The organism is Streptomyces sp. NBC_01233 (assembly GCF_035989305.1).
GTDB lineage: Bacteria > Actinomycetota > Actinomycetes > Streptomycetales > Streptomycetaceae > Streptomyces.
In genome coordinates this window covers 1008204-1065874 of sequence record NZ_CP108514.1, presented here as the reverse complement: position 1 = coordinate 1065874, position 57671 = coordinate 1008204, and the positions used below count along the sequence as shown (strand labels likewise).

Sequence of the window (57671 nt, the reverse complement as noted above, 5' to 3'; positions counted from 1 at the left end):
AGATCGACACCGCCGGGCTGCCCTCCCAACTGGCCCGGACGCTGCCGCCCTACCTGGTGCCGTCCGGCTACCTGGTGCTCGACGACCTGCCCATGACCGCGAGCGGCAAGGTGGACGCCGCCGCGCTGCCGGAGTTCGCGGGCCCGGCCTCGACGCGCAGCTACCGGGCACCGCGAACGTCGGTGGAGAACGTGCTGGCCAGGGCCTGGGCCAAGGCCCTGGGCCTGCCCAGGGTCGGGATCGACGACAGCTTCGTGGAGCTCGGCGGCCACTCGCTAACCGTGATGCGGGTGATCGTCAAACTCCGCACCGAGCACGGCATCCGGCTCTCCTTCCAGGACTTCTACCGGCACCGGACGGTGGCCGAACTGGCCCGGGTGGTGGCCGATTCCGAGACCGCGGAGGCAGGCACGGGGAGCTGCGGGACGGAGACCGCGGACGCGATCGTCTGGCTCCGCCGGGAAGGGACGAGGCCGCCACTGTTCTGCGTCCACCCCGGCAGCGCGCACTGGTTCGCCCAACTCGCCGAACACCTCGACGAGGACCAGCCGGTGGGCGTGTTCGAGTGGCCCGGGCTGACCCGCCCATGCCCCGCCCCCGAGAGCATCGAGCAGATCGCCGAACTCAACCTCGCCGAGCTGCGCCGGGCCGCACCGACCGGCCCGTACCGGCTGCTCGGCTGGTGCGGCGGCAGCCAGATCACCACCGAGATGGCCCGGCGGCTGTACGAGGCCGGCGAGGACGTCACCTTCCTCCTGCTGGACCCGGCGCTGGACACCTACGAGCGCGAGAACATGCGGGAGTTCATGGACACCTTCCTGCGGGCCGAGGCCCTGCTGGCCCGGCTCGCCGTGGCCGGCGAGGACGAGGTCGACGAGATCCAGCGGCAGGCGCACGCCGTCCTCAACGTGATCGTCGACGACGGCGAAATCGATCCGCCGGTGCCCGGAGACGACTTCTGGCCATCCCGGGTGCGGGTCTGGCGGGAGTTGCTGCAGACCCGGCTGAACTACCGGCACCGGGCCTACCCGGGGAAGCTGCACCTGCTCGCGGGTGACGAGCTGGCCGCCGGCCAGCACGAGGTCGCGATCGGCGTCAGCTTCGCCGACTTCACCAGCCGGTGGGCCGAACTGGCCGACGGCGGGCTGGAGGTGTACCGGGTGTCCGGCAACCACCTCGGGGTCCTGCGCGCGCCGCACGTCGGCGAGGTGGCCGAGGTGCTCACCCGCCTGATGGACACAGGGAAGCAGCAGACAGAGATGGCCGACCGTCAAGAAGTCCAGAAGGAAGTGCACTGATGTCGATGGGCCTCGAGGTCGGCACCCATGCCGACGGGATGACCCTGAACAGAGCCGACACGCTGGCGGTCGAAGAGGTGGCGAGAGCGCTGCTGTCGACGGCCGGCAGCCGGATCGACGACGCGGCATGGCTGCGGGAGGCCGGGCGGCGCTGGCACGACCTGCCGGTCTCGCTGCGGAAGTCGCTGGCGGCCTTCCGGCGCGACTCCGGCCCCGCCGGGGCGTTCGTGATCCGGGGACTGCCGGTGGACCCGGCACTCGTCCCCGGGACGCCGATGGTGAGCGGTTCGGTGCAGCGGGAGGCGACCGTCGCCGCGGCCGCGCTGATGCTCGTCACCAACACGCTGGGCGATCCGATCTCCTTCCGGCCGGAGAAGTCCGGCGCGATGGTGCACGACGTCATCCCGGTGCCCGGCAACGAGGAGTTCCAGGGCAACGAGGGATCGGTGCATCTGACCTTCCACAACGAGAACGTCTTCCACCCGCACCGCCCGGACTACGTCCTGCTGCTCTGCCTGCGGGCCGACCACGACCGGGTGGCCGGGCTGCGGACGGCCTCCATTCGGCAGGTGGCCCGGCTGCTGAGCGACGAGAGCCGCGAGGTGCTGTTCCGGCCGGAGTTCGTCAGCGCCCCACCGCCCTCGTTCGGCCTGCCCCCGGGGGAGTCGCAGCCGCACGCGGTGCTGAGCGGCGCACCCGAGGACCCGGACGTCCAGGTGGACTTCGCGGCCACCGGCCCGCTGACCCGGCGGGCCGACGCCGCGATGCGGGAGCTGCAGGCCTTGTTCGCCGAGCACGCGCTCACCCACTACCTGACCCCCGGTGACCTCGCGATCGTGGACAACCGGGTGACGGTGCACGGGCGGACGGGGTTCACCCCGCACTACGACGGCCGGGACCGCTGGCTGCAGCGCACCTTCGCCGTCCAGAACCTGCGCCGGTCGCGCGTCCACCGGGCGGACGACGGGCACGTACTGGTCGGCTGAGCACCGGCCCGACCGGCCGGTACGAGCACCGCGGTGGCGGGGCACCCCTGGGGGGAGTGCCCCGCCACCGCGGCGTTTCCGGAGGCGTACGGGTTCCCGGCGGTGTACGGGTTCCCGGCGGTGTACATGGCAGAAGGCGGGCCGCCCCCGTCCTGCCGGGAGCGGCCCGCCTTCTGTTGAAGGTCCGTCAGTCCTCGACCACCACGAAACGCAGCTCCGAGGTGTAGCGGTTGCCCTGCTCGTCGGTGAGCCAGGACTGCTCGGGGGTCGGGAGCATCTCGGTCAGGGTCAGCCGGCCCTCCGGGTCCTTGGTGGCCAGCCGGCGGACGGCCTTGGCGAAGAGGTTCACGTACGCCGGGCTCTCGAAGTCCACGAAGAACGGCCGGGGTTCGGACGGCGACACCACGAAGACGAACCTGGGCAGCTCCGCCCCCGCCCACCAGCGGCGGGCCCGGACGAAGCGGCGGGCCTCGCTCTTCTCCCTGGCGAACTCCAGGCCCGCGCCGGTGAAGCGCCAGGTCTCGCGGGCCAGCACCATCCGGTCCACCGTGACGCGCGGCGAGTGGTCGGCGTCCGGGAGCAGTCGGCAGAGGTCCATCACCAGGGTGGTCAGCGCGTGGCTGAACACGTCCAGCACGTCGAAGACCGCGCCATCGGGCAGCACCACGACCAGCCGGCCCTCCCGCCGCTCCACCGCGACGTCGGCGCTCAGTACCGTCCGGGGGCGGTTCGGGTCGGCTGTGTGGTCCAGCAGCGCGACGTAGTAGTCCTCGGGGCGCACCAGGAAGTGCCGGACGCGGGCGGAGAGCCGCGACTTGTGCTCCTTGGGCAGCAGCGGCATCAACCGGGGCCCGGGGTGGTCCCGGCCGGTCTGCGCGAACAGCTCCTCCGGCGCGGGGTGCTGGTTGACGAAGAGCGAGTTGCCGAGGGTATTGGTGGCGACGTGCAGCTCGCCGAGCACCAGCTCGAACTCACCGCGCTCCGCCGCTTCCTCGTCCTCCACCGCGATCATCACGTCCGGGCTGAGGTAACGCGCCGCCGTCCAGCTCGCGCCCCGCTCGCCGAAGGCCTCCCGGACGCGGTCGGCGATGTCCGCCGAGGCCACCCGGAGCCGACCGTCGGTTGCGGGCCGGCCCAGAATCCCGTCCCAGCGCCGCCAGAACTCGCGCTGGATCTCCGCCGCCCCGGTGACCGCGTCACCGTGCAGGATCGGCATGCAGGCGAACCAGAAGGCGGCCAGGTCTACCCGGCCGCCCTCGCCCGCCGCCTCGGCGAGCCGGTCGTAGACCTGTTCGGCCAGGCCCAGCACCTGGTCCGCCAGCCGGGAGGTCAGCCACAGCGCGCTGGTCATCAGCAGATCGAGCGGGGCCAGCGCCGCCAGCACCTCGGTGCCGACCCGGGCCGTCGCGGTGCGGACGCAGTCCGAGTAGACCAGGGCCCGGTTGGGTGCCGTGTGCTCGCTCTTCTCGCGCTGCGCGGCGGTGTCGGTCAGTTCGGCGAAGTCGCTCTCCAGCGCGGCGAGCGCCGCGCACAGCTCCTCGACGTCGTCCCCCACCGCCTGCACCCTGTCCCGGCCGCGCTCCAGGGCGCCGAGCAGATCGAGACCGTGCTGCCGGGGCGCCGGATCGCCGATACCCTCCAGCCAGGCCCGCAGGTACTGTTCGGGGTAGGTGGTGGCGGGGATTTCCAGGCGCCAGACGATCCAGCGTCGCTTGACCAACTCCTCGAGTATGTCGGTGACTTGGTCGGGGCGCAGGTCGGCGGCGAGCTCCTGTCGGATCGCTCGGGCGGTACGGGTGCCGTCGCAGCGGGTGAGTACCTGATGGATGGGCGGGGTGATCGGCTGCGGGGGGCGTCCGGGCAGGGTGACGCTCTGGGCGCCGTTCTGTTCGTCGATGCGGACGAACGGGACGCGGCGCGGGGCGGTCCAGTCTCGCAGCGCCGGGTCGGTGTCGATGGTCTTGGCTAGCGCATCCATCGACCAGCTCGAGAAGTACACCTCGGACCGTGCGATCAGGCCCTCGCCGGGATCGACCAGGATGCCGCGCTCTGCGGTGTCGATCCGACCCCAGCCGACCGGGCCGAAGAACCCGATGGTGTCGTTCTTCACGCAGAACCGCTGCCAGTAGTGCGCCACCAACTCCTCACGCTGGCGCGGCCCGCTGGTGCGACCCGCCGCGGTGGGCTCCCATCGGACGAACGGTGCGATCGCCCGGCCGAGCACGGCGCGGTTCTGCCAGGCCACCGCGGTCTGGAAGGCCGGCTGCGCCGCGATCTGCTGCAGCTCGCGGGCCGTGCCGACGGCGGCCTCGCCGAAGACCTCCTCGAAGGCCCTCCACCGTGGTCCCGTGAGGGCCTCCCGGGCGCCGAACTTGTCCGCCGCCACCGCCAGGCCCTCCGGCGCCAGCCGCAGCACCCCGGCCGCCGGGAAGCCCGCCCCTCGGAGCCCGAACTGCTCCCACACCTGCCACTTGTCACCGAACGGCACTGTTGTCCCGGTCATGGCCCGCTGCTCTCCCTGCCTCCGGTCGGTGTCTTCAGAGCCGGTCGGCGTCTGCGGTGTCTTTGAGGTCTGCGATGTCTTCAAGGGCTTCGAGGTCCTCGGCGACGACCGTCGCAAGGTCTTCGGGCGACGGGTAGGTGAAGACCAGCGCCACGGCGACCTCGATGCCGATCGCCTCCCGCAGTCGGGCGGTGATCTGGAAGGCGCTGAGCGAGTCGCCGCCCGCCTCGAAGAAGTCGCTGCTGGTGTCGAGACTCTCGTCGCCCAGTGTCTCGCGGTAGAAGGAGGCGATCAGCTCGGGGAGCGCCGCCGCATCGACCTTGGTCGCGTTCATCGTGCTCATGGTGACTCCTGATCAGTGTGGTTGTCGGAGTGGTGCTCGAAGTGGATCTGGGGACGGTTCACCGGGAGGTTCCGGGCGGCCAGTGCGGCGGGTGTGTTACCGCCGGAGACGATGACGGCGACCCGGCCGCCGCGCAGCGCCGGGTCGGCCGAAGCCAGCGCGCCCGCCAGCGCCACGCTCCCGGTCGGCTCGGCCTCGACGCCCGCGCGGTGCAGCAGCTCCATCGCGTGCGTGATCGCCTCGTCGGTGACGCCGATCATCTCGTCGACCCGCCGCTGGATGATCGGGTGCGGGATCTCGCCCGGCCGCTGGCCGCGCAGCCCGTCGGCGACCGTCCGGCTCGGCGGCACCTCGACGGGGGCGCCCGCCGCGAGTGAGAGGGCGTAGCGTCTGGCGTCCACCGGCTCGACGCCGATGATCCGCACCTGTCTGGTCAGGGCGGAGGCGGCCAGGCAGACACCCGCGAGCAGGCCGCCGCCGCCGGTCGGTACGTAGATCGCGTCGAGGTCCGGCACGTCCTCGAAGACCTCCAGGCCCGAGGTGCCCTGACCGGCCACCACCAGCTCGTGGTCGGAGGACGGCACGAAGAGCGCCCCGTAACGGCCGGAGAGCTCCCGGGCGTGCCGGTCGCGCTCGGCCACGCCGCCGTCCACCCGGACGACGCGTGCGCCGAGCGCGCGGATCACCCGCTCCTTGGCCGCGCTGGCCCCGGCGGCCATCACGACGGTGACACCGACGCCCAGCGCGCCGCTCAGCTGGGCGACCGCGATCCCGTGGTTGCCGGACGAGCCGGTGACGATCTCGGTGGCGCCGTTCCCGACCATGGCGTTCGCGGCGCCCCGCAGCTTGAACGAGCCGCTGTGCTGGAGGTGTTCGGCCTTCAGTAGGAGGCCGGGCAGCGAACGCACCGTCAGCAGCGGGGTGCGGCGCACCTGGGCGGAGATCCGGTCGGCTGCCGCGAGCACGTCGTCGAGCCCGAGTCGGGTGCCCAGGCTGCTCATCGGGCCCCGTCCGCAGCTGTCGTGGCCGTCGTGGCCGTTACGCCTGTCACGCCTGTCACGGCGCGCGGTCCGAGCGCAGCCCGGTCGGCCTTGCCGGTGCCGGTGATCGGGACGCGCTCGATCCGGTCGAACCGGCGCGGCATCATGTAGTGCGGCAGGCTCTCGGCCAGGTGCGCGCGCAGCACGGTGTCCGCGACCTCGGCCAGCCGGCCCGTGACATGGGCGACCAGGAAGACCCGGCCCCTGCCGTCGGTGTCGGCGGTGACCACCGCGCCGGTGACGGCGGGGTGGGTGAGCAGCGCGCCCTCGATCTCGGCCGGGTCCACCCGGTAGCCCCGGATCTTGATCTGTCGGTCGCTCCGGCCGAGGTACTCCAGGGTGCCGTCCGGCCGCCGCCTGGCCAGGTCGCCGGTGCGGTACATCCGGGCTCCGGCCGGCCCCGCCGGGTCGGGCCGGAAGCGGTCGGCGGTGTGCCCGGGCCGGCCGGCGTAGCCACGGGCCACGCCCACGCCGCCGAGATGGAGTTCACCGACCTCCCCGTCCCGCACCGGCCGCAGCCCGGTGTCGAGCAGCTGGGCGGTCACCCCGTCGATGGGCGTGCCGACCGGGTCGGCCGCCGTCTCGGGGTCGGCCGGCACGTCGTACCGGGTCGAGGTCATGGTGCACTCGGTTGGGCCGTACTGGTTCACCAGCCTGCCGGTGAACGCCCGTCGGCCGCCTGCCGTGAGGAAGGGCCGCAGGGACTCCCCGCTCGAGACCACCAGCTTCACGCCGCGCAGCCGATCGGCGCCCCCCTCGTGCTGGGTGAGGAAGGTGAGGAAGGACGGGGTCGCGCTCAGCACGGTGTTGACACGGAAGGTCCGTATGGTGGCCAGGAACTCGTCGGCCCGCAGCAGCGCGGAGCGCTCCACCAGGACGAGGCGCCCGCCGGCCGCCAGCGGGGCGAAGGTGTCCCGGATCGAGGCGTCGTAGCCGAGCGGGGCCAGCTGCACCGCGATGGTGCGCGGCCCCAACCCGTAGTCGCGGGCGACGAATCGCAGGTACGAGGTGAGGCCCCGGTGCTCGATCAGGACGGCGTTCGGAGTGCCCGTCGACCCCGAGGTGTGGCTGACGTAGGCCAGTGTGCACGGCTCGACGGGCGGTAGGGGTACGTCCGGTTCGCCGGCTGTCGCGTCGAGGCGGTCGATCAGGACGGCCGGGCCCTCGACGGGGAGGGCGAGCCGCTCTTCGAGGGCGCTGTCGGTCACCAGAAACGTGGCCCCCGCGCTCTCGACCATGGCGGCCAGGCGCGGGCCCGGCAGGTCCACGTCGAGGGTGAGGAAGGCGCCGCCCGCGCGCGCCACGGCGGCCATCGCGACGACGGCCTGCGCGCCGCGCTCGACGGCGACGGCACACACCGCCTCCGGGCCCACCCCGCGCCGGACCAGCGCCCTGGCCAACCGGTCGATCCGGTCGAACAGTTCACCGTAGGAGACCACGCCGCCGGGGGTGACCAGGGCGGGGGCCAGCGGATCGCATGCGGCGTGCACGCCGATGTCGTCGACGAATGTGCTGTCCACGGTCAGACCCCGCCTTCCGGGCTCACCGACCGGTCGACGGCCACGAAGCGCAGTTCCGAGGTGTAGCGGTTGCCCAAGTCGTCGGTGAGCCAGGCTTGTTCCGGGGTCGGTAGCATCTCCGAGACCGTCAGCCGGGCGTCCGGGGCCTTGGCCGCCAGCCGGCGGACGGCCTTGGCGAAGATGTTCACGTACACCGGGCTGTCGAAGTCCACGAAGAACGGCCGGGGTTCGGACGGCGACACCACGAAGACGTACCGGGGCAGCTCGTTCTCCTCGCTCCAGCGGCGGGCCCCGACGAAGCGGCGGGCCTCGCTCTTCTCCCTGGCGAACTCCAGCACCGAGGCGGCGAATCGCCAGGTCTCCCGGGCCACCACCATCCGGTCCACGGTGACGCGCGGCGAGTGGTCGGCGTCGGCCCGCAGGGTGAAGCGGTCCATCACCCGGTTGGTCAGCGCGTGGCTGAACACGTCCAGCACGTCGAAGACCGCGCCGTCGGGCAGGACGGTGGCCAGCCGGCCGTCCCGCTCCTCCACCGGCACATCGGCCGAGCACACCGTCCGGGGACGGAGCGGGTCGGCGGTGTGGTCGACCAGCGCGACGGAGTAGTCCTGGGGGCGCTCCAGGGCGGGCCGGCTGCGCGGTGACCACTTGATCAGTGGGAGCTCCTTCGGCAGCATCGGCACCAGGCGCGGGCCGGGGAAGTCGGTGCAGGTCTCCTCGATCAGCTCCTGGCGGTCCGGGTGCTGCATCACGAAGAGCGAGGCGCCGAGGGTGTTCATGGCGACGTGCAACTCGCCGAGCACCAGCTCGAACTCGCCGCGTCCGACGGCCGCCAGATCCTGGGCGACGACCATCACGTCGGGGCTGATGTAGCGCGCCAGCGACCAGCCTCCACCGGGCTCGTCGAAGGCCTCCCGGACCTGGTCCGCGATCTCGGCCGAGGAGCGCCGGACTTGCCGGGCGCCGGGCGGGGCGTCGATGATCCGCGACCAGCGGGCGCGCAACTCGGCCTGGATGCGGTCGATGTCGGCGATCGACTCGCCGTGCGGTGCGGGCAGGCACTCGAACCAGAGCGAGCCGAGATCCACCACTTTCCGTTCGGTGCGCAGCCGGTGGAAGGCCTCGGTGATCCGGCCGCCGACGGCCTCGGCGAAGCGGTTGGTCATCCACCGGGCGCTGGTCAGGCAGAGCTCCAGCGGCGTGAGTTCGCCCAACACGGCGGTGCCGACCCGGGCCGTCGCCGAGCGGCGGCAGTCGGCGTAGACCAAGGCTCGGTTGGGCGCGGTGCGGGTGCTCTTCTCGCGCTGCGCGGCGGTGTCGGTCAGTTCGGCGAAGTCGCTCTCCAGCTGGGCGAGCGCCGCGCACAGCTCGTCGGCGTCCCGGCCCGCCGCGTGCACGCGGTCGCGGCCGCGCTCCAGAACCAGCAGCTTGGCCAGGGCAGGCTCGCGCACGGCGGGGTCGCCGACGCGCTCCAGCGCCGAGCGCAGGTACTGTTCGGGGTAGGTGGTGGCGGGGATTTCCAGGCGCCAGACGATCCACCGTCGCTTGACCAACTCCTCGAGTGTGTCGGTGACTTGGTCGGGGCGCAGGTCGGCGGCGAGCTCCTGTCGGATCGCTCGGGCGGTACGGGTGCCGTCGCAGCGGGTGAGTACCTGATGGATGGGCGGGGTGATCGGCTGCGGGGGGCGTCCGGGCAGGGTGACGCTCTGGGCGCCGTTCTGTTCGTCGATGCGGACGAACGGGACGCGGCGCGGGGCGGTCCAGTCTCGCAGCGCCGGGTCGGTGTCGATGGTCTTGGCTAGCGCATCCATCGACCAGCTCGAGAAGTACACCTCGGACCGTGCGATCAGGCCCTCGCCGGGATCGACCAGGATGCCGCGCTCTGCGGTGTCGATCCGACCCCAGCCGACCGGGCCGAAGAACCCGATGGTGTCGTTCTTCACGCAGAACCGCTGCCAGTAGTGCGCGATCAACTCCTCACGCTGGCGCGGCATGCTGGTGCGGCCCGCCGCACTGGGCGTCCAGGCCAGGAAGGGAGCGATCCCGGTGCGCAGCACGGCCCGGTTCTGCCAGGCCACCGCGGCGCGGAAGGCCGGCTGCGCCGCGATCTGCTGCAGCTCGCGGGCCGTCCCGACGGCGGCCTCGCCGAACGCCTCCTCGAACCCCTCCCACTGCGGTCCCGTGAGGGCCTCCCGGGCGCCGAACTTGTCCGCCGCCACCGCCAGGCCCTCCGGCACCAGCCGCAGCACCCCGGCCGCCGGGAAGCCGGGCCCGCGGAGCGCGAAGTGGCTCCAGAGCCGCCACCCGCCACCGGGCAGAAGTACGGTCTCAGACATCGACGGACCCCCGGCGTGAGCCGCCCGCGCACCACTCCAAGACGGCCCGCGCACTGTGGTACTTGTTCTCGGCCTGCTCGTACGCGATGCTCGTGGGCCCGTCCAGCACCTCGGCGGTCACCTCGTCGCCCCGGTGCGCGGGCAGGTCGTGCATGAACACGGCGTCGGGGCTGCCCGCCATCACCGCCTCGTCCACCTGGAACGGCGCGAAGACGCTGCGCCAGTCGGGGTCGGCCTTGGCCGTCCCCGTGGTCTGCCACCGGGTGGTGTAGACCACATCGACGGTCGGCAGGCCGGTCATGTCGTGCCGCTGGTCGACCGTCGCCCCACTGCTCTTGGCGTCCACCGCCGCGCGGTCCAGGAAGCGCTGCTCCACACCGTAGCCGGGCGGTGTCCGCAGGTGCAGCGTGGTGTTTCGGTACCGGGAGAGCGCGAGGGTGAGGGCGGATGCGGTGTTGTTGCCCTCGCCGACGTAGAGCACCCGCAGGCCCTCGATCCGCCCGAACCGGCCCTGCAGCGTGGTGAGATCGGCGAGCGCCTGGGTCGGGTGCTCGGCGGCGCTCATCGCGTTGACCACGGCCATCCGCTGCTGGGAGGCGAAGGCGCGCAGCTCGGCCTCGCTGCCGGCAGTCCTGGCCACCAGGACGTCGAGCATCCGGGAGAGCACCTCGGCGGTGTCCTCGACGGTCTCACCGGTGTTCTCCTGGAGATCCCCCGGGCCGTAGCTGATCAGCTGTCCGCCGAGGCGCAGCGCGCCGGCCGAGAAGGCCGTCCGGGTGCGGGTGGAGGTCTTGCGGAAGAGAACGCCGACGACGGCGTCCCGCAGCGGGCGGGCGTCCTCGCACCGGCCGGAAGCGTACTCGACGCCCCGCTGCACGATCCCGTGCATGTCCTCGTAGCTGAGGTCGTTGATGGAGATCAGGTGGCGGCGTGGCGGGTGGGGCATCGGATCCTCCTCGGTTCTGTGACTCAAGTCCTGGCCGCAGTCCCTGACTGCGGTGCGGCTATCGGCGCCGTCCAGGCCCTCAGGGCGCCAGCAGTGCCTGCCGGAGCACATCGAGGCCGCGGTCGAAACGGGCGGTGTCGATGGTCAGCGGTGGCAGCAGCTTGATGACCTCGTCGTGGCGGCCGCAGAGCTCGACGATCAGTCCGTGCTCGAAGGCGTACCGCTGGACGCGGTCGGCGCGCTCCGACCCGCCGGCTCCGGAGGTGTCGATCCCCAGCGCCATGCCCCTGCCGCGCACCTTCAAGGCCGGTTCCACGGCGGCGAGTTCGGTGCGGAACCGATCGAGGCGGGCCGAGGCGGCGGCCAGACCGGCGTGGAGGGTGTCCTGTCGCCACAGCTCGCAAGCCGCGGTGGCGGCCACGAAGGCCAGCTGGTTGCCACGGAAGGTGCCGGTGTGCTCACCGGGTTCCCAGACGTCCAACTCCCGGCGGAACAAGGTGAGGGAGAGCGGCAGGCCGTACCCGCCGATGGACTTCGAGAGGGTCACGATGTCCGGGGTGATACCGGATTCCTCGAAGCAGAAGAAGGTGCCGGTGCGCCCGCAGCCCGACTGGATCTCGTCGAGGATCAGCAGGATCTCGTGTCGTTCCGTCAGATCCCGTAGCCCGCGCAGCCACTCGGCTGACGCCGGGTAGACGCCGCCTTCCATCTGCATCGGCTCCACGATCACCGCGGCGGGCACCTCCACCCCCGAGGACGGGTCGGCGAGCAGCCGCTCGATGTACCCGAGCGAGTCGAACCCGCCCTGCGGGCCGTCCTCGTACGGTACGAAGGTGACGTCCTGCCCGCTCACCCCGCCGGCCCGGCGGGCCCGCCGGCTGCCGGTCACCGCGAGCGAGCCGCGCGACATACCGTGGTACGCGCCGGTGAACGCGATCACGCCGGAGCGGCCGGTCGCCTTGCGGGCGAGCTTGAGCGCGGCCTCCACGGAGTCGGTGCCGGTGGGACCGACGAACTGCACCTTGTAGTCCAACCCGCGTGGCCGCAGGACCACTTCGGCGAAGGCGGCGAGGAACTGGCGCTTGGCCACGGTGTACATGTCGAGACCGTGGGTGACGCCGTCGGCGGCCAGGTACTCGGCGAGCCTGCCCTTGATGAAGTCGTTGTTGTGTCCGTAGTTGAGGGTGCCGGCGCCACAGAAGAAGTCCAGGAAGGTCCGTCCGTCCTCGGTGTACAGCTCGGCGCCCTTCGCCCGCTCGAAGACCACGGGGAACTTGCGGCAGTACATCCGAACCTCCGACTCCAGCTCCTCGAAGACCTTGAAGTCGGCGTTCTCGTCCGGCTCGTGAAGGGGGACGGTCGGCCCGTCCGCGGCGATGGTCATCCGGTGTCCTCTCGGCTTACGGTGATCCCGCGGCCGACCGTTGCGCACCGGTTCGTCTCCACGGATCGAGAAACGCCGCGCGGCCAGACGGACGCGGGCAGAAGTCAGGGTGCCGACCGGCGGGTGGCCGGCGCCAGGGAAGGAGCGGCAGGCGTCGATCGCCTGGCCTGCTGCGCGTTTGTCTCTGCCCTCCGCCCTGCCCGGCCGGGCAGGCTGGGGCCGTGCGGGGCAGCGGGGCTTCAGAGCGGCGGGGTCGCGAAGTTCAGATCAGACCGGTCCGGACGGCGTGGGCCACCGCGTGGGCCCGATTGCGGACCTGGAGCCGGGCCATCAGCTCGTAGATGACGTTCTTCACGGTGTGTTCCGAGCAGGCGAGGGAGCGGGCGATCGCCGCGTTGCCGTGCCCCTCGGCCATCAGCGTGAGCACCTCGGTCTGCCGGGAGGTCAACCGCGAGGTGGTCGGCCCCGGCCTCGGCTCCGCACCAGGGTGGGGCGGGCCGGTCACGGCCGAGTCGTTGAGCGCCGAGCTGTTGAGCGCCAAGCCGTTGAGCAGTCGGGCCAGCACGCTGTGCGGCAGCCGACCTTCGTCCTGGTGGGCGGAGTGCACGGCGGCCGCCAGGCGTGAAGGTGTCGCCTCGGCGGAGTGCAGCATCGCCCGGGCGCCAGCCCGCACCGCCCGCAGGACGCCGTTGTGCGACAGCACGTCGGCCACCACCAGCAGCCGGCGGCCGTCGGACCACAGGCCCGGCAGGCAGGCGTCGATCGCTTCGTCCACCGTGCCCCCGGCTGCCACCAGCACCGCGCCGGGCTCCCGGTCGGGCTCGCCCACCGGTGCGATCCCGGCGCGACGCAGCTTCGCCACCACGGCGTCCCGGACGGTCGAGTCGCTCGCGTTGACGTGCACCCGCAGCCGCTCCCGTATCAACGTCCCGGCGCCCGTCACAGCAGGCCCGCCCGGAGGGCGTACGCCACCGCGTGGGCTCGGTTGCGGAGCCGGAAGCGCTGGGTGATGTCGTGCACTATGGTCGTCACGGTGCGGGGTGAGTAGGACAGTTCGAGGGCGATCTCGCCGGTCTCCCGGCCCTCGGCGACCAGCCGCAGCACCGCACGCTCACGGTCGTTCAGGCCCGAGCCCGCCCAGCGGACGGGGGCGGCGTCGGCGGGGGTGGCGTGGACGCCGACGCCCTGTTCGAGCAGGCCGTCCAGCAGGCCGGGTGGCACGGTGCAGTCGCCCCCGGCGGCGGCGAGCACCGTCCGAGCCAGCCGGTCGGGGCTGGCCTCGCTGCGGCGGAGCAGGCCGCGGGCGCCCGCCGCGATGGCATGCATCGCCTCGGCGGGGTTCAGATCAGTGGCCACCAGGACGATCTCGGGCCGGTGCGCCGCGCTCCGCGTCGCCCGGACGATGTCGAGTACCTGGTCCGTCACCCGGTCGACGATCACCACGGCGACCTCGGCCTGCTCGCCCGGCAGGATCACCGTGACATCGCCGTTGCTGAGCAAGGTGCTCCTCGTGCCGGCTTCCAGCACCGGATCCAGAGCGGCGATGCTGACTCGCACGGGCTCACCCATAGGGGTACCTCCTGGGGTTGGTGTACGACGAACCTCTCGCCCCAGCAGCATGGCCGGGCCGCCCGCGCACCCACATCGGGTACCGGCCCCCACATTCCCGTCACACCGTCTCCGAGGACCCGTCACGCGCAGGCGGGCGCCCCCCCCGCCCGTCCCGCCCGGGGCCCACCCGGCGGGCCCCGGCCCCACCCGGCGGGCCCCGGCCCCACACCCCGGCCCGACCACCCGGCTGCCGATATACCCCCGTTCCCCCTGGTCACCCCGGCCGGGCCGCCGTCCCGGCCGCACCCACGCGCCCGGCTGGAGCTGGACTTGACAGAGTACGACCGAGAATATGGGGGCAACCTCCCTATACGGCACCGGCTCACCACCCAGCCCCGCCGGTGAGCCCGTGACCCCTGGTACGGGTGTCACCTGGAGCGTCCGCCAGTGGTAGGCAACCGGGTGAACCGTTCCGGGTTCGATAGGGACTCGATCATTTGAGAGGATCGAGTCATGGCACGTCCTTCCCCTTATCCCAAGACCACGGAGTTATGGCTTGTCGGCCGCTGTCAACAGGGGCGAGGTATTTGGGAGAAGTGCCGGTCAGGGCAACGGGACTCCTGGTAGAGCGAGGAAGCCGACCAAGGTCTTCCCGCCTGAAGGAGCCCCGTTGCCCGTTCAGTGTTCCACCGTCACGCTCACGTCGTCCATCACCGTCGCCGACGGGGTCTTCGCTCCGGGGCATCTGGGCGAGCTGACCCGGCACCTGCCCTTTGAACTGGTCGATGACGTGCTGGAACGTACTGGCGGAACCCAGCGGAGGCTGAGGCTGCTGCCGTCGAGGGTGGGTGTCTACTTCGTGCTGGCACTGGTTCTCTTCCCGCAGCTGGGCTACATGCGGGTGTGGGACAAACTCACCTGCGGCCTGCGCGGGCTCCTTCCACCGCGTCCGTCGGAGAAGGCGCTGCGAGAGGTGCGCCGGCGGCTGGGCGCCGCGCCGCTGCGGCTGCTCTTCGAGACACTGGCCGGTCCCGTGGCACAGCCGATCACACCAGGGGTGCGATACAGGTGCTGGCGCACAGTCGCCTTCGACGGCTGCAGCTCCACCAAGGCCCCTGACCGGCCGCGAGTCTGCGCCTGGCTGGGCAAACACAAGCATCGTTACGGCACGGACGGATATCCGATGCTGAAGATCATGGTGCTGTGCGAGACCGGAACCCGGGCCCTGCTCGGTGCGGTCTTCGGACCGACGCCCGAGAAGGAGACCGGCTACGCCGAGCAGCTGCTACCACTGCTGGACAACAGGATGCTGCTGCTCAACGACCGGGGCTTCGACTCCGACGACTTCCTCGCGAAGGCCGCGGCCACCGGCGCCCAGCTGCTGGTACGCCTCAAGGGAACCCGGACACCCGCACGCTGGGCACTACTGCCGGACGGGTCATTCCTGACCAGGATCAACGGGACCCGGCTGAGGATCATCGATGCGCACATCGCGGTGACGACCGCCAAAGGGCTGAGGCTGGAAGGCCACTACCGACTGGCCACCACGCTGACCGATCACCGTCGCTACCCCGCCGCAGAGCTGGTGGAGCTCTACCACGAGCGATGGGAGATCGAGTCCGCGTTCTACTCGCTTCGGCACACCCTGCAGCACGGCCTGGTGCTGCGATCCCAGGACGCGACCGGGATCCAACAAGAACTCTGGGCTCACCTGACCGTCTACCAGGCACTGCGCCGCGCGATGGCCGAGGCCGTCGAGACCCTCCCCGGCACCGACCCGGACCGCGCCTCCTTCACCGTCGCCCTGGAGACCGCAAAAGACCAGCTCATCGCCGCAGCCGACGTACTGCCCGACACCGGACCGGGACGAATCACACCGGCCCTGCTGCACGATCTGCTCCCACCCCGCCGGGCCCGCGTCAACCCACGCCGCGTCAAATGCCCGATCTCCCGCTACGCCGCCCCGCCCCACCAGGCACAAGTCCTGGGCGCATCCAGGATCACCAGCATCAGTGTCACCGTGAACCCCTCCGCTGGCCCAGGCCCCGACGGACGCCGCGACCGCACACTGCAACTCCTGCGAACCGATCCCCACCGCACCTGGCGCGCATGTGAAATCGCCCGCGGTATCGGACTGGAGGATCCCCAAGGACTACGCGCAGAACTGGGACGCTGGGTCCGCGAAGGAATCCTCCGCCGCACCGGCCGGGGCCTCTACACCCTCGACCCCGAGTGGACCACCCCAACCTCCACAAGCCCCTGTCCCCGCCCCTGTTGACAGCGCCGGACAAGCCATAACTCCGTGGTCTTGCCCTTATCCCCTTGAGCTGCGCAAACGAGCGGTCCGTATGGTCGCTGAGGTGCGGCCGGAGTACGACACCGAGTGGGCCGCGATGAAGGCGGTCGCTGCCAAGTTGGGCATCGGGACGACCGAGACGCTGCGCAAGTGGGTCAGTCAGGACCAGATCGACTCCGGGAGCCGGCCGGGGACGCCGACGGAGGAGTCCGCGCAGATCAAGGCGATGAAGAAGGAGATCGCCGAGTTGCGGCGGGCGAACGAGATCCTGAAGTCGGCGGCAAGTTTCTTCGCGGCCGAGCTCGACCGGCCACACACGCGCTCGTAGCGTTCATCGACGAGCACCGGGACCGCTTCGGCGGTGTCGAGCCGATCTGCAGGGTCCTCACCGAGCACGCCTGCAACATCGCCCCCTCCACCTACTACGCGGCCAAGAAGCGCTAGGCCGAACCCTCGGCCCGGCAGCTGCGGGACACCGAACTCAGGGAGCTGATCAGCGAGGTCTACCACGCCAACTTCCGTGTCTACTGGGCCCGCAAGGTCCGGCGCGAGCTGAACCGGCAGGGTCACACGGTGGCCCGGTGCACCGTCGAACGCCTCATGCGCGAACTCGGTATCGCCGGCGCCGTCCGGGGCAGAAGGTGATCACTACGGTCCCGGGCGACTCCGTCGAGCGGGCACCGGACCTGGTCGACCGCGACTTCGTCGCCACGGCCCCGAACCGCTGCTGGGTCGCCGACTTCACCTACGTGAAGACCTGGTCCGGCATCGTCTACGTCGCGTTCGTCGTGTACACCTTCTCCCGCCGGATCGTCGGCGGGTCCGCCGCCACGTCCAAGGAGACCAGGCTCGTCCTGGACGCCCTGGAGATGGCCCTGTGTCAGCGTGACCGGGACGGATTCCCGTACGGCCAGGGCGAGTTGATACATCACTCGGATGCCGGGTCGCAGGGTGGATTCAACTGATCGTTGCAACACCTCGACCTTGGAGGTGTTGGATGGGCAGGCCAGCGGGATGGGCCACACGGCTGACGGGGCGTCCGGCGATGCGGTCGCCGGGACGGCCCCCGATCCGGCGGGATGTGGAGCGGGCTTCCTGGGTGAAGATCGCCGAGGGGATGACCAGCGAGGCGGCGGCGGTCACGTGCGGCGTATCCCCGGTGGTGGGGTCCCGGTGGTTCCGTGAGCGTGGCGGCATGCCGTCGATCCGGCTTGGCCCGCCCTCTGTCTTTCGCGGAACGCGAAGAAATCGCGCTGCTCAACGCCCAGGCCGTGGGAGTGCGCGAGATCGCACGCCGCCTGGGCAGGGATCCGTCGACGATCTCGCGGGAGTTGCGACGCAACGCGGCCACCCGCGGCGGGCAGCTCGACTACCGGGCCTCGATCTCGCAGTGGAAGGCGGAACTGACAGCGCGGCGTCCGAAGACGCCGAAGCTCATGGCGATGAACGGCTGCGAGAGTATGTGCAGGACCGGCTCGCCGGGGACGTCCGGCGTCCGGACGGAACGCAGGTCACCGGGCCGAAGACGCCACGGTGGAAGGGACGGAACAAGCCCCACCGTCAGGACCGGCAGTGGGCGACGGCGTGGAGTCCGGAGCAGATCGCGGGCCGGCTCAGGGCCGACTTCCCCGACGATGAGTCCATGCGTATCTCGCACCGAAGCGATCTACCAGGCGCTTTACATCCAGGGACGCGGAGTCCTCAAGCGTGGGCACGTAACCACCGAGGTGATGATCAGCCAAAGGCCAGCCGAGGCCGAGGACCGGGCAGTCCCGGGCCACTGGGAAGGCGACCTCATCATTGGCACCGGCAAGTCCGCGATCGGCACGCTGGTCGAGCGCACGACCCGGTTCACCATGCTGCTGCACCTGCCCCGGTTGGCCGGCTGCTGGTCCGGAACTGGTCCGGATCTTGGTTTGGCCCGACGCGACGACAACACGGACCACGATCCGCAGGCCCGGTCGGCCGGCGCTCTGAGGCGCCCCCGCTGACTGCTCCGCGCCCTCGCAGTCCAGAGCGCGAGCTGCCCGAGCAGTCCAGTCGCTGGATGGTGTCTTGAGGTCTCGCTTGCCGCGTTGTGGAGCCTGGGCAAGGTCGCGCGACGGCGTGTGCGCGTGTCATGCGGCCAGGCCGGCGTCCAGGAGTTTGGCGGCTGTGCCGATCGAGCCGGGCATGAGGTGTCGGTAGGTCTTGAAGGTGATGTCGATGTTGTTGTGTCCCATCCATTCGGCGACGTCCGTGATGGGGATGTTGTGCGTGAGGCAGTTCGAGGCGAAGAAGTGGCGGAGGCTGTAGATGACCATGCCTTCGGGTATGTCGAGTTCGCCTCGTGTCCTGAGCCGCTGCCACTGGTTCTGGAAGAGGTAGGGCTGGAAGGGGCGGCCGGAGTCCCTTGGGTGACGCAGCAGGTAGCCGTCGGTGGTGCCGTGCTTCTCGGCGTACGACTTGATGGCGTTCTTGGTCCGCTGGGGAAGGGGGACGTCGCGGTACTCGCCGATTTTGCGGTGCTTGAGGCGGTCGTACTGCTTGGTTGACTTGCTCGCTGACGCGGTAGACGTCGTCGGCCACGATGTTGTTGAGGTTGACCGCGGCGGCCTCGCCGTTGCGTAGGCCACAGCCGCTCATCAGTTCCACCACCAGTTGGAACACGTCGTCTCCGGTGCCGCGTAGGACCCGGAGCTGCTCGGGTGAGGGTATGACGGCACGCTTGGGGTCGTACTGGGGTGGACCGACGCCGACGAGGGGGTTGTCTTCGAAGATGCCCAGGCGGTGCGCGTCGAGCAGGATCGACTTCAGCTTGTCGTACGCATTGGACTGCGTCGCCAGGCCGGTGCCGTTACGCTCCATCGTCCGGATGAAGTTGTCCACGACCTTGGGGTCGAATGTGCTCATCCGCCGGGTCCCGATGGCGGGGTAGATGTGGTGCTGGAGGAGCGAGTCGAGGCTGACGACCGTCCCCGGACCGAGGTGACGCTGACCGGCCTTCCACTCGGCGGTGTACTCCTTGAACCGCATCTGGCCGTACTTCTCGATGCGCTCGCTCTTCGCCTGGCTCGCCTGGTTCGCAGGGGAGGCCTTCTTCGCTTTGTAGACACTGGTCAATCGGTCGATGGCTGCGTCTGACGTTAGGAAGCCCGACTCCTCGACCTGATTTCCGCCGGGGCCCCTGTACCGGACCTTGTAGAAGTGGGGGCAGTTCGCCCATCGGGACGTGGGGTGCTCGCAGTCCTTGAAGAAGGAACCCATCCCTCGGGCGAGTCTCTTGGTTGCCATGCGCCTGGACTCCTCGGATACCGATGCTGACACTTTGCTGACCTTCAGCGATCCAAAGGGCATCTGACCTGCGAAAACGTTCCCATGCATCGTTATCGAGTTCAACCAGATCTACCGCCGCCTGGAGAGCTCGATGACGGAGGCCGCGCAGTTCACCGAACTGCTGCTGACACCGCCGACCGTGCTCGACCCGGAGCACCCGGAACCACTGCCGGCCGCCGGGGCCGCCGACGTCCGCTTCGAGCGGGTGACCTTCGCCCACGGGGGCGGGAAGCCGCTCTTCGAATGCCTCGACCTGGCCGTGCCCGGCGGGTCGAAGATCGGGCTCGTCGGCCGGTCGGGCGGGGGCAAGACCACCCTCACCCGGCTGCTGCTGCGGATGACGGACGTCGACGCCGGCCGGATCCTGATCGGCGGGCGGGACATCAGCCGGCTGTCCCAGGCCGACCTGCGCAGCCTGATCGCGTACGTGCCGCAGGACCCGGCGATGTTCCACCGCACGCTGCGGGAGAACATCGCGTTCGCCCGGCCGGACGCCACCGAGGCCGAGGTCCGCCGCGCGGCGGAGGCGGCGCACGTCACGGAGTTCGCCGAGGGGCTCGTGGACGGTTTCGACACCATGGTGGGCGAGCGCGGAGTCAAGCTGTCGGGCGGACAGCGCCAGCGGGTCGCCCTCGCCAGGGCGATCCTGCGCGACGCGCCGATCCTGCTGCTCGACGAGGCGACCAGCGCCCTGGACTCCGAGAGCGAGATCCTCGTCCAGGAAGCACTGTGGCGGCTCATGGAGGGGCGGACGGCGCTCGTGGTCGCGCACCGGCTGAGCACCGTCGCCGGCATGGACCGGCTCGTCGTCCTCGACGGCGGACGGATCGTCGAGCAGGGCACGCACCAGGAACTGCTCGCCTCGGAGGGTGCCTACGCGAAGCTGTGGCAGCACCAGTCGGGCGGCTTCCTCGACGACACCCCCGCACGGTCCGACCTGCTCTGACCCGCCCCGACCCGTACCGACCCGCACTGAGCCGCTCCGATCTGCTCCGGGCTGCTCCGACCTGTACTGACCTGTACTGCGCCACACGAATGAAAGCCCGGCCCCCCGATTGCGGCACCGTGCGGGCGCGCTGAGACTGGACCCGCGTGTGAAGGGTCAGGAACGGCGGACGACGGGATCCGGCATGTCTGATCGGCACGAGGCCCCGGGACGGCGCCGGGTGGTCCGGGCGGCGCTCACCGGTGCGGTGGCCGTGGCTGCCGGGCTGGGGTCGGGGGCCCGCGGGACCCCGAGCGCCGTCCGCGCCGCGGGAGCGGCGGCGTTGCGGCCCACCTCCCCCGAGACCGCGCTCGGCGCCCTGGTGGCGGGGAACGCGCGCTGGCGCACCTATCACGAGCGGCATCCCGACCAGACGCGGACGGTGCGGCGGACGCTGGTGGGCGGGCAGCACCCGTTCGCCGTCGTCCTCGGCTGCGTCGATTCCCGCGTCCCCCCGGAGCTGGTCTTCGACCAGGGCCTCGGCGACCTGCTGACCGTGCGGTCGGCGGGCGAGGTCCTGGACGAGGCGGTGCTCGGGAGCATCGCCTACGGGGTCCTCGAACTCGACATCCCGCTGATCGTGGTCCTGGGGCACCAGTCGTGCGGGGCCGTCGCCGCGGCCGTCCGGGCCCACGAGGGGGGACCCCCGCTCCCGGGCCACATGCAGTACCTCGTCGACCAGATCCACCCCGCGATCGACCGCAGGCTCCGGGGAGCGGCCCGGATCGACGCGGCGATCACGGCGAACGTGCGCCTGGTGAGCTCGCGGCTGGGGGCCGAACCCGAGCTGGCTGCCAGGATCGCGGCCCGGAAGCTGGCCGTCGTCGGGGCCCGGTACGAGCTCACGAGCCTGCGGGTGCGCGGGATCCGCTGACCGGCCGCGAGCCGCCGTTCCGTACCCGAAAACCCGTTCGTCAGCACCGGATCGACCGTGCCGCACGTCCGGGTGATTGTTTCCGGTCCGGGCCGCTTTCGGCGATCAAGCAGGTGGCGGGCAACGAGAGTTGACCCATGATCATCGACTCTTCCCCCACGCCCGACCCCGCGGACGAGTCCGCCCCGACGGCGGCGCCCGCCCCCGCGTCCGTGCAGCGCCCCTCCCGCCGTACCGTCATCGCGGGCGCCGCCGCCGTCGCGGGCGCCGGCGCGCTCACCGTCGCCGCCGCGTCCGCCGGGACCCCGAAGGGCCCCTCCGGCTCCGCGCGCCCCGACTGGGACACCTGCCTGACCATCGCGCGGGCGATCCTCGTACGGGACGAGGACGACCAGCCGCTGGTGCCCCGTTACGCGGACATCCTCCTGAAGACCGGCCTGCCCCGGTCCCGCAGCCGCAAGAAGGTGCTGATCGTGGGTGCCGGGCCGGCCGGGCTCACCGCCGCCCACCTGCTGCGCGAGGCCGGCCACGAGGTCACCGTCATCGAGGCGAACGGCAACCGGGTGGGCGGCCGGATCAAGACCTTCCGCACCGGCGGCCACGAGAAGTCCGCCGCCGCCTTCGCCGACCCCAAGCAGTACGCCGAGGCCGGCGCCATGCGCATCCCCGACAGCCACCCGCTGGTCACCGGGCTGATCGACAGCCTCGGCCTGAAGCGCCGGCGCTTCCACCTGGTCGACGTCGACGGCTCAGGCCGCCCCGCCTACCGTACGTGGATCTTCGTCAACGGCATCCGCGTCCGCCGCGCCGACTACGCGCGCAGCCCGCAGGCCCTCAACCGCTCCTTCGGAGTCCCCGCGGCCTACGAGTCGCTGCCCGCCGCGCAGATCGTGCGCAACGCCTTCGCCCCCGTGCGCAAGGAGATCGAGGGCAGGAAGGACAAGGCCCTCGTCGAGGGCTGGGCCCGCGTCATCCAGCGCTACGGCCACATGTCCATGTACCGCTACCTGACCGAGGAGGCCAAGCTCGACGAGCGGACGATCGACCTGATCGGAACCGTCGAGAACCTCACCTCCCGGCTGCACCTCGCCTTCATCCACAGCTTCATCGGGGCCTCGCTGATCAGCCCGGACACCGCCTTCTTCGAACTGCCCGACGGCACCGCCACCTTGGCCGACGCGCTCTACGCCCGGGTCGAGGACGTCGTACGGCTCGACCGCCGTGCCACCCGGATCACGCACGGGGAGGGCAAGGTCACCGTCGACACGGTCTCCGAGGGCCGCGGCGGCGCCGTGCAGCGCGAGACCTTCACCGGCGACACCGCCGTCATCACCGTCCCCTTCTCCGGGCTGCGGCACATCCCGGTCGCCCCCGCCCTCTCCTACGGCAAGCGCCGCGCGATCACCGAACTGCACTACGACGCGGCCACCAAGGTGCTGCTGGAATTCAGCCGCCGCTGGTGGGAGTTCGACGAGGCCGACTGGAAGCGCGAACTGGAGGCAGTGAAGCCCGGCCTGTACCGGAACTACCAGGTGGGGCGGACCCCGGCGGACGGGATCCTGCTGGGCGCCCACCCCTCCGTGCCCAAGGGCCACATCTCCGAAGCCCAGCGCGCCCACTACGCCGCCTGCCGCGCCACCACCCGCGACCAGCCCGAGGCGGCCGGGGTCATCGGCGGCGGCTCGGCCACCGACAACCCCAACCGGTTCATGTTCCAGCCCTCCTACCCCGTCGAGGGCAGCCCGGGCGGTGTGGTGCTCGCCTCCTACAGCTGGTCGGACGACGCCCTGAAGTGGGACTCCCTGGACGACGCGGAGCGCTACCCGCGGGCGCTCGCCGGGGTCCAGGAGGTCTTCGGGCAGCGGATCGAGGTGTTCTACACGGGTGTCGGACGCACCCAGTCCTGGATGCGCGACCCGTACGCGTACGGCGAGGCCTCCGTGCTGCTGCCCGGCCAGCACACCGAGCTCTTCCCCCACGTCCGCAAGGCCGAAGGGAACCTGCACTTCGCCGGCTGCCACACCTCCATCAAGCCGGCGTGGATCGAGGGAGCCCTGGAATCCGCGGTACGGACCGCCCTGGAGGTCCACTCGGCGCCCTGAGCGACCGTACGGCAGGGCCTCCCCCCGGGCGTCAGCTTTCGGCGAGCACGATCAGCCAGTCGTGCTCGCCGAAGCGGACCCGCTGCCGCTTGTCGGGATTGAGCCGGACCCCGAAGGCGGGGCCCGTGGCGGCCGGCGCGCGCAGCCGGTAGCCGACCGCGCATTCACCGCGGCGGCGCGCCGACTCGACGAGGGTGGCGAACGACACCTCGTGGCCGGTGCGGACGTAGTCCGCGACCGGCTTCAGGTAGAGCTCGTTCCCCTCCGCCCTGAAGAGCTCCTCGAACACGTCCGCCAGGTAGCGGCTCTCCGAGATCTGGGTCATGAGGAGACTGATGAGCCGGCCGCTCACGATGAAGTCGGCGCCCTCCCGGGCGGGGGCCAGCAGCCGGTTGCCGTCGTCCGACATCTCGGTGGTGAGCGAGAGCTCCCGCTGCGCGGCCTCCCCGATCGCCCGCAGGTGCAGCAGCGTGACCAGCGTGCGGTCGTCCGTCTCGGTGTCGCTGCCGGGGCCGGCGTCGGTGTCGGGGTCGGTGGCCGCCCCCGTCCCGGTCACCGCCTCGCCGATGACGATCACGCTGTCGTACGAGGGGACGTCCAGCTTCGCCAGGACCTCGGGATCGGTGATGTCCCCGCCGTGGAAGGACACTTCGAGGCGGCTGCGCACCCCAGCGATCTCGGACGCGGTGTGCAGGGTCGTTTCGCCGCCGAGAGCCACCACGTCCAGGGTGGTTCCGGCGCTCACGAACTGGTCGAGCTGATCCAGGACGAGCGGGGCGCGGCGGTTCCAGCCCAGCAGGAGCAGGCGTTCGGGCAGCGGGCTCCGCGGGCGGGCCGTCACGATCGCGTCCTCGTCGACCCAGGCGGCCGCGTCCTGGGGCACGGCCGTGTCGTCGTCCTCGGAGATGACGATGATCCGGTCGCTCGCGCCGATCGCCGTACCGGGATCCGGGTTGAGGACGACGCCGCCGTCGGCGCGCAGCAGACCGGCCACCGAGGACGTGGTGAAGGCCAGGAGGGCCTCGCCGAAGGTGCGTCCGGCGAGACCCCGGGCGGCGGCGGTGTAGAACTCGTCGCCTTCGAAGTCGAGCAACTCCTGGTAGACGAGCGAGAGTCCGGGCTGGCGCGCGGTCTGCACGAGGAGCCGCGCGATGATGTCGTCGACGCACAGGACGTGCTCGCCGGGCCCGGCCGCCAGCCGGGCGGTGAGGTGGTTGCGGGTGTCACGGACGGCGGCGACCACCACCGCGTCACCGGGCCCGGGAACCGCCGCGTCGAGGGCGAGCAGGGTCTTCACCACGTGGGCGTCGCCCGCCTCCCCGGCGGGAGGCAGGACGAGCACGGCCTTCGCGGTCTGCGGGCTCACCCGGGCCAGCACCGTGGGATCCGTGGTGCGGCCGCTGCGGCAGATGATCCTCGTCGTACGGGCACCCGTACCGGTACCCGTACCGGTACCCGTACCGGTACCCGTACCGGCACGCGTACCGGTACCCGTGACGAAGGCGGAGATCTCGTCCTCCATCTCCACCTTGTCCTTCGGGGCGAGCACGGCGACGGCGGACCTGCGCTGGTTGGCGTTGGCGGCCACGAGCTCCCCGATCACGGGGAAGATCTGATCGGACCATCCGAGGACGACGGTGTGCCCCGCCTCCAGGACGGTGGAGTGGCCGCGGCGCAGCGACATGATCCGCCCGTTGATGCCGGTGGTGATCAGGCTGACCAGGGTGGACACGAACAGCAGCGCGACCAGGGCGAGCGTCACCGAGGCCAGCACGTAGACGGGGGAGCCGACCGCGCCGCCGATCTTGAGGGTCTGCCCGACGCTGACCCACACGGCCGTCAGGCGGCCGGAGAGCGTCCTCGGAGCACCACGGTCGGCCCAGACGAGCACGGTGCTCGCCGGGATCACTACGGCGAGACAGGCCAGGGCGAGCCAGCCGATGAGCGCGGCGGTGCCCCCTGCCACCAGATTGTCGAACCGGTACCGCAGGCGCAGCCGCAGGGACTTCGTGTGCTGCTGTGCCATGCGGACTCCCTCGTCTTCCGCGCTGCTAACCCACGGGAGTCCTCCCGGTTACGGGTGAACCCCCCTCGGCATCGGAGCGGATCCCGCCGTCCGGTCCGCGGTGGTCGAACCGGTCCGGCGAGAAGGCCCCGATCGGCATCTCGGAGCCGCCCCCCGGGGCCGGTTGGGCCGCGGCGCCGGCCTGCTTCGTCCCGCCGCCACCCTGCTCCCGGGCCAGGCGCTGCCCGGCGGGGAGCCGGGGGGCGTACTCGTCGTCCCGGCCGGACTGATCGGCCTCACCCCGGCCAACGGCGTACCGGGCCGCAGCCACCTGCCCGCGCCCTCCGCCGCCGTCGCCCCGGCTGTGCTGATCGCCTGTGACGCGCTGATGGACGGGGCCGGCGTACGCCACTTCGACACCGTGCCCGGTGATGTCGCCCGGACCCTGTTGCTGCAGGCTCCCGGCCAGTGCGCTGACCGGGAGCCGCCGGGCCACGCCCCGTACGGCACCCTGCCCGCGCCGGCCTAGGAAGGGGACCGCAGGGCTGCGATGACCTCGTCGGTGCTGCTGACCTTGCCGATGCGCGGGAAGATCTTGCCGAAGGTGTGGGCGTGGGAGTCGGGGTCCGTGTCGGCGGTCGCGTCCTCCGCGAAGACCAGGTCGTAGCTGAGTTCCCACGCCGTACGGGCGGTGGACTCGACGCCCGCGCTGGTGGAGATGCCGGCCAGGACGATGCGGTGGATGCCGCGGCGGCGCAGCTGGAGGTCGAGCTCGGTGCCGGTGAAGGCGCCCCAGTGCCGCTTGGTGACGACCGCGTCGCCGAGGGCGGCGAGTTCCGCGGGGATCTCGGAGAACGCGGGCGGCGGGGCGGCGGCCGGACCGGGGCGGTCCACGTTGGCGGTGGGCAGGTCGCCGCCGTCGGGGGACCAGGCCACCTTGACCAGGACCACGGGCAGCCGGTGGGCGCGGAACGCCTCGGCGAGCGCGATGCCCTTCTCGAGGATCTCGGGCGCGGGCCTGGCGATGGGCATGCCCAGGATGCCCGTCTGGAGGTCGATGAGGACCAGGGCCGTGTCCTCGCCGAGGGTGAGGCGGTTCGGGTCGTCGGTCATGGGGCCTCCGTCGGGGCGACTGGACTGGACATGTCTGAAGATAAGGGACATTGAGCGGAGCCCGCGGGTTGGCTCCGTGGTTCCGCCGCCGTGTCCACCATCCGCTCCGGGCCCCCTTAGGGTGGGAACATGAGTACGAATACAGGGGAATCCCGGCCGACCCTGACGGCGGCGCTGACCGGGGCGGAACTGCTGCGCTGGTACTGGACGCTGGCCGAACTGAGCGCGCTGGCGCGCCGGATGGGCCTGTCCGCCGGTGGCGGCAAGGCCGCCGTCACGGCCCGGCTCGCCGCCGCGCTCGACGGTCTTCCCGTACCCGCCGCCCCGGCGGCCCCCGCGCCCCGCCGCACCGGGCGTCAGCTCGCGGCCCCCGTCGACGGCTCGACCGTGATCCCGCAGGGGCAGCGGTGCAGTCAGGTGCTGAGGGAGTACTTCGTACGGGAGATCGGTCCCGCCTTCCACTTCGACGCCTTCATGCGGGAGTACGTCGCCCGGTACGCGGGGCACACGCTTGCCGAGGCCGTCGCCCACTGGCACGAGACCCGCGCGCAGGCGGCCGAACCCCAGGAGGTGGGCGCCCAGTTCGAGTTCAACCGCTTCCTGCGCGACTGGCACGCCCGGCACCCCGACGGAGGCCGCGCCGAGGCCCTGGCCGCCTGGCAGGCCCACCGGGCCCGCCCGCGCGGCTGACGCGGACGGGCCCCGAGGTCCCCGCAGGGCCTCCGAGCAGGCGCCGAGCCTGCGGGCGGCCGTGGTGCAGCAGTACGACGCCGTTGCCGAAGGTGTGGGTCTGCTCCAGGCGCAGGGGCACCGGGCCGCCGTCGACGGGCGGGAAGAGCGGTTTGCCGCGGCCGATCCGTACCGGGCGCACGAGGATGCGGTAGGCGTCCACCAGGTCGTGGCGCAGGAACGACGCGGCGAGGTCCGCCCCGCTCGGGACCAGGTCGCCGCCGGGGGCGGCCTTGAGCGCGGCGACCTCCGCCGGTACGACGTCCCGCACCACCGTGGTGTTCCAGCCGGCCTCCCGCAGGGTCCGCGAGTACACGTACTTGGGCACGGACCGCCAGATTCCGGCGAATTCGGCCTCGGGTCCGCTGGCCGCCGGGTCGGCGTCGGCCGTCGGCCTGTGGTCCGCCATCAGCTGGTGCGTGACGCGGCCGCTCAGGAAGCCGCCCGCCGGACGGAGCACGTCGTTGGGGTACTGGTGGAGCTCGTCGTCGACGACGTGCCAGTCGATCTGCCGTTCGGGACCCTCGATGTACCCGTCGAGGGACACCGACGACATGAGGATGATCTTCCGCATACCTGCCGACCCTGCTACGCGGACATACTGATCGGTGTGAAGAGCGAAGACGACACCGCCGGGAACTCCGGCACCACCGACAGCACGGTCCTGCTCCACGCCGAGGGCCGGACGGGCGTGGTCACCCTCAACCGTCCCAAGGCCCTCAATTCCCTCACCCACCCCATGGTGCTGCGGATCGACGAGGCGCTCGCCGCCTGGGTGGAGGACCCGGCCGTCCACCAGGTCCTGATCCGCGGTGCCGGGGAGCGCGGGCTGTGCGCGGGCGGGGACATCCGGGCCATTCACGACGACGCCAAGGCCGGCACCACCGCCTCGGCGGAGTTCTGGAGCGACGAGTACCGGCTCAACGCCCGCATCGCCCGCTACCCCAAGCCGTACGTGGCCCTCATGGACGGCATCGTGATGGGCGGCGGCGTCGGGATCTCGGCCCACGGCACCGTCCGGATCGTCACCGAACGCTCCCGCGTCGCCATGCCCGAGACCGGCATCGGCTTCGTCCCCGACGTCGGCGGCACCTGGCTGCTCGGCCGCGCCCCCGGCCGGCTCGGCACCCACCTCGCCCTCACCGGCGCCGCCGTGGGCGCCGCCGACGCGCTGCTCTGCGGGCTCGCCGACCACTTCGTCCCGGCCGCCCGGCTGCCGGAACTGACCGCCGCGATCGCCGACGCCCCCGTCCACGAGGTGCTGCCGCGGTACGCCGCCACGCCCCCGCCCGGTGAACTCGCCGGCCGGCGGCCCTGGATCGACCACTCCTACGCGGCGGACACGGTCGAGGAGATCGTGGAGCGGCTGCTCGGCCAGGGGGAGCCGGCCGCCAAGGAGGCCGCCGAGACGATCCTGGCCAAGTCCCCGACCGCGCTGAAGGTGACCCTCGCCGCCGTGCGCCGGGCCGCCGGCCTCGGCACGCTGGAGCGGGTGCTGGCCCAGGAGTTCCGGGTCTCCTGCAACGGGCTGGGCTCGCCCGACCTGGTGGAGGGCATCCGCGCCCAGGTCATCGACAAGGACCGGCGTCCGCGCTGGTCCCCGCCCAGCCTGGCCGAGGTCACCGGCGCGGACGTGGAGCGGTTCTTCGCCCCGCTCGGCGAGGGTCGCGAACTGCGCCTTCCGCAGGGGGAGGTCAGCCGCGGCTGAGCCGTGTCTCGAGGCCGTCCAGGACCCGCTGGAGTCCGTAGTCGAAGTTCTCCTCGCGCATCCGCGCCGGGTCCGTGCCGCGCTTCGCCGCGGCGTGGTCGTGCGTCAACGGGTGCTCCTCCAGGGCCTCCCGGGCCGCGGGCAGCAGCGACTCCAGCCACTGCGCCTCGCTCATCCCGCTGCGGGCGAGGAGGGAGAGGTAGGAGGCCTCGCTCGTGGTGGCGCCGATGGCGTAGGAGATGACGGCCTTCATCGCGAGCTCCGCCTCGCCGGACGGGAAGCCGGCCGCCTGCGCCAGCCGCAGCATCCGCTGCGACAGGCGCATCAGGTTCGGGCCCGGGTATGCCAGTCCGACCTGGCCGAGGACGGAGGCCACCCAGGGGTGGCGCAGGACCATGTCGCGCAGGCTGTGACCGCTGCGCGCGAGGGCCTCGCGCCACGCCTCCGGGTCGGTGATCTCCGGCACCTCCAACTCGCCGCAGACCTCGTCCACGACCAGCTCGACGAGCTCGTCCTTGCCGGCCACGTGCCGGTACAGGGAGGTGGCCGCCGCGCCCATCCCGGTGCCGAGCTTGCGCATGCTCAGTGCCTCGATGCCCTCGGCGTCGAGCAGTCGCACGGCCGCCGCGACGATCTGGTCCCGGCTGAGCGCCGGCTGCTGCCCCTTGCGGCGCGGGCGGGTCCAGACGGAGGGGGCCGGGGAGGCGGTGGACGCGCCGGGACCCTGCTGCTTCTGATCGGCTGGCACGCCACCACCCTAGCGCCCGTGCGAACGCCGTACGCAGTGAGCGTACGGCGTTCGCCGTGCGTGTCGGTTCCTACCCGGGGACGGAGACGTACTCCCGCAGATGACGGGCGGTCAGGGTGTCCGACCCGGCCACGAGGGCCGCCGGAGTGCCCTCGAAGACGACCTCGCCGCCGGCGTGCCCGCCGCCCGGGCCGATGTCGATCAGCCAGTCGGCGTGCGCCATCACCGCCAGGTGGTGCTCGATGACGATCACCGAGTTCCCGTCGTCGACGAGCCGGTCCAGCAGGGCGAGCAGCTTGTCGACATCGGCCATGTGCAGACCGGTCGTCGGCTCGTCCAGGATGTACGTCGAGGCCTTCTCCGCCATGTTGATGGCGAGCTTGAGCCGCTGCCGCTCGCCGCCCGACAGGGTGTTGAGCGGCTGGCCGAGCCGCAGGTACGACAGGCCGACGTCGACCAGCCGTCCCAGGATCGCCCGCGCCTGGCCGCCGGGGAAGAAGGCGTGCGCCTCCGCGACCGGCATGTTCAGCACCTCGCTGATGTTCTTGCCGCGGAGTTCGTACGTCAGCACCTCCGGGGTGAACCGCCTGCCCTCGCACTCCTCGCAGACCGAGGCCACCCCGGCCATCATCGCCAGGTCCGTGTAAACCAGCCCGAGGCCACTGCACTTCGGGCAGGCGCCTTCCGAATTCGCGCTGAACAGAGCTGGCTTGACCCCGTTGGCCTTGGCGAAGGCGGTCCGGATCGGGCTCAGCAGTCCGGTGTACGTGGCCGGGTTGGACCGGCGCGAGCCGCGGATCGCCGACTGGTCGGCCACCACCACCCCGTCCTGCCCGGCCAGGTAGCCGTGGATCAGCGAGCTCTTCCCGGAGCCCGCGACCCCCGTCACCACCGCCAGCACCCCGAGCGGCACCTCCACGCTGACGTCCTTCAGGTTGTGCAGGTCGGCCCCCTTGACCGACAGGTGCCCGCGCGGGGTGCGCACCGATTCCCGCAGCCGCGCCCGGTGTCCGAGGTGGCGGCCGGTGAGGGTGCCGGAGGCGCGCAGTCCGGCCACGTCCCCGCTGTAGCAGAGCTGCCCGCCGGCCGTGCCCGCGCCCGGGCCGAGATCGACGACGTGGTCGGCGATCGCGATGACCTCGGGCTTGTGCTCCACGACGAGCACGGTGTTGCCCTTGTCGCGCAGCTGCAGCAGCAGGTCGTTCATGCGCCGGATGTCGTGCGGGTGCAGTCCGGTGGTCGGCTCGTCGAAGACGTACGTGATGTCCGTGAGCGAGGACCCCAGGTGGCGCACCATCTTGACGCGCTGGGCCTCGCCGCCGGAGAGCGTGCCGGAGGGGCGGTCCAGGCTGAGGTATCCCAGGCCGATCTCGACGAGGGAGTCGAGCAGGGCCCCCAGGCCGGCGAGCAGCGGGGCCACGCCCGGGTCGTCGATCCGGCGGACGAACGCGGCGAGCTCGCTGATCTGCATCGACGCGCAGTCGGCGATGTTCACGCCGTCGATGCGGGAGGAGAGGGCGGCCGCGGAGAGCCGGGTGCCGGCGCAGTCCGGACAGTCGGCGAAGACGACGGCGCGGTCCACGAAGGCCCGGATGTGGGGCTGCATCGACGCGCGGTCCTTGGACAGGTACGTCCGGGTGATCTTGGTGATCAGGCCCTCGTAGGTGAAGTTGTTGGGGCCGACCTTCACCTTCACCGGCTCCTTGTGCAGGAAGTCGGCCCACTCCTGCTCGGAGAAGTCCTTCAGCTTCGTCCCGGAGGAGTAGAAGCCGGAGTTGGCCATGACCTGCCAGTACCAGGAGTCCACGGCGTAGCCGGGGACGGTGATCGCGCCCTCGTCGAGGGAGAGTTCCCGGTCGACCAGCTGGTCCACGTCGATGTCGGAGACCTGGCCGACGCCCTCGCAGCGCGGGCACATGCCGTCGGGGGTGTTGAAGCTGAAGGCGCTCGACGTGCCGATGTGGGGCGATCCGAGGCGGGAGAAGACGATCCGCAGCATGGTGTAGGCGTCGGTCACGGTGCCCACGGTGGAGCGGGAGTTCGCACCCATCCGCTCCTGGTCGACGACGATGGCGGCGCTCAGGTTGTGCAGCCCGTCCACGTCCGGCCGGCCCAGGCTCGGCATGAAGGACTGGACGAAGGCGGTGTACGTCTCGTTGATCATCCGCTGTGACTCGGCGGCGATGGTGCCGAAGACGAGCGAGGACTTCCCGGAGCCGGAGACGCCGGTGAAGACGGTGAGGCGGCGCTTGGGGATGTCGAGCGATATGTCCGCCAGGTTGTTCTCCCGCGCTCCGCGGACCTGGATGACCTGGTGGCTGTCGGCGGCGTTCTGCACGGAACTCCTCGGGTGACGGGTCGCGAGCTTACTCTCTACGCTGTACTCTATACGACGTAGTGAGTTACTGGGTTGCTGCCCGAGTGGGCGATGGTGCGGAGGGACCGGACATGGCGAAGGACCGGAGCGGGGCGGGTGACCCCGTCCGCACACTGGAACTGCTGTGGCGCGAGCCCGGACAGCCGGCGCAGCCCGTGCGCCGCGGCCCGCGGCAGGGCCTCAGCGTGGACGCCGTGGTCCGCACCGCGACCGCCCTCGCCGACGAGGAGGGGCTGGCCGCGCTGACCATGCGGGCGCTGGCCCGGCGCCTGGGCGTGACGCCGATGACCCTCTACACGTACGTCCCCGGCAAGGCCGAACTGCTCGACCTCATGCTGGACGCGGCCTACGGCCGCATGGACCGCCGGGCGGTGGACCCGGACGAGCCCTGGCGGGCACGGGTCGCCCGCGTCGCCGACGACAACCGGGACCTGTTCGCCCGCCACCCCTGGATCGCCGACCTGGCGGTCACCCGCCCGCCGCTGGGCCCCGGAGTGATCGGGAAGTACGAGTACGAGCTCGCGGCCTTCGAGGGCATCGGGCTCACCGACGTCGAGATGGACGCCGGCCTCACCCACCTCCTCGGCTTCGTCCACGCCAACGCCCTGGCGGCCGCCGACGACGCCGCCCACAACAGCCGCCAGAGCCAGGCGGACTGGTGGGCCGTCAGCGCACCCCTGCTCGAGCGGGCCCTGGACCCGGAGCGCTACCCGCTCGCCGGCCGCGTCGGCAGCGAGGTCGCCGGATACCACCCGGAGACGATCTGGGCCTTCGGCCTCCAGTGCGTCCTGGACGGACTGGCCCGCTTGATCGACTCCCGGCCCGGCCCCGAAGGCACCCCCTAACGTCTTCAGAATCCGTGCGTGAGGCGGTGCAGCCGCAGCGCGAGCTGTATTTCGAGGGTGCGCGCCGGCGAGTTCCAGTCCTCCCCGAGGAGCCGGCCGACCCGGTCCAGCCGCTGCACGACGGTGTTGACGTGGACGTGCAGCGCCGCCCTCGTCCGGGTGAGGCTCGCACCCTGCGCGAAGTACGCGTCCAGGGTGTGGACCAGGTCCGTGCCACGGTGGGCGTCGTAGTCGAGCAGCGGACCGAGCGTGTTCCGTACGTATCCGAGCAGATCGGCCTGACCGCCGAGGAGCACGCCCACGAAGCCGAGGTCGGACAGGGCCCCGCCGTGCCCGGTGTGTCCCAGGGCGCGCAGGGCGGACAGGCAGCGGTGGGCCTCACCGTGCGCGGCGGACAGCCCCGCGGGCCCCGTGGCCGGGCCCGCGGCGCCGACGGTGACCGGGGAACCCACGGCCTGACTCAGCTCGGCCGCCAGCGCCTTGGCGGTCGGGCCGGGCGCCCCCACCGGAGCGACGAGCACCACGTGGTCGTGGTGGAGCCCTGCGAGAGCGCCGCGCGCCACACCGCTGCGGGCGGCCGCCGCCAGGAGGCGGTGGCGTGACGCCACGTCGCCGTGCATGACGAGGACGGAGTGCTGCCGCGCCAGGTTCACGCCCAACCGCTGCGCCCTGGCCGTCAGGGCGCCCGGATCCGTGGTCGCGGCGAGGAGATCGGTGAGGAGTTCTCCGCGTACCCGGTCCTCGGTCTCCGCCACCGACCGGCGCAGCAACAGCAGCAGCGCGGTGACGACGCTCGCGCGCTCGAACAGCAGCCGGTCGGTGTCCGGTAGACCGGCGCGCCCGGTCAGGGCGATGCTGCCGAGCAGCTCCGGTCCCGCCAGTACCGCGCACACCCAGGTCCCGTCCTGCGCGACGGCCCGGCCGCTGGCCCGGGAGGCCTCCACGGCCGGGGCGGGCGGGGGCACGGGCCCGGTTCCGGCACGGGCGAGCTCGGCACCGTGGGAGTCGTGGATGACGATCGCGCCGTCCAGGATGGCGGCGATGGCGGCTGCCACGTCGTCGGCTCCGCCACCGCGCAGGACGAGGTCGGTGAGCTGGTCGTGGGCCCGCTCCGCGCGGCGCACGTCGGCGCTGTGCGCCCGGATGGTCTCCGAGGCGGAGTTGAGGTCGGCCAGGGCGGCCCGGGTCTCCTCCAGCAGTCGGGCGCCGTCGATCGCGATGGCGGCGTGGTCGGCCAGCGAGGAGAGCAGCGCCACCTCTTCCGGGGAGAACTCCCGGGGGGCGCGGTCCGCCGCGTACAGCACGCCGATGATCCGGGCTCCGACGCGCAGGGGCACGCCCAGGATCGCCCGCAGCCCCTCCTGCCTGACCGCGCTGTCGATGGTGGACGTGTGGTGGAACCGGGAGTCGGCCTGGTAGTCGTCCGTGGCGTAGGGACGGGCCGTCTGGGCCACCAGGCCGCCGAGCCCCTCGCCCATGCCGAGCCTCACCTGCTGGAACGCGGCGGCGACCGAACCGTCCGTGACCCTCATGTACGTATCGCCGGCGGCTTCGTCGTTGAGGGAGAGATAGGTGACGTCGGTGCCGAGCAGCAGCTTGGCCCGGTGCACGATCGCCCGCAGCACCGCGCCCAGATCGCGCAACGCGGCCAGGTCGCTCGCGGTGTCGAACAACGCCGTCAGCTCCGCCTCGCGCCGGCGGTGCTGGCTGAGGGTCCGCCGGATGCGCAACGCCACGCCGGTGGCCTCGGCGATGCCGGCCAGCTCGTCCGCCGGGGCGCCGGCTTCCCGGGCCTCGGCGGAGGGACGGCTGTAGTCCTCGGCCGGTGCCCCCTCCGCCAGCAGGTCGAGCAGCCGGCGCACGGCGGCGTGGGAGTGCGGGGTGCCTGGTGCTGTCACGGCGGGGAGCATACGGGGATCAGCTGCCGATCGGCTCGGAGTCCCACCGGCTGCGGCCCGGCTCCGCGGCGGAGGGCGGGCCGTCCTCGGACAGGTCGCGGCCACGGGTCTCCTTGGCCGCCCAGACGGTCACGGCGGTGACGAGCGCCGCGAGGCAGAGGTAGAGGGAGACCGGGGTGGAGGTCCCGTAGCCCTTCAGCAGCTCCACCGCGATGATCGGGGCGAGCGCGCCGCCGACGACGGAGGCGAGCTGGGAGCCCATCGAGGCGCCGGAGTAGCGGACCCTGGTGTCGAACATCTCGGAGATGAAGGCGGCCTGCGGGCCGTACATCGCGCCGTGGAACAGCAGGCCGACGGTGACCGCGAACGCGATGGAGGGGAAGGACCGGGAGTCGAGCAGGGCGAAGAAGGCGAACGCCCAGCCGGCCATGCCGAGCGCGCCGATCAGCGTGACCGGGCGGCGGCCGAGGCGGTCCGAGAGCGCCCCCCACATCGGGATGGTGACGAAGTGGACCGCGGAGCCGATCAGTACCGCGTTGAGCGCCTCGCTCTTCGGGAGCTGCAGGTGGACGGTGACGTAGACGAGCAGGAACGCGGTGAGGACGTAGTAGGAGATGTTCTCGCCGAAGCGCGTGCCCATCGCGGTGAGCACCTCGCGCCAGCTCTTGCGGAACACCTCGACGACCGGGGGCTCGTCCTTGACACCCGCCGCCGCCTGCTCGGCCGCCTTCTCCCGGGCCTCGAGGAAGACCGGGGACTCGGTGACCGAGATGCGGATCCACAAGCCGATGACGACCAGCACGCCGGAGAGCAGGAACGGGATGCGCCAACCCCAGGCGAGGAAGGCCTCGTCGGACTGGACCGCGGCGAGCAGCGCCAGGACACCGGTGGCGAGCAGGTTGCCGCCGGGAGCGCCCGCCTGCGGCCAGGAGGCCCAGAAGCCGCGGCTCTCGTCGCCGCCGTGCTCGGACACCAGCAGGACCGCGCCGCCCCATTCGCCGCCCAGGGCGAAGCCCTGGACCAGCCGCAGGACGGTCAGCAGGACGGGAGCGCCGACGCCGATGGAGGCGTGGGTCGGCAGCAGGCCCATCGCGAAGGTGGCTCCGCCCATCATCAGCAGGCTGAGCACCAGCAGCTTCTTGCGGCCGATCCTGTCGCCGAAGTGGCCGAACACGACTCCGCCGAGCGGCCGGGCCGCGAACCCGACCGCGTACGTCAGGAAGGCCAGCAGAGTTCCCACCAGCGGGTCGCTGGAGGGGAAGAAGAGCGTGTTGAACACCAGCGCGGCCGCCGAGCCGTAGAGGAAGAAGTCGTACCACTCGATGGTGGTTCCGACGAGACTGGCGGCGACGACTCTCTTGATGGACCGGGCGGCCGGGGGAGCGGTCTCGAAGGAGGCCATGAACACCACTTCCAGGGGGTCTGCGGGGACGATCGGTGTCGCCACAACGTAGAAGTCCCGAAGTCGGCGGCATATGTGGTGGGCCATCACAATCAGGCCCCGTCCTATGTGCCCGGTGACCACACCGCCGGAGTCGGTGTCTTGTGTTGCTGCCGATACGGATGTCCGACGGAAGTGGTGCGCCGCGTCCCGGGAAGCACCACCCGACCGCCCCCGCGTCGGCGGGGAGCACGCGCAGCCGGCGGCACTGGCCTCGTTCCCCGCTGCGGGCTGCTGCGGGCCGGGCGGGCCAGGACGGAGGCCGTCTGGAAGGCCGAGCGGCCGCGCCGGGAACAGCCGGGCCGGCCCGCGCGGTTGCATCGACCGAGGGACCGGAGCCACGGGCGCGGAGCACGGAGACCACGAGGTCGTCCGCCCCACCAGGATCCGGGCCCCAGGATGGCGGTACGCCCGCCGTGCACTCGGACCGAGACCTTTTCTGCAGGAGGACTTTTTCATGACCGACCGGCCTTTGACGCTCATGGCAGTGCACGCCCACCCCGACGACGAGGCCACCGGAACCGGAGGGGTCCTCGCGCGGTACGCGGCGGAGGGCATCCGCACGGTTCTCGTGACGTGTACCGACGGCCGTTGTGGTGACGGACCGGGGGGCGTCAAGCCGGGCGATCCCGGGCACGATCCGGCGGCGGTCGCCTTGATGCGCCGTCAGGAACTCGAGGCGAGCTGTGACGTCCTGAAGGTCGGCGATCTGGAGATGCTGGACTATGCCGACTCCGGGATGATGGGCTGGCCGAGCAACGACGCCCCCGGATCCTTCTGGCAGACCTCCGTGGAGGAAGGCGCCGCCCGACTTGCGGAACTCATGCGGCGCTACCAGCCCGACGTGGTCGTCACTTACGACGAGAACGGCTTCTACGGCCACCCGGACCATATCCAGGCCCACCGCATCACGATGGCGGCGCTGGAGATGACCGCGCTGACACCGAAGGTGTACTGGACGACGATGCCCCGCTCGGGGATGCAGCGGTTCGGGGAGATCATGCGCGAGTTTCATGAGGACATGCCGGAGCCGGATCCCGCCGAGGCCGCCGCGATGGCCGAGATCGGCCTCCCCGACGATCAGATCACCACGTGGGTGGACACCACGGCCTTCAGCGGTCAGAAGTTCGATGCGCTGGCCGCGCACGCCAGTCAGGGCGAGAACATCTTCTTCCTCAAGATGGGCAAGGAGAGGTTCGGCGAGTTGATGGGCATGGAGACCTTCGTACGTGTCAAGGACGCCACCGGCGCGGCCGTACCCGAGAACGACCTCTTCGCCGGACTGCGCTGATCCGCCCGTCCGACCGGGGTCGAAAGCTCATCGGCCGCACGGCCCGATCGAGCGGGCCCGGGAGCTCCCGGCCGCCCACGGCCCCCTGCGGGAGCGGTGGGCGGCCGTCTCTCCCGACGCGGCCGCGCTGACCGCCGTAACCGGCCTGGCCCACACCACCGCCGTGGTCATGGTGGCCGCGGCCTCGGTCCTCTCCCGCAGCCCGGAGCGCCGGCGCGAAGCCCGGGCGACGCTGACGATCCCGAAGCGGCGCCGCGGCCCGCGCTGAGGCATCGGCGGAGGCCGGGGGTGCAGCCCGGCCTCCGCCGGCGGCTCGCCTCTGGTGTCGAACCCCCGTGCCACGCTGCGGGCCGTGTCTCTCGCCGAACTCACGATCGACCAGTGGCGGTCCGCCGACCTGCCCACCGCACGCCGCGTCGCCCGGCGGGCAGCGGACCTGGTGGGGGGCCGCGCGGCCTCCGTCGAGACCGTCGAGCACCTCGGTGGCCCACTGCACCGGATCCGGATCGTGCAAGGATCTCGACGTGCCCGCCGGTTCGTCCACGCGGATCCGCTGCCCGCCCGGATCAACCGGGTGGCCCGCTCCACGCCCACGACGGCCCGCAAGCCGTACTCCCGGGCGTTCGCGCTCCATGGGTCAACAGTCCGATCACCTCCGTCACCAGGCCGCGCAGCCATCACCGTGCTCACGGACCCCCCGCTCGTCGACGCTCGCACGTGTCGGCATCCGGCCATCGCACCCCCGGGTTTGGCCTCAGAGGGCCTTGACGTGACTTTCAGCCAAGGGGAGAGCCGCGCGCTCTTGGACCAGCTGTTCACCAGCTGCCGCAGGTCAGGCCCGCTGCTCGTGCCCGGCAGGGTGGGATTCCGGGTGGGGGCGGCTCCTCGGCTTCCCGGGCGGGAGCCATAATCTCGCCATGAACATGCTTGCCGTGCGGGTGCTGTTGGCGGTCCTGCTCGTCGGGACCGGCCTGAGCGGATGTTCCCTCCTCTCCCCGTTCGAGACCTGTGAGGGAACCGAGCCGGCCGTGGCCGAGCTCGACGAGCTGCCCGCGCTGGGGCTGCGTCCGGAGGGGGCCGTGTCCGTCGGCGGCGGTCCGTGGGCCGGGTCCTCCTGCGTCGACGACACTGCGGGCGCCTGGCTCTCCGCGCAGCGGCTGTACGCGTACGGCGGGACCAGGGAGGAAGTGCTGGAGTACTACGGCCGGGAAGCGCCGGCGGCGGGATGGCGTCCGGTGCACGACCTGGACACGGGGCCCGACGGCCGGATCGCCGTCTTCTGTTTCGAATCCGCAGACCGGCCGAGCATCACCCTCGCCTTCGACTCACCCGAACTGCTCCGCGAGATCCACGGGGTGGAGCCGGACCCGGGGGCCCTGCTCGGCGTGGACGCCAGGACCTGGTTCTCGTGGTCCGCCGAGGCGGCACCCGACGGTTCACGCATGAGCTGCTACTAAGCGCTGCCCCGTAAGTGATCTTCGGGGTGCCTCGGGCATGGTCGGCCGCAAGTGCGGGCCTGCTGGCCCATCCGGTGATGTGCATCCGGGCGATGCCGAGCGTGGCGTGCTGGACGCCGTCGCCTTTGCGGCGGCGCCGCGCTCGGAGTACTTGCCGTGGCCGGAACCCACCGCCGGCTCCGGGGCCACCTTGGTGCCGCTGCTCGCGCTCTGCTAAAACGGGCCCTCTTTGATCAGAATGACCGGGGGTCAGATGTCGACGCAGCCGCAACCTCCAGTTCCGCCGACCTCCGGGCCGACGCCCCAGTCACAGCCCCCTGCTGCGCCTCCCCCCGGGCCGGCACCCCAAGCGCAACCCCCGGCTCAGCCACCACAGCCGCAGCCTTCCGCCACACCCCCGTCCGGGCCGGTACCCCAAGCGCAACCCCCCGCTCAGTCACCCCAGCCGCCGTCGCCTCCGTGGTGGCGGAGTTCAACCGTGCTCGCGGCGCTGATTCCTACGGTGCTGTTCGGTTCGGTTGCCGTTTACCAGGGCTACAGGGCGACGAATGCCACGGAGCAGAGTGCTGATGCCGATCAAGCCGGAAAGAAGCGGGACGCTGCAGAGGACGAGAAGAACAAGGCGGTGGATGAAGGACCTCCGGTGTCCGTCACGCCTGGAGAGCCGCCGACCTACCCCACGGCCTTCGTCCTTAAGCAGGAAAGGCACTACATCGGCCCGATCGGAAAGGTCACTGATTGGGGAGACGAATTCAATGCGTGGCTCAAGGCCGAAGAGGCCAGGCCTGTCGGCCTCTATTCGGTTCGTTTCACGGTCAAAGCATTGCGGGATGATACGACGATCATTCAGGACTTCAAGCTCAAGGATCGCCAGTGTCCGTTTGAAATCGCCGGCGTGAATGAAAATCTTGACGTCAATTACAAAGGGACCTTGGTGTATCCGCCCCCCTTGGGGGGATCAGGGGAAGACGTGACGCGCGATGTTCTGGGCTTCGACGTCGCCCAGTATGACGAGACGCAGGCCAGGATCGTGCAGAAGGGCTACCCCAAGCTGGGTGGCATCGCACCGCAAAGGGAACACGAGATTTTCTTGCGCCACCGGTTCGCGACCAAGACGGTGGCTCTCGAACAGAACGATGCCCGCACCTTCGATGTCTATTTTGCAGGCGGCCTGGAATGTACTTTCGGACTGGAAATGAACGTCACGAGCGGTGACGTCGACACGTGGATGGAGATCGACATCTCTCCCGCTTGGATGGACGGAAAGGGTGCAGCGCTGGCACCCGGCTACAAGGAGTATGGGAATCTTGTACGGCCGGACCCGGGCAAGGGCATGATTTTTACACCCATCGGTTCATCAGAAAAGCCATTTGCGCCGGGCGTCCACATCACAGCCGACGACGTCACGCCGTAGCCACGGGGGCCGCTTGCCCTGGGCCGTCTCCTCGCATCACACTGTGAGCCGTCACAAATCGGCTGCCCTGCGGCCTGCGGCCTGCGGTTGGCGTGGAGCGACGCCGTCCTGCGACTGTTCCGTGCCGACTCTGTCAGCGCAGCCTTCGCGGTTCTCCCCTGAGCAGGGACCAGAACGACAACCTCCCGCAGACTGGCGGACGAGATCCCCGTCGAGGCCGACGATCGCCGGGCCGGCCGCTGTCTGGCACCTTCCGCCCGCGGTCGACGTACGCCCCCGGCGTGCTGGACGAGGCGGTGATGGGGGCGTCCGGGCAGGGCAATGTGCTGGCCTCCCCGGCTCATCCACCGAGCGCACGCCGAGCACTTGGCCGGGCTGGCCTGGCATCACTGCCCTGGACTTGGGACCTGCCCGCCGCACTCGCAGTCGCGCAGCAGGAGACGTGGGCTGCCGCCGACAGCCCACGCGGCGCAGCCCACCGCGGGCCGGTCCGAAGGCGCGATCGTGGCCACCAGCATGCCCAAGCGCTGGATGACTGGCCGGGCAGGTCGCCGGTCTTCAGGTTGAAACACGGCGGCTCTGCGGCTGGGCTGGCGCCGGCCGCTTCGGCGAGGTCGTCCTGGATCCCGGACCGGGACCGCTCGTGGGTGGTTCAGGCAGCCAGTCGCGGGTCGGGTCGTACTCCAGCCATCGGCTTCGCCCTGCTTCCTCGGCGCAGGCGGCGGTGAGGCGCTTTAGTCCCGGGTGCCCGCTGCCGGTGCGCCACAGCAGCGACCAGCCATACAACGGCGTGGGATCGACCAGCGGGACGGAGCGCAACCCGGGGACCTTCGGCAGTGGCACGTCCGCAGGCACCAGCGAGAAGCCTCGCGGCTCTTGTGCTACCTCGGCGAGGAAATGGGCGAGCCCCAGGTTGATGCTCGTGGCCGTGTTCTGGATGTCGAATCGGTCGGCGAACCGGTGGAGGAAGTCGAGTCGGTCCAGCGCACCGGGTGCCCACAGCACGCTGTCGCGCAACTGGTCCGGCCGCAGCGCCGGTTCGGCTGCGAGGGGATGGTCCGCGCTCAGTACGGCGTCCAGCGGTTCGAGGCGGACGAGGGGTGTGCCAGCCCGGCGGGCAGTCTGGGCGGCTATTTCGCGGCCCGGACCGTTGCGCTAACTCGTGGGCGGCGTCGACTCCTCCGGTGCGCCGGGCCATGATCTCTTGTACAGGCGGGGGCAGTTCCTCCCAGTCGAGGCGGAAGGGACCGCTGACGGTGGCGACGACCGCCACGCGCGGCTCCCGCACGCCACGTGGACCTCGCCGCTCTGGCACCCCGCATCGCGGTCCCGCTGCTGGTCGTGGACGGAGACCAGGACGTCATCCCCGGCGTGACGAACGGCGAGCACCTGGCCCGTCTGGCGCCGCACGGCACCTACCTGTCCGTTCCACACGGTGACCACCTCCTCGGTAACGCGCGACCCGACTGGCTGCCCCACCTCAGCGACCACCTCACGCACACCCTGACGGGAACACCGGCATGAAACGCTTCACCGACAAGACCGTCCTCGTCACCGGCGGCACCAGCGGCATGGGCCTGGCGACCGCACACCGCCTCGTCGCCGAAGGCGCCCACGTCATCGTCACCGGCCGCACCCGTGCGCGCGTGGACGCAGCCGTCCAGGAGCTCGGCCCGGGCGCCTCGGGGACGGTGGCCGACGCCGCCGACCTCGGCGCGGTGGACGCACTGATGGAGACCGTCCGGGAGCGTCACGGTCAGCTGGACGGCCTCTTCGCGAACGCGGGCACCGGCACGTTCCTGCCGTTCGAGAGCATCACCGAGCCGGACTTCGACCATGGCGTCGACGTCGACTTCAAGGGCGTGTTCTTCACCGTCCCAAAGGCATTGCCGCTGCTGGTGGACGGAGGCTCGATCGTCATCAACGCCTCCTGGACCCTCCACCGGGGCAACAGCGTCCTGACCCTCTACTCGGCGACCAAAGCCGCCGTGCACAACCTGGCCCGAACCCTCGCCGCCTCGCTTGCCCCGCGAGGCATCCGCGTCAACTCCGTCAGCCCCGGCTACATCGACACCCCGATGTACCCCGCCGCCGCGCTGACCGAAGCCGAGGCAGCAGCGGTCACCGGCCGGATCGTCGCCGGCCGCTTCGGACGCCCGGAAGAGGTCGCCGCGGCTGTGGCGTTCCTCGCCTCGTCCGACGCGTCCTACGTCAACGGCCAGGATCTCGTCATCGACGGCGGCCTGATCGGTGCCGTACCCGCCTGATGTTCGGCCGAGCACACGCGCGCAGTCCGAACGGCCTTCTCCGGAGCGGCGCCGCCGGCCGCAACCGCTCCGCTCTCCACGCTCGACGACGAGAACGCCGTCCACTCACCGCGACGCTGCCTCGGGCCGAGGAGGCGGCTTCGGGCGGTAGGGCACCGGTCAGTATGCGATTTGCCGTGCCACGGCCCGTGTCCAGCGGTTGTCCTGGCCCGCTGGTGCCGGTTCGCGCAGGGACGCATTGTGCTCGCCCTGCCGGGAGTCTTGGATATCGTCCAGCGACGGTGTGTCCACCTGGACGCTCCCCGGCAGCATCCAGCGCTCACCCTCCTGCGCGCCGCGTGCCACCGCGATCACGTAGGACCGGCCGTCGGCCATCCGCGTCCTGTCGCCGTCGGCGTACACGACGCTCACCGTCACCGAGGCCGGCGGCGTGCCCTTGAACGCCTTGTGCACCTGGGCTTGGTAGTCGACGCGGACCGACCCGCCGCCGAACAGCGGGGCGTGCTCACTCCTGCTGGTGATCCGAGCCCACACCAGCTCGTCGGCGTGACCGGCGACCTCGCGGTCGTCGGTGGCCCGGTAGCCGACGTCCGCCGACGACGTCGGGGGAAGGTCCGGTTCCATTGCGACCTTCGCGGCACCCAGTGCGACGGCGGCGAGGACGAGCGTGGCACCGGCCAGCGCCCAGGTCTTCTTCTTCACGGTCATCATCCCCACAGCAGTGTGTAGTTCTTCTTGTCCCGGGCCGTTGGTGCCGACGCCATGTCGCCGGTGTGCGGTGCCATCAGCGTGGGATATCCCGACGGGTCCTTGTGGCAGAAGCCGAGGGCGTGTCCCAGCTCGTGAGCGGCGGTCTTTCGCCTGGCCTCGTCCGTCGTCAGGTTTGCCAGGTTCAGCCAGATCACGTCGGTGCCCGGGCCGTGCTCCCAGTAGCCGTACAGGTCGCGCCACTGCCCATCCGTGCGGTTCGTGTCCTTGAACTCGACGTCGGCGTAGCTCGTGGCGTCGTCCTTGCGAATCCTGACCGTGCCGAGGCTCCAGGACTGCACTGCGTGCAGCAGGGCCTGGTCAAGGCTCGTCGCGTCGTCATAGGTGAGCTCCCCTGCGTCGACGGAGGAGTTGCCGCGGGAGTCGGTGGCCTGCCCGCCCGAGTACTTCGTCCAGCACGCCGCGTACCCCGCGGCGGCCTGGACGGATGCGTCCGGAGCCGGCGGAGGTGCAGCTGCCGTCAGCCCGGCGACCAGCGAGGTGATCGTGAGCACGGTCGATAACGGCTTCATGCCCGACACCGTAGGGCGCGTGTTCCGGGCTGGATCGTTTCACCGTTCTGGCGTCGCCCGGACGGGTTTCATCCGTCTGGATGGGTTCGGCCCGCTGCCCGTTCGGGCGCCGTCCCGCGCACGGCCCGTCCCACAGCAGTCGCTCGCGCAGCACCAGATCTTCCTGTGGCGGAGGGAGCACGCGGCACAGGGCGCAATGCCGGGCACCCCTCACCTTGAGACTGACCAGGCCGGCAGAGCCGGCCACGCAGGATCTGATGGCCGCTCCCGGTCCGGGCTGAAGGCTGTGGCGTCGTTGACGTTGCCCGGGGTGAGCACGATCGACAGCGGCAGGTCCCGGCCGTCGACGGCGACGGCCCACTCGATCCGACCCACCGCGTCGTCACGGACCTGCACATGCTCCAGCAGCCTCGATCCGCCACAGGATCAATGATCAGAAGGCTCGCGGTCCGACTCGCGCACGGTGTCTGCCACGAACCGGCTCAGCCGATGGGTGCTCTGTTCCACCGGGCGTCGACACAGCGTGTCGATCCGGATGAGCGATTCGTCGATTCGCGCTTCCCGAAGAGCGCGCAAGTGCGCGCGCAGCTCCGCCTGGTCCCCTGTCTCAAGGATCACTTCCCACTGCCCTGCGTCCGGCGCAGTGCGAGCTGCCAGCCGCTGCCGCCCTGCCTCTTGCCGGCGCCTCCGCTTTCCCTGTCCTGGCATCGGCCCAGAATCGCCGGCCGACGTCAGCACGGCAAGACCCTTCGGACGTGAATTGCATGGTCGTGCCTTTCGGGAGTGCTCAGAGCGGCGCTCCCGGACGACTTGTCGTCCGACCGTGACCCCGGAGGGGAGCACCCATGTCGATACTGCGTTCACGGGTACCACCTCCTCGTTCTCTCGCACGGCCTCCGGAAAAGCCGCAGTGGTCACCGTGGTCAACCAACGGGTTTTCACGGAGGCCCCATCACGCCGGTGCTGCCGGTAGCCACGGTGGCCGGCAAGGTGTATTAGGTTTTGTCCGGTCGCTCATCCGATGGTCATCAGCTGGGGCCTGACGCTCCTGCTGGTCGGCTTTGGACCGTCCCCGGAGTCACCATGACCCGCACCACACCACCGCGTCCGGTCGACCCGGAGGCCCTCTTCCCCGATCTGGCCGCCCATCGCGGCACGACCACCCGACTGCACCCGCGGCCGGGCGAGCCGACCGTGGCGGACAGCCATGTGGGCGGGCCCCTGCTGTGGCCCGCGGACGCGCCGTGGCCGGTGTGTACGCAGCCCCACCGGCGGGACCGTGGCCGGCGCCCGCAGGACATCCGGCTCGGACGCTTCCTCGGCGAGTTCTGGCTGCGTGGTGGCGGCAAACCGGCCGGCGAGGACAAGCGGGAGCTGCTGCGGGCCCTCGAGGACGAATACGAGATGGCCGGACTGGAGGACACCGAGCCCATCCCCCTGCTCGGCGTGGCCCAGTTCCACCGCAGGGACATCCCCGATCTCCCGGCCGGGCCGGACGGCTGCGATCTCCTGCAGCTCTTCTGGTGCCCCTTCGACCGCCACGGCGAGACCGGCTACGGCATGAACGTGGAACTGCGCTGGCAGAACTCGGACATGGTGACGGATCCGCTCACCGAACAGCCCGAGCCGGCGGTGGTCGGGTACGAGGGATACGTGCCCGCGCCCTGCGTACTCCACCCCGAGCAGGTGACCACGTACCAGTACGCGGGTCTGCTCCCGACCGAACTCCAATCCGACATCGAGGCCTGGGAGGGCGCGTCGGAGCTGCTGCAGGGCGCCCGCCTCAGCTACCAGTACCACCTCTCCATCCCACCGGGCTGGCGAATTGGCGGCTTCGCCTCCTGGCACGTGACCGACCCCTACCCGATGGACTGCCCCTCGTGCGGACAGGCCATGACCCTCCTCCTCACCGTCGACAGCTCCGAGTGGGACGGCGGCACGTACAGGTGGATCCCGGTCGAGGACGGCGCATCCGCCAGAGAACGCGAAGAGGGCAGCCCGACGAACGTGACGGTCGGGCGATGGGGCGAACTGAACGTCTTCGGCTGCCCGGTCGACCCCGCCCATCCACACCGGTGGAGCGTCCAATAGACCGCCGCGCGCTCCGCAGCGCGGCCCTCGACTGAGGGCTCGGCCCCGGACCTCAGCACAGCAGCTCTCGCCGTCGACGCCACGGGCTACGGCCCCGAGTACACGCCACGCCCCGGTCCAGGTCGCTGTGGGCGTCGGTCGACGGCACACCAGCCGACGACGAGCTGGTCGGAGGGGAAACGACCCAAAGGCTGTTGCCGTCCCCTACGAAGCGACCGCCCTCATCGCGGCCGTCAACGCATGGTGGTGACCGGCTCGTCTCGTCTACGCGGAGTGTTGGTGGTGGAGAGCAGTTCCTGCACGAGCGCGACGATGAGGTCAGGCCGTCCGACGAACGGGGAGTGACCTGTCTGCCACTCCCGCACGTCAGTGCAGCGCGCGGCCATCGTCCGCTGCAGGCCGGGGTCGATTGCCCGGTCCTGCGCGCAGACGACGTAGGTGGAGGGAGTGCGTTTCCAGCTGTGGCGTTCTGGGACTCCTCGCCCGCACCCTGAAGCTTGCGTACGCAGCAGGCCAACCGCCCAGGTGGCGAGAGCCTCGGGGCAGTCGCCGTAGAGAGCGTCAACAGCCGGGTCCGGGGCCAGGCTGGTCGAGCCGTCGGGACCAGGCGTCATCGCATTCCGGAGCTGCTGCGACGCCCCGCCCAGACCGGCCGCGCTCTCGCCGACGTCCAGAACGAAAGCCGCCAGATAGATCAAGTGTCCCGCCCCGCGGACGCCTGTGATCACCGAACCGCCATAGGAGTGACCGAGCACGATCGGAGGCTCCTGCAGCGCGTCGACGGCTGCTTGGACTGCTGCTGTGTCTGCGGCCAATGAGCCCCGATGGAGCTCGGGGACGACAACCTCGGTCCCTGCAGCCCGCAAGCGTTCCGCCACCACAGCAAAGTGCTCGGGGCAGTGATACAGGCCGTGGACGAGCACCACAGCGGCCAATTCTCCCCGCCTCCTCAGACCAACGCCAGGCCGACGATCTTAGCTCCGGACCAGGCGGGCCCAGCGCGCGGGGCGTGGCCGGCGCCGACCACCTGGAGGGGAGGTCCGCGGCCGCTGCGTGGCGCCAACGCCCGCCACCGGCCGCCGCCAGAGCCCCGCGCTGGTGGATCGAGTACGGCCTCGGCGCGTCCCGCAGACCCGACCGGCGACGCGGAGCCCTGGCTCCCGGACCAGCGGTGACAGGGACCACGGCTTCGGTGTCAGTCTGCTGAAGTATCCTTCCCGCCACCGCACACCGACTGCAAGGACCAAGAGAATTGACCGGCCTGTCTGCTTTCCCGCTGCCCTTTCATGCTTCCCGTTCCATATCGTTCGCGACACCCCGAACGCTGCGGGAACTTCAGATGATGCAGTGCAGCTCGCACATTCGGGCGAAGCCGGCGTGGTTCGACAAGATGAACGATGCCGACATCGTCGCCAGGTGGACGCAGGAAGCGGTCGCCCAGGGCCTCACCGAAGCGCAGGTTCGCTACGTGCTTGCCGAACTCCAGCACTACGCCGCGCTGCGGGACGGGCGAACCGGCGCCGAGGTGTCCGCCGTCGACGGGGTGTGGCAGTCGGACACGCTGGTCGACGACAAGCTCAGATCCCGGCTGCGCGAGGCGGTTCGGGTTCTGGAACAGGTCCCCGAAGCAGAACGGGACTGGCATCCCGGATCCGACGGCCAGGTACTGGATCTGGTTCATCCCTCACTGTTCTGCCTGGTGAGAGAGGCGAGCGATGCGCCCGAGCGGGCGTGGCAGAACCCGACGGACCGCTACTCGAGGTACGAATTCTCGGAGAAGTTCCAGTGGCTGCCCACGGACGTCGACGTCAGTGACGACGGCGATGTCACCTTCCGTTCGTACGTCAACAACGTCCACCCCGAGACTCATCGCGAACTAGCCTCCGTCCTGCCAGACTTGCTCGCGTGCTTCCGCCCGCTGCTGGAGAACGTGCTCACCGATCTGCGCCATCCGCGGCCGCTGCGGATCGAGGCCGATCCTTACGGGTGGTACGACTCGAAGCCCGAGTATCCGGACAAATCCTCCTACAGTGATGACGGGGCCTACGCGGAAGCCCTCCATGCGTGGGGAGAGGCCCAGGACGACTGGTGGGAAAACCGCCTTCCGGTCATCCCGGACGCCCCGGAATTCACCCCGCCCGAGTTGCCCGGTGAATCCGCCAGAGTCGACCTGCGCGGCCGCGCTCTCCAGGTCATCGTCAAGCTCGCCACCATTCATCTCACCCCGGACAAGCCCGAGTACCCCGGCGGTTCCTGGCATGTCGAGGGGATGATGAATGAGCGGATCGTCTCGACCGGCATCTACTACTGGGACAGCGAGAACATCACCGAAAGCCGGCTGAGTTTCCGGGCGGCACTCGACGACCCCGACTACGAACAGAACGATGACAACGGTCTGCGCGAGGTCTACGGCCTGGAGGACGAAGACGCACTGAACCAGGTGCTGGGATCGACATCGACCCCAGCGGGCCGCTGCCTGGCGTTCCCGAACATCCTGCAACACCGCGTCGACTCATTCCGCCTCACGGACCCCACCCGCCCGGGACATCGCAAGATTCTCGCGTTCTTTCTGGTCGACCCGTCGGAAAAGATCGTCTCGACATCCGATGTGCCACCGCAACAACCATGGTCCGACACCTCGACCATGACGCTTGAACAGGCCGAGAACTACCGCGAACAACTCATGCAGGAACGCAAGTTCTTCGTCGACGAACACAACGAGCAGCTCTACGAACGAGAATTCTCCCTCTGCGAGCACTGAACCTCTTCCATCCTGAATGCGTGCAGGTCAGGAGGGTGCGGACGGCCTGGATGATGGTGCCGATGCGGCGGGTGGAGCATCTGGCCCGCCGGAGCGGTCGCCGGGTTTTCAGCATCCGCATCCTCCGAACCGTCGCCGCCACCCACCCCGACATGCCGGTTGATGTCAGACCCCTGGAGGCATGGCCAGCCTGTTGCGGGAAGCGGCGGCGCCCCCCGTTGAGCCGGCGGACCGCTTCGCCGCCCGCGGTCTACCCGCGAACGGCGACGTAGCGCGACAAAGAAGGCCGCGAGCATGGAGATCCGCAGCTGGTGCCGTGGCCGGAAACGATCAGCGGGTGGTGGTGACGGGCCTCGGGCCGGTTGGATGTGGGGACACGTCCGATGGCAACGAGGAGGCGGTAAGGCACGGCCGGTCAGGGTGCGCAGGCTGACCGGGCAGGAGGGACAGAGGCTGCAGCGGATCGTGCGCCGGGGGCGGCACCAGCACGGTGCGATACCGGCGCGCGAGGATGCTGCTGGCCTCGGCGGGCGGGAACAGCGTCCCCGTCGTCGCCCGGCCCGTCCAGGCCGACGAGGACACCGTGCGCGACGTCATCCACAAGCGCAACGAGATCGGGCTGGCCTGCCTGGACCCTCGGTGGGCGGGAGGCCGTCCCCGCCTACTCACGGCTGACGACGAGGACTTCGTCATCCAGACGGCCACCACCCGCCCCACCAAGCTCGGCAAACCGTTCACCCGCTGGTCGATCCGCAAGCGTGCCGATCACCTGCGGCGCAACGTCGCCCATCCGATACGGATCGGCCGAGAGGCCCTGCGGCGGCTGCTGGCCCGCCGCGGAGTCACTTTCCATCGCACCACAGCCCGCGCCACCGAGGCCATGATCCTGGTCGTGCCCCACATCCTGCGCCGACACGGCTTCAGGCCCTTCGCCGTCTCCCTCGCCCGCTGACCCACCAAGACTCTTGGACGCGGTGGATCGCGATGCCGCCGCCTCCATGGCCCTCCGAAACACTGGTGTCACCATTTGAGCGCAAGGACCGCCGCAGCCGCGGAGTGCCCCTCCGCTGCTGTGACCAGGGGGAGCTCCGTCCAGACGGTCTTGCCGTTCCGGGAGTAGCGGGTGCCCCAGCGTTCGGTGAGCTGGGCCACCAGGAAGAGACCGCGCCCGCCCTCATCGGTGGTGCGCGCCCTCCGCAGGTGCGGAGCGGTGCTGCTGCTGTCGGAGACCTCGCAGATCAGGCTGCGGTCGCGGATGAGCCGCAGGGTCACCGGCGTGCCGCCGCCGTACCGGTAGGCGTTGGTGACCAGTTCGCTGACGACCAATTCGGCGGTGAAGGCCACCTCTTCCAGGCCCCACCGGGTCAGTGTGGCCTCCGTCAGCTCCCGTGCCCGGGCGGCGGCGGTCGGCTCGGCGGGCAGTTCCCAGGAGGCGACCCGCTCCGGCGCCAGCACGCGGGTGCGGGCGAGGAGTAGCGCGACATCGTCCTGCGGGTGCTCGGGCAGCAGGGCGTCCTGCACCGCCGCGCAGGTCTCCTCCAGGGAGCGGCAGGGCCGGGAGAGGGCTTCTCGCAGCCGCGCGAATCCCTCGTCGATGTCGCGGCCACGGGCCTCGACGAGGCCGTCCGTGTACAGCGCCAGCAGGCTTCCCTCGGCGAGTTCCAGTTCGGCGGACTCGAAGGGAAGTCCGCCCAGGCCCAGCGGCGGCCCCTCGGGAAGGTCGGGCAGGCTCACCGTGCCGTCGGAGGTCACCACGGCGGGCGGCAGGTGGCCCGCGCGGGCCAGGGTGCAGCGCTGGGAGATGGGATCGTAGACCGCGTAGAGGCACGTCGCGCCGACGATCTGCTGGCCCTGCGAGCTTCCGTCAGCAGGTTCCTGCTCCTCTGCCAGGCGGTTGACCAGGTCGTCCAGGTGGGAGAGGACCTCGTCCGGCGTGTAGTCGAGGCTGGCCAGGGTGTGCACGGCCGTGCGCAGGCGGCCCATGGTGGCCGCAGCGTGCAGACCGTGGCCGACGACATCGCCGACGACGAGGGCGACGCGTGCTCCGGAAAGGGGGATGACATCGAACCAGTCGCCGCCGACGCCGGGATAGGCCGGCAGATAGCGGTGCGCGACCTCGACCGCGCTGTGCTCGGGCAACACCCGCGGCAGCAGGCTGCGTTGCAATGTCAACGCGGCCTGCTGCTGCTCGGTGTAGCGGCGGGCGTTGTCGATGCACAGGGCGGCGCGCGCGGCGAACTCCTCTGCGAGCGTGAGGTCGTCCTCCTCGAACGGTTCGGGCCGCTTGGCCCGCCACAGGCTGAGCAGCCCGAGGAGCAGACCGCGGGCCGTCAGCGGTACGACGATCAGTGAGTGAGCTTCCAGGTCGAGGGCGCGCTGTGTGCGCTCCGGATCCTGGAAGTACCAGCCGGGGCTGCTCTGGAGCACCGGTTCGAGGATGGGCTGCTGTTCGGCGAGGCACCGGGCCTGCGGGGTACGAGGGTCGAAGTGGAAGACCTCTCCGGCGGAGTACATCACCTGCAGCGCCTCTGGCACGACCGAGTGGACCGTCATTCTGCGGACCGGTCCGCTCGCCTCCCCGGCGGTCTCCTCGCCTCGGGCCACCGACTCCAGCAGATCCACCGAGACGGCGTCTGCGAGGTCGGGGACGGCGACGTCGGCCAGCTCCCGGGTGGTCTGGCCGAGATCCAGCGTGGTCCCGATCCGGGCGCTCGCCCGATTGAGCAGGGCGAGCCGGCGCCGGGCCCGGTAGCGGTCGGTGACGTCCTCCACCAGTTGGGTGACCCCGAGGATCCCGCTGGCGGGGTCCTCCATCCGGAACGCCGACACCGAGACCACCCGCTCGTGGCCGGGGTCACTCCTCAGGCGACAGGGCTGCTCGGTGAAGATGAGGGGTTCGCCCGTCTCCAGCACCCGTCGCAGGCGGGTTTCGATGGTCTCCACGTCCGGACCGATGAGGAAGTCGCCGATGCGCCGGGTCCGGATCTCCGTCGCGGGAAGTTGCGTGAACCGGGCCAGCGCCCGGTTGATCCGCAGGATGCTCAGATCGGGGGCGTGGACGGACAGGCCGATCGGGGAGCGCCGGAACAGGCCGTCCAGGACCGACCGATCCGTCTCCCACTGGAGCACCTCCTCCGCCGGGGCGACGACGAGGAACCACTCGCGGGCCGGGCCGGCGCGGATGACAGCACGGGCGCGGAAGCCCAGCTCCACCCGCCGCCCGCTGCGGTGCAGGACGGGCAGGACACCGGACCAGCCCCCGTCGCGCTCGCACGCGGCCGCTGCGTCCAAGATCGCCTCACGGTCGCGACTGTCGACCAGGAAGTCGATTGCCGCCCGGCCCAGCACCTCCTCGGGCCGGTAGCCGAGGTGCTCCTGTGCGCGTTGGCTCCAGCCGACGACCGTGCCGTGGCCGTCCAGTACCGCCGAGGCCGAGTGGTGCAGCGCGAACGGGTCTTCGGGCACCTCGCCCAACCCCGGCGCTGGTGCGTCCATGGCTACCGCCCTTCGAGCTGCCGAACGGAACGCTCAGCGGGTAGTCCCGCAGCGACCATCCAGGCCGATCGGAGACCAAGGCTTGAGCGGTCGGCTTAGTCCAGTATCGCCGCGCCGCTGCACCTCGGCAGAGGGCTGTCCCCCGCGTGCGGCCCCGTGGAGGAGGTGCGGCGCGATACGGCTCCTCGCCGGGAGGGGCGCCCACCTCGTTCGGGCGTCACGAAACGGTCACCATACGGTCTCATTCCGACATCAAAAGTCGGCAACCATTCCGGTGAAGCACGTTTCAGCCCAGCGAAGGATCCACCGACGCTCCGTTCCCGACGGGCCGTGGCCGGAGAGCCGAACCGGCCTGCCGGGCCGTACCGATCGGGGTTCGCATTCGGGCCTGGCGGCAGGACTTCCGATGCCTGCCCGTACGTACGGAGCCGCTCGCATGACCCACCGCAAACCGAAGCCACGGCTGATGTCGCGCCGCACTGCCATGGTCTGCACCAGCGGCGGACTCATCGCCACGGCTCTGGGCGTCGTCGTCGACTCCAGTGGGGACCCCGGCCCAGGCCGAACGGATGCGCAGGACGAGCGTGGGGCAGGGCCAACCGCCGAAACGGCTCCCGAACGGGGGCAGGCGTGGATGCCGGACGCCACCCACAAGCCGCTGACGGTGAACTTCACTCCGGGCGGGATCAGGGAGATGCGGGGCCTGGTCCTGCACGTGCAGGAGGGCGAGAACTCGCTCCACGAGCGCTTCAGCGACCCCTCGGTGGAGTGTTCCTCACACTTCTGGGTCTCGCAGGCCGGCGAGATCGAGCAGTACGTCTCCGCGCACGACCGGGCCTGGGTGCAGGCTGCCGGGAACCCGTCGTGGCTCTCGGTGGAGACCTCGGGATTCGCGCGTCGACCGCTCACCGCGCTGCAGGTGGACGCCGTCGCCCGGATCTACGCCTGGGGCATCGCGCAGCACGGGTGGCCGCTCGAGCCCGCCTCCACACCGCTGGGCCGGGGGTTCGGCATCCACAGCATGGGCGGCCGGGACTGGGGCGGTCACGCATGCCCCGGCCCCCTGCGGTCCGCCCAGACGGGGGAGATGCTCAGCGCGGTCCGTGCGAGGTATCCCCGGTAGGCGTCGCAGCGTTGACGGTGAGTCCGAGCCGGCCGTCGAGAGACGCGCCCCCGCCGCCGGGCGTTGTGCCGTTGCACCACGACGACGGACGGTGCTGGCCCCGCCGTACGCACGAAGGACCGGCCGGGGCTGCCGGGTGCCCGCACCCCATGCCCGTGCGCTGACCCCGCGGCGCCACCGCGGGGTCAGCGGTACAGCAGGACGAGGGCGCCCGGCGCAGCTCCAGGCCCCTGTTCTCCAGCTCCTTGCCGATGCGCCGCAGCTGCTCGGCGCTGACGCCGCCGCCCATCGATTTCTCCCGCAGTGCCGGCAGGACCGTGCCGTTGGCCATCGCTTCCGCTCCCCGTGCCCAGGGGTACGGGGAGCCGCCCGTACCGGGGCACAGTCTCCCGGTGCCGCGGGCGTCCCCGCCGATCTTCGACGGGGGTTCACTCGCAGGTGGGCGTGGCGACGGGCCGCCGTGGTCGATGGCCGCGACCCGCCCTTCCGCCCGCCCGGCCCCCGGGGCGTCAGTGCGCGCCCCAGCCGCCGTCGACGGGGAGCGAGGCGCCGGTGATGTAGCCGGTGAGCGGACCGCAGAGCCACACCGCCACCGCGGCCACCTCTTCCGGCTCGATCAGCCGCTTGATCGCGGTACGTTCCAGCAGTACGTCCGTGACGACGTCCTCGGGGGCGACGCCGTGGGCGGCGGCCTGCGAGGCGATCTGGTGCTCGACCAGCGGGGTGCGAACGTAGCCGGGGTTGATGCAGTTGCTGGTCACCCCGTGCGGGGCGCCCTCGAGGGCGGTGACCTTGCTCAGCCCCTCCAGGCCGTGCTTGGCGGCGACGTAGGCGGACTTGAAGGCGCTGGCCCGCAGGCCGTGCACACTGGAGATGTTCACCACCCGGCCCCAGCCGCCCGCGTACATGTGCGGCAGGCACTGCCGGATCAGCAGGAACGGTGCGGTGACCATCACCTTCTGGATCAGCTCGAACCGGGCCGGCGGGAAGTGCTCGATGGGCGCCACGTGCTGCAGCCCGGCGCTGTTGACCAGGATGTCGACCTCATCCGGGAGCGCGCGCACCGCCTCGGCGTCGGCGAGGTCCACGGTGTGCGGACGGCCGTCGACGGCCGTCGCCACGGCCCTGGCCGCCCCGGAGTCGAGGTCCACCACGTGCACCAGGGCCCCGGCCTCTGCCAGCGCCTGCGCACAGGCCCGCCCGATACCGCTGGCACCCCCGGTCACCAGGGCGGTGCGCCCCGAGAGGTCCACGCCGACGCCACCGTGCGCGAAGGATCCGGGAGTTGCGTGAAATTGGCTCGTCATGGCCGGAACGCTAGAGACGCAGCGCCGGACATCCCATGTCCACGACCGCCACAGTGAGCCGCGGACTTGTGTGGCCCGACCCCATGCCGACCCCATGCCGACCCGGGGGCCGACACCCCTAGTACTGCAACCGCATGTGGGGGTCGTGGCCCCGTCGTTGGTAGTGGCAGCGGCGGGCTCGGGCTTGGCTGCGGCGTCGGAAGTGTGACCAGTGGAGACGGTGCTCGTTGGTGTGGCAGCGGGGCGTGAGGACGACGTGCCCGATCATCCGGCGGATCTCCGGGACGCTGAGGGGTATGAGGTCTTGCTCGTCATCTCCGCTGCCCCTTTTGCGGCTTCTGCGGCACGGATGGCCGTGAGGTAGGCCAGGACGGCCATGGCGAGGGTGATGTGCCGGTACCAGGCCCGGTAGAGCCGCACCTGGTAGTGGTCGAGCCCGCATTCACCCTTCGCGGTCTGGAAGCATTCCTCCACCGCCCACCTGGCTCCGGCGGTCCTGACCAGGTCTTTCAGCCGGGAAGTGACGGGGCCGTAGCAGACGTAGTAGGCGATGTCGGTGGGGTCGGACAGGTTGCGGCGGGCGAGCACCCAGTGCCCGGATCCGCCCTCCCAGGTGGGCCGGATCGCGACGCGGGCCCAGTGGTAGATCCGCTGGCCGTGGGCGCCTGCTCCGGCGGAGATCCGCTTCCATGCCTGCTTCGGCAGGGCCGCGATCAGCTCGTCGACGCGGGCGTCGCGGCCGTCGGCGGTGATCACGGTGTCGTTGACCTTGGTGGCCAGCACATACGCGGCCTGGCGTTCTTCCAGCCAGGCGCGGAAGTGTTTGACCTGCCCGTATGCCTCGTCCGCGGTCACCCAGGCGAAGGGAACAGCCGCGTCGATGGCGCGTTGCAGCATCCACTTGAGGTGCTCGATCTTCGTGGCGAACGGCACGGTGTCGTCGATTCCGGCTGCCCGGCAGCGGTCGCGGTCGTCCGTCCAGGACTTCGGGACGTAGAGTTCCCGGTCGATCAGCGCCCGCCCTTTGGCGGATGCGTAGGCGAGGAAGGTGCCGATCTGGCAGTTCTCGGTGCGGCCGGCGGTGCCGGAATACTGCCGCTGGACCCCTGCTGACCTGGTGCCCTTCTTCAGGAACCCGGTGTCGTCCCCGATGAGCACGCCATCCTTGGCGCCGATGGTCTCCACGACGAAGTCCCGGACATCGTCGCGGACCGCGTTCTCGTCCCATTCGGAGTGGTTGAGCAGGCGTTGCACACCGTCCGGGCGGAGCTGGCCGACCTGCTCGGCCAGCGTCCACCCGTTCTTCTTCTCTAGCGGCGCAAGCAGGCCCGTCATGTAGTCCAGAGCCCGATCACGTGGCTCCGACCTGCCAAAACGATGCCCGAACCGGGCATGCAACCCCGCTACACCCTCGGACCACGACTCGATCTGCTCGACCGTCAGCGTTTGATCACACAGTCACAACAACGAGCATCGACGCCAACCGTCACGCCACATGCGGTTGCAGTACTAGCGGTAGCCGGTGGTGTCCGCCGGGCGGTCCGGGTCCTGGACCTCGACCATGTAGCGCCAGGCGTCCGGGCGGCTGCCGTCGAGGTCCGTGAAGCCGTAGACGCGCGCGAGCTGCCCGCTCGAGAGGGACTGCCCGTTCCAGCGCGCCACCTCCGGGTCCGCGGCGAGCGCCGCGACCGCCCGGCCCACGTACGACGGGGTCTCGGAGATCGCGAAGTGCGGGACCTTGGCCAGGGCGTCCCGCCAGTTCTCCTCCGTCACACCGAAGTTGTCCAGCATCATCTCCGAGCGAAGCCAGCCCGGGGTCAGCGCCACCGCCGTGACCCCGCGCGGCCCCAGTTCGTGCCCCAGCGCGAACGCCATGCGCAGGACGGAGGACTTGGCGATGTCGTAGAAGAAGGAGACCCGGTAGCGGCTCGCGTTGTACTCGGCCGTGCCGTCCGTCATCTCCACCACCAGGCCGCCCGGCTCGCGCAGCATCAGCGGCAGTGCGAAATGGCTGGTGACGGCGTGGGTCTCCACCGCCAGCCGCATCAGCCGCAGCCCGTTGTCCAGGTCGTGCTCCCAGACCGTGCTGTCCCATTCGAAGAGCCGTTCCCCGCCCCAGACGTCGTTGACCAGGACGTCGAGCCGGCCCTGCTCGGTGTCGATCCGCCGCACCAGCGCCTCCACCTCGGCCGGCACGAGATGGTCGGCGACCACCGCGATGCCCCGGCCGCCCGCCGCCGTGACCAGCCCGGCGGTCTCCTCGATCGTCTCGGGGCGGTCGTACTCCGAGCGGCGGCCGGCGGTGCTCCGCCCGGACACGTACACCGTCGCGCCCTGTGCGCCCAGTTGGACCGCGATGCCGCGGCCCGCGCCCCGTGTCGCCCCGGCCACGAGGGCCACCCTGCCTTCGAGAGTCCGCTGTGTTTCCGGCATGACCCGACCCTACGACGACCGCCCCGCCCGCGGCCCGCCGGACACGGCGACCGCCGCCAGGGACAGCAGCAGCCCGCCCGCCGCCAGGCCCAGCGCCTGACCCGGCCCCCACAGGGTCCAGGCCGCCCCGAAGAGCAGGGAACCCGCGAACCGGGCCAGCGCCTGCGCGGTTTGGAGCGCCGCGAGCCCGGTGGTGCGCAGCTCGGCCGGGAGCAGCGGCCCGGCGGCGGCCATCAGCACCCCGTCGGTGGCCGCGTAGAACAGGCCGAGCAGGGCGAGTACGCCCGCGGCCAGCGGCGCCCCGGCGGGTAGCGGGGCCAGGAGCACCAGGCAGGCGCCGAGCAGCAGCACGTGCCCGCCGAGGAAGACCCGGCGGCGCCCCAGCCGGTCGGCGAGCCGGCCCACGGGC

46 protein-coding genes and 5 pseudogenes (2 of these 51 cut by a window edge) are annotated in these 57671 nt (G+C 71.1%); 24 read left to right on the top strand and 27 right to left on the bottom strand.

What is annotated here, in order from left to right; translation table 11 throughout:
* Together OG332_RS05340 and OG332_RS05335 are read left to right on the top strand one after the other, a co-directional pair.
* Positions 1-1298, top strand: partial view of a non-ribosomal peptide synthetase gene (locus OG332_RS05340; RefSeq protein WP_327412334.1) — the 3' end only. It extends 6031 nt beyond the left edge of the window; the window shows 1298 of its 7329 coding nt (coding positions 6032-7329); its start codon lies off the left edge, out of view; the stop codon is at positions 1296-1298.
* Positions 1298-2284: a TauD/TfdA family dioxygenase gene (locus OG332_RS05335; RefSeq protein ID WP_327412333.1), complete on the top strand. Its 987-nt coding sequence runs from the start codon at positions 1298-1300 to the stop codon at positions 2282-2284. Before OG332_RS05340 ends, OG332_RS05335 begins: the two co-directional genes overlap by 1 nt.
* Positions 2285-2471: 187 nt before the next feature.
* On the opposite strand, the gene OG332_RS05330 is transcribed toward OG332_RS05335, so the two are convergent.
* The 9 genes from OG332_RS05330 to OG332_RS05290 form a co-directional block, all read right to left on the bottom strand.
* Positions 2472-4787, bottom strand: a complete 2316-nt coding sequence (locus OG332_RS05330; RefSeq protein WP_327412332.1) for a lantibiotic dehydratase — start codon at positions 4785-4787, stop codon at positions 2472-2474.
* A gap of 34 nt (positions 4788-4821) precedes the next feature.
* Positions 4822-5130, bottom strand: a complete 309-nt coding sequence (locus tag OG332_RS05325; protein ID WP_327412331.1) for a phosphopantetheine-binding protein — start codon at positions 5128-5130, stop codon at positions 4822-4824.
* Positions 5127-6131 carry a threonine ammonia-lyase gene (locus OG332_RS05320; RefSeq protein WP_327412330.1) on the bottom strand — a complete coding sequence of 335 codons (1005 nt, stop codon included), beginning with the start codon at positions 6129-6131 and terminating at the stop codon, positions 5127-5129. Before OG332_RS05320 ends, OG332_RS05325 begins: the two co-directional genes overlap by 4 nt.
* The gene (locus OG332_RS05315) at positions 6128-7690 is read right to left on the bottom strand and encodes an amino acid adenylation domain-containing protein (RefSeq protein WP_327412329.1); all 1563 of its coding nucleotides are present in this window, start codon (positions 7688-7690) and stop codon (positions 6128-6130) included. Before OG332_RS05315 ends, OG332_RS05320 begins: the two co-directional genes overlap by 4 nt.
* 2 nt (positions 7691-7692) lie before the next feature.
* Positions 7693-10026 carry a lantibiotic dehydratase gene (locus OG332_RS05310; protein ID WP_327412328.1) on the bottom strand — a complete coding sequence of 778 codons (2334 nt, stop codon included), beginning with the start codon at positions 10024-10026 and terminating at the stop codon, positions 7693-7695.
* The gene (locus OG332_RS05305; protein ID WP_327412327.1) at positions 10019-10972 is read right to left on the bottom strand and encodes an ornithine carbamoyltransferase; all 954 of its coding nucleotides are present in this window, start codon (positions 10970-10972) and stop codon (positions 10019-10021) included. The genes OG332_RS05310 and OG332_RS05305 overlap by 8 nt, the downstream gene beginning before the upstream one ends.
* A gap of 79 nt (positions 10973-11051) precedes the next feature.
* Complete coding sequence (gene ectB / locus OG332_RS05300) at positions 11052-12356, bottom strand: diaminobutyrate--2-oxoglutarate transaminase (RefSeq protein ID WP_327412326.1); 1305 nt, start codon at positions 12354-12356, stop codon at positions 11052-11054.
* 262 nt (positions 12357-12618) lie between these two features.
* Positions 12619-13299, bottom strand: a complete 681-nt coding sequence (locus tag OG332_RS05295; protein WP_327412325.1) for a helix-turn-helix transcriptional regulator — start codon at positions 13297-13299, stop codon at positions 12619-12621.
* The gene (locus tag OG332_RS05290) at positions 13296-13925 is read right to left on the bottom strand and encodes a helix-turn-helix transcriptional regulator (protein WP_327412324.1); all 630 of its coding nucleotides are present in this window, start codon (positions 13923-13925) and stop codon (positions 13296-13298) included. Before OG332_RS05290 ends, OG332_RS05295 begins: the two co-directional genes overlap by 4 nt.
* 652 nt (positions 13926-14577) lie before the next feature.
* Between OG332_RS05290 and OG332_RS05285 the strand changes: the two are divergent.
* From OG332_RS05285 to OG332_RS05270, 5 genes and pseudogenes are all read left to right on the top strand, one after another.
* Positions 14578-16205: pseudogene (locus tag OG332_RS05285) on the top strand (IS4 family transposase).
* A 50-nt stretch (positions 16206-16255) separates the two neighbouring features.
* Positions 16256-16531 (top strand): transposase, encoded by a 276-nt coding sequence (locus OG332_RS05280; RefSeq protein WP_327412323.1) that lies wholly within the window; start codon positions 16256-16258, stop codon positions 16529-16531.
* Positions 16532-16668: 137 nt separating this feature from the next.
* Positions 16669-16848: an IS3 family transposase gene (locus OG332_RS47780; protein WP_442816334.1), complete on the top strand. Its 180-nt coding sequence runs from the start codon at positions 16669-16671 to the stop codon at positions 16846-16848.
* Positions 16845-17168 carry a DDE-type integrase/transposase/recombinase gene (locus OG332_RS05275; protein ID WP_327412322.1) on the top strand — a complete coding sequence of 108 codons (324 nt, stop codon included), beginning with the start codon at positions 16845-16847 and terminating at the stop codon, positions 17166-17168. Before OG332_RS47780 ends, OG332_RS05275 begins: the two co-directional genes overlap by 4 nt.
* A 32-nt stretch (positions 17169-17200) precedes the next feature.
* Positions 17201-18077 (top strand): annotated as a pseudogene (locus tag OG332_RS05270) (transposase); the annotation flags it as partial.
* A gap of 243 nt (positions 18078-18320) precedes the next feature.
* Here the strand turns inward: OG332_RS05270 and OG332_RS05265 are convergent.
* Entirely contained in the window at positions 18321-18818 is a 498-nt protein-coding gene (locus OG332_RS05265) for a tyrosine-type recombinase/integrase (protein WP_327412321.1), read from the bottom strand.
* A gap of 746 nt (positions 18819-19564) precedes the next feature.
* On the opposite strand from OG332_RS05265, the pseudogene OG332_RS05260 reads away from it, so the two are divergent.
* The 3 genes and pseudogenes from OG332_RS05260 to OG332_RS05250 form a co-directional block, all read left to right on the top strand.
* Positions 19565-20464: pseudogene (locus OG332_RS05260) on the top strand (ABC transporter ATP-binding protein); the annotation flags it as partial.
* 184 nt (positions 20465-20648) lie between these two features.
* Positions 20649-21377: a carbonic anhydrase gene (locus OG332_RS05255; RefSeq protein WP_327412320.1), complete on the top strand. Its 729-nt coding sequence runs from the start codon at positions 20649-20651 to the stop codon at positions 21375-21377.
* A gap of 137 nt (positions 21378-21514) precedes the next feature.
* Positions 21515-23479 (top strand): flavin monoamine oxidase family protein, encoded by a 1965-nt coding sequence (locus OG332_RS05250; RefSeq protein ID WP_327412319.1) that lies wholly within the window; start codon positions 21515-21517, stop codon positions 23477-23479.
* 31 nt (positions 23480-23510) lie between these two features.
* On the opposite strand, the gene OG332_RS05245 is transcribed toward OG332_RS05250, so the two are convergent.
* Entirely contained in the window at positions 23511-25505 is a 1995-nt protein-coding gene (locus OG332_RS05245) for a CASTOR/POLLUX-related putative ion channel (protein ID WP_327412318.1), read from the bottom strand.
* A 163-nt stretch (positions 25506-25668) separates the two neighbouring features.
* Here OG332_RS05245 and OG332_RS05240 point away from each other — a divergent pair, with 163 nt between their 5' ends.
* Positions 25669-26013 (top strand): hypothetical protein, encoded by a 345-nt coding sequence (locus OG332_RS05240; protein ID WP_327412317.1) that lies wholly within the window; start codon positions 25669-25671, stop codon positions 26011-26013.
* Here the strand turns inward: OG332_RS05240 and OG332_RS05235 are convergent.
* Positions 26010-26597 (bottom strand): isochorismatase family protein, encoded by a 588-nt coding sequence (locus OG332_RS05235; protein WP_327412316.1) that lies wholly within the window; start codon positions 26595-26597, stop codon positions 26010-26012. The two genes, OG332_RS05240 and OG332_RS05235, sit on opposite strands and share 4 nt — an antisense overlap.
* A gap of 129 nt (positions 26598-26726) precedes the next feature.
* On the opposite strand from OG332_RS05235, the gene OG332_RS05230 reads away from it, so the two are divergent.
* Positions 26727-27287, top strand: a complete 561-nt coding sequence (locus OG332_RS05230) for a DUF6434 domain-containing protein (protein ID WP_327412315.1) — start codon at positions 26727-26729, stop codon at positions 27285-27287.
* Here OG332_RS05230 and OG332_RS05225 read toward each other — a convergent pair.
* A complete protein-coding gene (locus tag OG332_RS05225) occupies positions 27187-27900 on the bottom strand; it encodes a dihydrofolate reductase family protein (protein ID WP_442816111.1) in 714 nt (237 codons plus the stop codon). The genes OG332_RS05230 and OG332_RS05225 overlap by 101 nt on opposite strands.
* A 36-nt stretch (positions 27901-27936) precedes the next feature.
* Here OG332_RS05225 and OG332_RS05220 point away from each other — a divergent pair, with 36 nt between their 5' ends.
* Positions 27937-29034 (top strand): enoyl-CoA hydratase/isomerase family protein, encoded by a 1098-nt coding sequence (locus tag OG332_RS05220; protein WP_327412314.1) that lies wholly within the window; start codon positions 27937-27939, stop codon positions 29032-29034.
* On the opposite strand, the gene OG332_RS05215 is transcribed toward OG332_RS05220, so the two are convergent.
* Entirely contained in the window at positions 29021-29782 is a 762-nt protein-coding gene (locus tag OG332_RS05215) for a TetR/AcrR family transcriptional regulator (RefSeq protein ID WP_327412313.1), read from the bottom strand. The two genes, OG332_RS05220 and OG332_RS05215, sit on opposite strands and share 14 nt — an antisense overlap.
* Positions 29783-29852: 70 nt before the next feature.
* Positions 29853-32120, bottom strand: a complete 2268-nt coding sequence (locus OG332_RS05210) for an excinuclease ABC subunit UvrA (protein WP_327412312.1) — start codon at positions 32118-32120, stop codon at positions 29853-29855.
* A gap of 110 nt (positions 32121-32230) precedes the next feature.
* Between OG332_RS05210 and OG332_RS05205 the strand changes: the two genes are divergently transcribed.
* Positions 32231-33004 carry a TetR/AcrR family transcriptional regulator gene (locus tag OG332_RS05205; protein ID WP_327412311.1) on the top strand — a complete coding sequence of 258 codons (774 nt, stop codon included), beginning with the start codon at positions 32231-32233 and terminating at the stop codon, positions 33002-33004.
* Positions 33005-33009: 5 nt separating this feature from the next.
* Here the strand turns inward: OG332_RS05205 and OG332_RS05200 are convergent, their stop codons facing one another.
* The gene (locus OG332_RS05200) at positions 33010-34914 is read right to left on the bottom strand and encodes a helix-turn-helix domain-containing protein (protein ID WP_327412310.1); all 1905 of its coding nucleotides are present in this window, start codon (positions 34912-34914) and stop codon (positions 33010-33012) included.
* A 7-nt stretch (positions 34915-34921) separates the two neighbouring features.
* Positions 34922-36304, bottom strand: a complete 1383-nt coding sequence (locus OG332_RS05195; RefSeq protein WP_327419122.1) for an MFS transporter — start codon at positions 36302-36304, stop codon at positions 34922-34924.
* Between the two features lie 496 nt (positions 36305-36800).
* On the opposite strand from OG332_RS05195, the gene OG332_RS05190 reads away from it, so the two are divergent.
* The 4 genes from OG332_RS05190 (at position 36801) to OG332_RS05175 (ending at position 40505) form a co-directional block, all read left to right on the top strand.
* Positions 36801-37634 (top strand): PIG-L family deacetylase, encoded by an 834-nt coding sequence (locus OG332_RS05190; RefSeq protein ID WP_327412309.1) that lies wholly within the window; start codon positions 36801-36803, stop codon positions 37632-37634.
* Positions 37573-37902, top strand: a complete 330-nt coding sequence (locus OG332_RS05185; protein WP_327419578.1) for a hypothetical protein — start codon at positions 37573-37575, stop codon at positions 37900-37902. Before OG332_RS05190 ends, OG332_RS05185 begins: the two co-directional genes overlap by 62 nt.
* A gap of 649 nt (positions 37903-38551) precedes the next feature.
* Positions 38552-39091 carry a hypothetical protein gene (locus OG332_RS05180; RefSeq protein ID WP_327412308.1) on the top strand — a complete coding sequence of 180 codons (540 nt, stop codon included), beginning with the start codon at positions 38552-38554 and terminating at the stop codon, positions 39089-39091.
* Positions 39092-39569: 478 nt separating this feature from the next.
* On the top strand, positions 39570-40505 hold the full coding sequence (locus tag OG332_RS05175; RefSeq protein WP_327412307.1) for a hypothetical protein: 936 nt from the start codon (positions 39570-39572) through the stop codon (positions 40503-40505).
* A gap of 558 nt (positions 40506-41063) precedes the next feature.
* On the opposite strand, the gene OG332_RS05170 is transcribed toward OG332_RS05175, so the two are convergent.
* On the bottom strand, positions 41064-41537 hold the full coding sequence (locus OG332_RS05170; protein WP_327419121.1) for a hypothetical protein: 474 nt from the start codon (positions 41535-41537) through the stop codon (positions 41064-41066).
* A gap of 261 nt (positions 41538-41798) precedes the next feature.
* On the opposite strand from OG332_RS05170, the gene OG332_RS05165 reads away from it, so the two are divergent.
* Both OG332_RS05165 and OG332_RS05160 read left to right on the top strand, forming a co-directional pair.
* The gene (locus tag OG332_RS05165; protein ID WP_327412306.1) at positions 41799-42029 is read left to right on the top strand and encodes an alpha/beta fold hydrolase; all 231 of its coding nucleotides are present in this window, start codon (positions 41799-41801) and stop codon (positions 42027-42029) included.
* Positions 42026-42772: an SDR family NAD(P)-dependent oxidoreductase gene (locus OG332_RS05160; protein ID WP_327412305.1), complete on the top strand. Its 747-nt coding sequence runs from the start codon at positions 42026-42028 to the stop codon at positions 42770-42772. Before OG332_RS05165 ends, OG332_RS05160 begins: the two co-directional genes overlap by 4 nt.
* Positions 42773-42931: 159 nt before the next feature.
* Here OG332_RS05160 and OG332_RS05155 read toward each other — a convergent pair whose 3' ends face one another.
* Complete coding sequence (locus OG332_RS05155) at positions 42932-43474, bottom strand: hypothetical protein (protein WP_327412304.1); 543 nt, start codon at positions 43472-43474, stop codon at positions 42932-42934.
* Positions 43475-43479: 5 nt separating this feature from the next.
* Complete coding sequence (locus OG332_RS05150; protein ID WP_327412303.1) at positions 43480-44052, bottom strand: hypothetical protein; 573 nt, start codon at positions 44050-44052, stop codon at positions 43480-43482.
* 1083 nt (positions 44053-45135) lie between these two features.
* On the opposite strand from OG332_RS05150, the gene OG332_RS05145 reads away from it, so the two are divergent.
* The gene (locus OG332_RS05145) at positions 45136-46143 is read left to right on the top strand and encodes a hypothetical protein (RefSeq protein ID WP_327412302.1); all 1008 of its coding nucleotides are present in this window, start codon (positions 45136-45138) and stop codon (positions 46141-46143) included.
* Positions 46144-46376: 233 nt separating this feature from the next.
* Here the strand turns inward: OG332_RS05145 and OG332_RS05140 are convergent, their stop codons facing one another.
* Positions 46377-47078 (bottom strand): alpha/beta hydrolase, encoded by a 702-nt coding sequence (locus OG332_RS05140; protein ID WP_327412301.1) that lies wholly within the window; start codon positions 47076-47078, stop codon positions 46377-46379.
* A 317-nt stretch (positions 47079-47395) separates the two neighbouring features.
* On the opposite strand from OG332_RS05140, the gene OG332_RS05135 reads away from it, so the two are divergent.
* Positions 47396-48904: a DUF4246 domain-containing protein gene (locus OG332_RS05135; protein ID WP_327412300.1), complete on the top strand. Its 1509-nt coding sequence runs from the start codon at positions 47396-47398 to the stop codon at positions 48902-48904.
* Between the two features lie 10 nt (positions 48905-48914).
* Here the strand turns inward: OG332_RS05135 and OG332_RS05130 are convergent.
* Positions 48915-49031, bottom strand: a pseudogene (locus tag OG332_RS05130) (IS5/IS1182 family transposase); the annotation flags it as partial.
* 239 nt (positions 49032-49270) lie between these two features.
* Between OG332_RS05130 and OG332_RS05125 the strand changes: the two are divergent.
* Positions 49271-49763, top strand: a pseudogene (locus OG332_RS05125) (helix-turn-helix domain-containing protein); the annotation flags it as partial.
* A 161-nt stretch (positions 49764-49924) separates the two neighbouring features.
* Here OG332_RS05125 and OG332_RS05115 read toward each other — a convergent pair.
* Positions 49925-52399: a SpoIIE family protein phosphatase gene (locus OG332_RS05115; protein ID WP_327412299.1), complete on the bottom strand. Its 2475-nt coding sequence runs from the start codon at positions 52397-52399 to the stop codon at positions 49925-49927.
* Between the two features lie 436 nt (positions 52400-52835).
* Between OG332_RS05115 and OG332_RS05110 the strand changes: the two genes are divergently transcribed.
* Positions 52836-53522: a peptidoglycan recognition protein family protein gene (locus tag OG332_RS05110; protein ID WP_327412298.1), complete on the top strand. Its 687-nt coding sequence runs from the start codon at positions 52836-52838 to the stop codon at positions 53520-53522.
* A 509-nt stretch (positions 53523-54031) separates the two neighbouring features.
* On the opposite strand, the gene OG332_RS05105 is transcribed toward OG332_RS05110, so the two are convergent.
* The 4 genes from OG332_RS05105 to OG332_RS05090 form a co-directional block, all read right to left on the bottom strand.
* Entirely contained in the window at positions 54032-54829 is a 798-nt protein-coding gene (locus OG332_RS05105) for a 3-hydroxybutyrate dehydrogenase (RefSeq protein WP_327412297.1), read from the bottom strand.
* A 264-nt stretch (positions 54830-55093) separates the two neighbouring features.
* Positions 55094-56257, bottom strand: a complete 1164-nt coding sequence (locus OG332_RS05100) for an IS701 family transposase (protein ID WP_327419120.1) — start codon at positions 56255-56257, stop codon at positions 55094-55096.
* Between the two features lie 81 nt (positions 56258-56338).
* The gene (locus OG332_RS05095; protein WP_327412296.1) at positions 56339-57262 is read right to left on the bottom strand and encodes an SDR family oxidoreductase; all 924 of its coding nucleotides are present in this window, start codon (positions 57260-57262) and stop codon (positions 56339-56341) included.
* Between the two features lie 9 nt (positions 57263-57271).
* On the bottom strand, positions 57272-57671 hold the end of the coding sequence (locus OG332_RS05090) for an MFS transporter (protein WP_327412295.1). Its footprint extends 863 nt past the window's final position; only the last 400 of its 1263 coding nucleotides appear in the window; its start codon lies off the right edge, out of view; the stop codon is at positions 57272-57274.

Coding starts and splice junctions, on each gene's coding strand:
- OG332_RS05290 (WP_327412324.1), bottom strand. CDS start 13,925: ATGGGTGAGCCCGTGCGAGTCAGCATCGCCGCTCTGGATCCGGTGCTG.
- OG332_RS05280 (WP_327412323.1), top strand. CDS start 16,256: ATGGTCGCTGAGGTGCGGCCGGAGTACGACACCGAGTGGGCCGCGATG.
- OG332_RS05325 (WP_327412331.1), bottom strand. CDS start 5,130: ATGAGCACGATGAACGCGACCAAGGTCGATGCGGCGGCGCTCCCCGAG.
- OG332_RS05225 (WP_442816111.1), bottom strand. CDS start 27,900: ATGCGGAAGATCATCCTCATGTCGTCGGTGTCCCTCGACGGGTACATC.
- OG332_RS05255 (WP_327412320.1), top strand. CDS start 20,649: ATGTCTGATCGGCACGAGGCCCCGGGACGGCGCCGGGTGGTCCGGGCG.
- OG332_RS05190 (WP_327412309.1), top strand. CDS start 36,801: ATGACCGACCGGCCTTTGACGCTCATGGCAGTGCACGCCCACCCCGAC.
- OG332_RS05250 (WP_327412319.1), top strand. CDS start 21,515: ATGATCATCGACTCTTCCCCCACGCCCGACCCCGCGGACGAGTCCGCC.
- OG332_RS05095 (WP_327412296.1), bottom strand. CDS start 57,262: ATGCCGGAAACACAGCGGACTCTCGAAGGCAGGGTGGCCCTCGTGGCC.
- OG332_RS05115 (WP_327412299.1), bottom strand. CDS start 52,399: ATGGACGCACCAGCGCCGGGGTTGGGCGAGGTGCCCGAAGACCCGTTC.
- OG332_RS05235 (WP_327412316.1), bottom strand. CDS start 26,597: ATGACCGACGACCCGAACCGCCTCACCCTCGGCGAGGACACGGCCCTG.
- OG332_RS05245 (WP_327412318.1), bottom strand. CDS start 25,505: ATGGCACAGCAGCACACGAAGTCCCTGCGGCTGCGCCTGCGGTACCGG.
- OG332_RS05200 (WP_327412310.1), bottom strand. CDS start 34,914: ATGCTCCCCGCCGTGACAGCACCAGGCACCCCGCACTCCCACGCCGCC.
- OG332_RS05110 (WP_327412298.1), top strand. CDS start 52,836: ATGACCCACCGCAAACCGAAGCCACGGCTGATGTCGCGCCGCACTGCC.
- OG332_RS05180 (WP_327412308.1), top strand. CDS start 38,552: ATGAACATGCTTGCCGTGCGGGTGCTGTTGGCGGTCCTGCTCGTCGGG.
- OG332_RS05330 (WP_327412332.1), bottom strand. CDS start 4,787: ATGACCGGGACAACAGTGCCGTTCGGTGACAAGTGGCAGGTGTGGGAG.
- OG332_RS05205 (WP_327412311.1), top strand. CDS start 32,231: ATGGCGAAGGACCGGAGCGGGGCGGGTGACCCCGTCCGCACACTGGAA.
- OG332_RS05310 (WP_327412328.1), bottom strand. CDS start 10,026: ATGTCTGAGACCGTACTTCTGCCCGGTGGCGGGTGGCGGCTCTGGAGC.
- OG332_RS05335 (WP_327412333.1), top strand. CDS start 1,298: ATGTCGATGGGCCTCGAGGTCGGCACCCATGCCGACGGGATGACCCTG.
- OG332_RS05150 (WP_327412303.1), bottom strand. CDS start 44,052: ATGAAGCCGTTATCGACCGTGCTCACGATCACCTCGCTGGTCGCCGGG.
- OG332_RS05160 (WP_327412305.1), top strand. CDS start 42,026: ATGAAACGCTTCACCGACAAGACCGTCCTCGTCACCGGCGGCACCAGC.
- OG332_RS05230 (WP_327412315.1), top strand. CDS start 26,727: ATGAGTACGAATACAGGGGAATCCCGGCCGACCCTGACGGCGGCGCTG.
- OG332_RS05145 (WP_327412302.1), top strand. CDS start 45,136: ATGACCCGCACCACACCACCGCGTCCGGTCGACCCGGAGGCCCTCTTC.
- OG332_RS05305 (WP_327412327.1), bottom strand. CDS start 10,972: ATGCCCCACCCGCCACGCCGCCACCTGATCTCCATCAACGACCTCAGC.
- OG332_RS05195 (WP_327419122.1), bottom strand. CDS start 36,304: ATGGCCTCCTTCGAGACCGCTCCCCCGGCCGCCCGGTCCATCAAGAGA.
- OG332_RS05105 (WP_327412297.1), bottom strand. CDS start 54,829: ATGACGAGCCAATTTCACGCAACTCCCGGATCCTTCGCGCACGGTGGC.
- OG332_RS05320 (WP_327412330.1), bottom strand. CDS start 6,131: ATGAGCAGCCTGGGCACCCGACTCGGGCTCGACGACGTGCTCGCGGCA.
- ectB (WP_327412326.1), bottom strand. CDS start 12,356: ATGACCATCGCCGCGGACGGGCCGACCGTCCCCCTTCACGAGCCGGAC.